Annotated in this window: 50 protein-coding genes and 2 tRNA genes (1 of these 52 running past the window's edge); 31 read left to right on the top strand and 21 right to left on the bottom strand. The window is 44.5% G+C overall.

Features of this window, described 5'->3' with window-relative positions:
• Nucleotides 1–9: 9 nt before the first annotated feature.
• The 3 genes from CAG60_RS04100 to rnt form a co-directional block, all read right to left on the bottom strand.
• A complete protein-coding gene (locus CAG60_RS04100; protein ID WP_161426671.1) occupies nt 10–1,338 on the bottom strand; it encodes an IS4 family transposase in 1,329 nt (442 codons plus the stop codon).
• Nucleotides 1,339–1,476: 138 nt separating this feature from the next.
• Nucleotides 1,477–2,805, bottom strand: a complete 1,329-nt coding sequence (locus CAG60_RS04105; protein WP_161438357.1) for a Na+/H+ antiporter family protein — start codon at nt 2,803–2,805, stop codon at nt 1,477–1,479.
• Nucleotides 2,806–2,816: 11 nt separating this feature from the next.
• Nucleotides 2,817–3,473: a ribonuclease T gene (gene rnt, locus CAG60_RS04110; RefSeq protein WP_158138120.1), complete on the bottom strand. Its 657-nt coding sequence runs from the start codon at nt 3,471–3,473 to the stop codon at nt 2,817–2,819.
• Nucleotides 3,474–3,678: 205 nt separating this feature from the next.
• Here rnt and motY point away from each other — a divergent pair, with 205 nt between their 5' ends.
• On the top strand, nt 3,679–4,563 hold the full coding sequence (gene motY / locus CAG60_RS04115) for a flagellar protein MotY (RefSeq protein ID WP_040904520.1): 885 nt from the start codon (nt 3,679–3,681) through the stop codon (nt 4,561–4,563).
• 105 nt (nt 4,564–4,668) lie between these two features.
• On the opposite strand, the gene gloA is transcribed toward motY, so the two are convergent.
• Genes gloA through rsxA form a run of 8 tightly spaced genes read right to left on the bottom strand, consistent with a single transcriptional unit; the run spans nt 4,669 to nt 11,515 of the window.
• A complete protein-coding gene (gene gloA / locus CAG60_RS04120) occupies nt 4,669–5,085 on the bottom strand; it encodes a lactoylglutathione lyase (RefSeq protein ID WP_072668601.1) in 417 nt (138 codons plus the stop codon).
• Nucleotides 5,086–5,093: 8 nt separating this feature from the next.
• Nucleotides 5,094–5,735: an endonuclease III gene (gene nth, locus CAG60_RS04125; RefSeq protein WP_161438358.1), complete on the bottom strand. Its 642-nt coding sequence runs from the start codon at nt 5,733–5,735 to the stop codon at nt 5,094–5,096.
• Between the two features lie 23 nt (nt 5,736–5,758).
• Nucleotides 5,759–6,451 (bottom strand): electron transport complex subunit E, encoded by a 693-nt coding sequence (locus CAG60_RS04130; RefSeq protein ID WP_161438359.1) that lies wholly within the window; start codon nt 6,449–6,451, stop codon nt 5,759–5,761.
• Complete coding sequence (gene rsxG / locus CAG60_RS04135) at nt 6,452–7,081, bottom strand: electron transport complex subunit RsxG (RefSeq protein ID WP_158138124.1); 630 nt, start codon at nt 7,079–7,081, stop codon at nt 6,452–6,454.
• Between the two features lie 8 nt (nt 7,082–7,089).
• On the bottom strand, nt 7,090–8,136 hold the full coding sequence (rsxD, locus tag CAG60_RS04140) for an electron transport complex subunit RsxD (protein WP_158138126.1): 1,047 nt from the start codon (nt 8,134–8,136) through the stop codon (nt 7,090–7,092).
• A complete protein-coding gene (gene rsxC, locus CAG60_RS04145; protein ID WP_161438360.1) occupies nt 8,136–10,340 on the bottom strand; it encodes an electron transport complex subunit RsxC in 2,205 nt (734 codons plus the stop codon). Before rsxC ends, rsxD begins: the two co-directional genes overlap by 1 nt.
• Nucleotides 10,341–10,348: 8 nt before the next feature.
• Entirely contained in the window at nt 10,349–10,936 is a 588-nt protein-coding gene (gene rsxB / locus CAG60_RS04150) for an electron transport complex subunit RsxB (protein WP_004395668.1), read from the bottom strand.
• Nucleotides 10,937–11,515: an electron transport complex subunit RsxA gene (gene rsxA / locus CAG60_RS04155; protein ID WP_004395667.1), complete on the bottom strand. Its 579-nt coding sequence runs from the start codon at nt 11,513–11,515 to the stop codon at nt 10,937–10,939. It abuts the gene before it with no gap.
• 300 nt (nt 11,516–11,815) lie between these two features.
• On the opposite strand from rsxA, the gene CAG60_RS04160 reads away from it, so the two are divergent.
• The 5 genes from CAG60_RS04160 to CAG60_RS04180 all read left to right on the top strand — a co-directional run bounded on the left by CAG60_RS04160 (nt 11,816) and on the right by CAG60_RS04180 (nt 17,080).
• Nucleotides 11,816–12,175 carry a hypothetical protein gene (locus tag CAG60_RS04160; RefSeq protein WP_161425719.1) on the top strand — a complete coding sequence of 120 codons (360 nt, stop codon included), beginning with the start codon at nt 11,816–11,818 and terminating at the stop codon, nt 12,173–12,175.
• A gap of 61 nt (nt 12,176–12,236) precedes the next feature.
• Nucleotides 12,237–14,348, top strand: coding sequence for a protein-disulfide reductase DsbD family protein (locus CAG60_RS04165; RefSeq protein WP_161438361.1), 2,112 nt, complete (start codon nt 12,237–12,239; stop codon nt 14,346–14,348).
• Entirely contained in the window at nt 14,345–14,848 is a 504-nt protein-coding gene (locus CAG60_RS04170; RefSeq protein WP_158144097.1) for a protein disulfide oxidoreductase, read from the top strand. The genes CAG60_RS04165 and CAG60_RS04170 overlap by 4 nt, the downstream gene beginning before the upstream one ends.
• A 24-nt stretch (nt 14,849–14,872) precedes the next feature.
• Nucleotides 14,873–15,589, top strand: a complete 717-nt coding sequence (locus CAG60_RS04175; RefSeq protein WP_161438362.1) for a DsbA family protein — start codon at nt 14,873–14,875, stop codon at nt 15,587–15,589.
• A gap of 252 nt (nt 15,590–15,841) precedes the next feature.
• The gene (locus CAG60_RS04180) at nt 15,842–17,080 is read left to right on the top strand and encodes a dicarboxylate/amino acid:cation symporter (protein WP_202598508.1); all 1,239 of its coding nucleotides are present in this window, start codon (nt 15,842–15,844) and stop codon (nt 17,078–17,080) included.
• A 102-nt stretch (nt 17,081–17,182) separates the two neighbouring features.
• Here the strand turns inward: CAG60_RS04180 and CAG60_RS04185 are convergent.
• Nucleotides 17,183–17,258, bottom strand: a tRNA-Asn gene (locus CAG60_RS04185).
• 483 nt (nt 17,259–17,741) lie between these two features.
• On the opposite strand from CAG60_RS04185, the gene uvrB reads away from it, so the two are divergent.
• From uvrB to CAG60_RS04210, 5 genes are all read left to right on the top strand, one after another.
• A complete protein-coding gene (gene uvrB, locus CAG60_RS04190; RefSeq protein ID WP_040904511.1) occupies nt 17,742–19,772 on the top strand; it encodes an excinuclease ABC subunit UvrB in 2,031 nt (676 codons plus the stop codon).
• 143 nt (nt 19,773–19,915) lie between these two features.
• Nucleotides 19,916–21,277, top strand: a complete 1,362-nt coding sequence (luxO, locus tag CAG60_RS04195; protein WP_161426340.1) for a quorum-sensing sigma-54 dependent transcriptional regulator LuxO — start codon at nt 19,916–19,918, stop codon at nt 21,275–21,277.
• Between the two features lie 7 nt (nt 21,278–21,284).
• The gene (gene luxU, locus CAG60_RS04200; protein ID WP_158144094.1) at nt 21,285–21,632 is read left to right on the top strand and encodes a quorum-sensing phosphorelay protein LuxU; all 348 of its coding nucleotides are present in this window, start codon (nt 21,285–21,287) and stop codon (nt 21,630–21,632) included.
• 51 nt (nt 21,633–21,683) lie between these two features.
• Nucleotides 21,684–22,637, top strand: coding sequence for a LysR substrate-binding domain-containing protein (locus CAG60_RS04205; RefSeq protein ID WP_161438363.1), 954 nt, complete (start codon nt 21,684–21,686; stop codon nt 22,635–22,637).
• 301 nt (nt 22,638–22,938) lie between these two features.
• Nucleotides 22,939–24,141: a NupC/NupG family nucleoside CNT transporter gene (locus CAG60_RS04210; RefSeq protein ID WP_161438364.1), complete on the top strand. Its 1,203-nt coding sequence runs from the start codon at nt 22,939–22,941 to the stop codon at nt 24,139–24,141.
• A 91-nt stretch (nt 24,142–24,232) separates the two neighbouring features.
• On the opposite strand, the gene folD is transcribed toward CAG60_RS04210, so the two are convergent.
• The gene (gene folD, locus CAG60_RS04215; RefSeq protein ID WP_154168653.1) at nt 24,233–25,105 is read right to left on the bottom strand and encodes a bifunctional methylenetetrahydrofolate dehydrogenase/methenyltetrahydrofolate cyclohydrolase FolD; all 873 of its coding nucleotides are present in this window, start codon (nt 25,103–25,105) and stop codon (nt 24,233–24,235) included.
• A gap of 333 nt (nt 25,106–25,438) precedes the next feature.
• On the opposite strand from folD, the gene CAG60_RS04220 reads away from it, so the two are divergent.
• Nucleotides 25,439–25,515, top strand: a tRNA-Arg gene (locus CAG60_RS04220).
• Between the two features lie 44 nt (nt 25,516–25,559).
• Here CAG60_RS04220 and CAG60_RS04225 read toward each other — a convergent pair.
• Complete coding sequence (locus CAG60_RS04225) at nt 25,560–27,116, bottom strand: methyl-accepting chemotaxis protein (protein ID WP_161438365.1); 1,557 nt, start codon at nt 27,114–27,116, stop codon at nt 25,560–25,562.
• A gap of 221 nt (nt 27,117–27,337) precedes the next feature.
• Between CAG60_RS04225 and CAG60_RS04230 the strand changes: the two genes are divergently transcribed.
• Nucleotides 27,338–28,123: an EAL domain-containing protein gene (locus CAG60_RS04230; RefSeq protein ID WP_161438366.1), complete on the top strand. Its 786-nt coding sequence runs from the start codon at nt 27,338–27,340 to the stop codon at nt 28,121–28,123.
• Between the two features lie 228 nt (nt 28,124–28,351).
• Here CAG60_RS04230 and CAG60_RS04235 read toward each other — a convergent pair whose 3' ends face one another.
• The 3 genes from CAG60_RS04235 to CAG60_RS04245 form a co-directional block, all read right to left on the bottom strand.
• Nucleotides 28,352–29,617, bottom strand: coding sequence for an SLC13 family permease (locus CAG60_RS04235; protein ID WP_161438367.1), 1,266 nt, complete (start codon nt 29,615–29,617; stop codon nt 28,352–28,354).
• A gap of 411 nt (nt 29,618–30,028) precedes the next feature.
• On the bottom strand, nt 30,029–30,460 hold the full coding sequence (locus CAG60_RS04240) for an acyl-CoA thioesterase (protein WP_004395652.1): 432 nt from the start codon (nt 30,458–30,460) through the stop codon (nt 30,029–30,031).
• A 185-nt stretch (nt 30,461–30,645) separates the two neighbouring features.
• Nucleotides 30,646–32,178, bottom strand: coding sequence for a bifunctional GNAT family N-acetyltransferase/carbon-nitrogen hydrolase family protein (locus CAG60_RS04245; RefSeq protein WP_161438368.1), 1,533 nt, complete (start codon nt 32,176–32,178; stop codon nt 30,646–30,648).
• A 267-nt stretch (nt 32,179–32,445) separates the two neighbouring features.
• On the opposite strand from CAG60_RS04245, the gene CAG60_RS04250 reads away from it, so the two are divergent.
• Nucleotides 32,446–33,219, top strand: a complete 774-nt coding sequence (locus CAG60_RS04250) for a sugar transporter (RefSeq protein ID WP_161438369.1) — start codon at nt 32,446–32,448, stop codon at nt 33,217–33,219.
• 86 nt (nt 33,220–33,305) lie between these two features.
• Here the strand turns inward: CAG60_RS04250 and CAG60_RS04255 are convergent, their stop codons facing one another.
• On the bottom strand, nt 33,306–34,673 hold the full coding sequence (locus tag CAG60_RS04255) for an L-serine ammonia-lyase (protein ID WP_154168643.1): 1,368 nt from the start codon (nt 34,671–34,673) through the stop codon (nt 33,306–33,308).
• 338 nt (nt 34,674–35,011) lie between these two features.
• Here CAG60_RS04255 and CAG60_RS04260 point away from each other — a divergent pair, with 338 nt between their 5' ends.
• The 14 genes from CAG60_RS04260 (at nt 35,012) to pyrF (ending at nt 51,383) form a co-directional block, all read left to right on the top strand.
• A complete protein-coding gene (locus CAG60_RS04260) occupies nt 35,012–36,481 on the top strand; it encodes a protein adenylyltransferase SelO (RefSeq protein WP_161438370.1) in 1,470 nt (489 codons plus the stop codon).
• Between the two features lie 569 nt (nt 36,482–37,050).
• Nucleotides 37,051–38,352, top strand: a complete 1,302-nt coding sequence (gene tig, locus CAG60_RS04265) for a trigger factor (protein ID WP_154168638.1) — start codon at nt 37,051–37,053, stop codon at nt 38,350–38,352.
• 109 nt (nt 38,353–38,461) lie between these two features.
• On the top strand, nt 38,462–39,088 hold the full coding sequence (gene clpP / locus CAG60_RS04270; RefSeq protein ID WP_004395646.1) for an ATP-dependent Clp endopeptidase proteolytic subunit ClpP: 627 nt from the start codon (nt 38,462–38,464) through the stop codon (nt 39,086–39,088).
• 83 nt (nt 39,089–39,171) lie between these two features.
• Nucleotides 39,172–40,452 carry an ATP-dependent protease ATP-binding subunit ClpX gene (gene clpX, locus CAG60_RS04275; protein ID WP_004395645.1) on the top strand — a complete coding sequence of 427 codons (1,281 nt, stop codon included), beginning with the start codon at nt 39,172–39,174 and terminating at the stop codon, nt 40,450–40,452.
• Nucleotides 40,453–40,572: 120 nt separating this feature from the next.
• Entirely contained in the window at nt 40,573–42,924 is a 2,352-nt protein-coding gene (gene lon / locus CAG60_RS04280; protein ID WP_004395644.1) for an endopeptidase La, read from the top strand.
• Nucleotides 42,925–43,118: 194 nt separating this feature from the next.
• Nucleotides 43,119–43,391: an HU family DNA-binding protein gene (locus tag CAG60_RS04285; protein WP_004395643.1), complete on the top strand. Its 273-nt coding sequence runs from the start codon at nt 43,119–43,121 to the stop codon at nt 43,389–43,391.
• A gap of 152 nt (nt 43,392–43,543) precedes the next feature.
• Nucleotides 43,544–45,403 (top strand): peptidylprolyl isomerase, encoded by a 1,860-nt coding sequence (ppiD, locus tag CAG60_RS04290; RefSeq protein ID WP_161425528.1) that lies wholly within the window; start codon nt 43,544–43,546, stop codon nt 45,401–45,403.
• Nucleotides 45,404–45,637: 234 nt separating this feature from the next.
• Complete coding sequence (locus tag CAG60_RS04295; protein ID WP_004395641.1) at nt 45,638–45,931, top strand: ComEA family DNA-binding protein; 294 nt, start codon at nt 45,638–45,640, stop codon at nt 45,929–45,931.
• A gap of 157 nt (nt 45,932–46,088) precedes the next feature.
• On the top strand, nt 46,089–46,769 hold the full coding sequence (gene cmk, locus CAG60_RS04300) for a (d)CMP kinase (protein WP_040904501.1): 681 nt from the start codon (nt 46,089–46,091) through the stop codon (nt 46,767–46,769).
• A gap of 104 nt (nt 46,770–46,873) precedes the next feature.
• Nucleotides 46,874–48,544, top strand: coding sequence for a 30S ribosomal protein S1 (rpsA, locus tag CAG60_RS04305; protein WP_004395639.1), 1,671 nt, complete (start codon nt 46,874–46,876; stop codon nt 48,542–48,544).
• 131 nt (nt 48,545–48,675) lie between these two features.
• Entirely contained in the window at nt 48,676–48,960 is a 285-nt protein-coding gene (gene ihfB / locus CAG60_RS04310; RefSeq protein ID WP_004395638.1) for an integration host factor subunit beta, read from the top strand.
• Between the two features lie 158 nt (nt 48,961–49,118).
• On the top strand, nt 49,119–49,403 hold the full coding sequence (locus CAG60_RS04315; RefSeq protein WP_161438371.1) for a LapA family protein: 285 nt from the start codon (nt 49,119–49,121) through the stop codon (nt 49,401–49,403).
• Nucleotides 49,404–49,406: 3 nt separating this feature from the next.
• Entirely contained in the window at nt 49,407–50,576 is a 1,170-nt protein-coding gene (gene lapB, locus CAG60_RS04320; RefSeq protein ID WP_004395636.1) for a lipopolysaccharide assembly protein LapB, read from the top strand.
• Between the two features lie 105 nt (nt 50,577–50,681).
• Complete coding sequence (gene pyrF, locus CAG60_RS04325) at nt 50,682–51,383, top strand: orotidine-5'-phosphate decarboxylase (RefSeq protein WP_154168630.1); 702 nt, start codon at nt 50,682–50,684, stop codon at nt 51,381–51,383.
• 17 nt (nt 51,384–51,400) lie between these two features.
• On the opposite strand, the gene miaE is transcribed toward pyrF, so the two are convergent.
• A complete protein-coding gene (gene miaE, locus CAG60_RS04330; protein WP_202598232.1) occupies nt 51,401–52,174 on the bottom strand; it encodes a tRNA isopentenyl-2-thiomethyl-A-37 hydroxylase MiaE in 774 nt (257 codons plus the stop codon).
• A 206-nt stretch (nt 52,175–52,380) separates the two neighbouring features.
• Entirely contained in the window at nt 52,381–53,145 is a 765-nt protein-coding gene (locus CAG60_RS04335; RefSeq protein WP_040904878.1) for a hypothetical protein, read from the bottom strand.
• Nucleotides 53,146–53,383: 238 nt separating this feature from the next.
• On the opposite strand from CAG60_RS04335, the gene CAG60_RS04340 reads away from it, so the two are divergent.
• Nucleotides 53,384–54,622: a methyltransferase gene (locus tag CAG60_RS04340; RefSeq protein WP_161438372.1), complete on the top strand. Its 1,239-nt coding sequence runs from the start codon at nt 53,384–53,386 to the stop codon at nt 54,620–54,622.
• Nucleotides 54,623–54,681: 59 nt separating this feature from the next.
• Here the strand turns inward: CAG60_RS04340 and ald are convergent, their stop codons facing one another.
• Complete coding sequence (ald, locus tag CAG60_RS04345; RefSeq protein ID WP_161438373.1) at nt 54,682–55,806, bottom strand: alanine dehydrogenase; 1,125 nt, start codon at nt 55,804–55,806, stop codon at nt 54,682–54,684.
• Between the two features lie 155 nt (nt 55,807–55,961).
• Between ald and lrp the strand changes: the two genes are divergently transcribed.
• Nucleotides 55,962–56,456: a leucine-responsive transcriptional regulator Lrp gene (gene lrp, locus CAG60_RS04350; RefSeq protein ID WP_115152709.1), complete on the top strand. Its 495-nt coding sequence runs from the start codon at nt 55,962–55,964 to the stop codon at nt 56,454–56,456.
• A gap of 182 nt (nt 56,457–56,638) precedes the next feature.
• Nucleotides 56,639–57,671, top strand: partial view of a DNA translocase FtsK gene (locus CAG60_RS04355; RefSeq protein ID WP_161438374.1) — the 5' end (the start) only. 1,811 nt of this gene lie beyond the right edge of the window; 1,033 of the gene's 2,844 nt are visible here — the first part of the coding sequence; it begins with the start codon at nt 56,639–56,641; the stop codon falls past the right edge of the window.

Consider the following 57,671-nt stretch of genomic DNA (forward strand, 5'->3'; position numbering starts at 1 on the left):
TAATGCCAGTCAGTTAAGCTGACTGGCTTTCTTTTTATTGGGGTATTTCTTTGCCTTTGGTTTTATTGCTCTCGGATATATCCGCTCTTCTCGTTTAATGGGCAAGACATGGTGTATCGCCTCTTCCTGCAAGTGAGTAATGCGCTTAGGGATTGTTCCCGCCGACTCCAACCAGAACCCCAAAATTACGTGAATAATAGAGTGAGCACACGTTGTGAAGCTCAGTTGGTTGGGGTAGATGCCAGGCACAGCTTTAGCCATGTTAACCATCTGATATCTAATAATGTTATAGCTAAGCAATAAGCCCCATAGTTCTTGTTTTACCATCTCTGGCTTCTTACTTCTCAGTGTGAACTCGTTGTTCAGAAGTGAAGACTTCATTTCCCGATATCCCACTTCGATTTCCCATCTATGACTGTAAAGCTCTGCTATTTCCGCTGGCGGATAACGACGATGATCAGTCATCGAGGTCAAGATACTCACTTCTTTCCCTTTGATAGTTTTCTTTATCAGGCGAACTTCGATGGTTTCAGGTAGTGACGGGGACTTCTTTCTCGCTTGAGGTGTTGTCTTGATTTCGACAATCCGATCATTGCGACCCAGCTTTCTGACTTCGGTAAATTGAGTATTCTTGCGCATTGGCATTAGCCAATGCCTTTCAGTACCTGTATTTGCCCAGCGATGAAGAAGACTAAGAGAGTAAAACCCTCTGTCGAACATTGTGAGACTGTAGTCTGGTGTTGTTTCAATCAACTGTTCCGCCAATATCATCTCATTGGTTTTGTAACTCGCGAAAGCACTGGCGACCAGCATGTGACTGGTCAACTCCATCTGGCAAACCATACGCACCTGAGGAAAGCTACCTTCACCATTCTGATTTGATGCAGATTGAAACGCATCACGGTTTTCCTTGGTGTCTGGCGTTCGCCATACCACACCATCGACAGCGAGGAGTTTTAATCCACACCAAGTCGGATGGTCAGCTGTTTTATTCCATAAGCTCTGGCTTTGATGGAATACTTCTTTCATTGCATCAGCCCCGAGCCGTTGTCTCGCTTGAACGATAGCGCTAGGGGCAACCAGACTTCGTTTCCCGGGCAACATTAATTGTGCTTTGGAGACAATTGACCACAAAGGCTCTTGTCGGTAAAGCGACATAGCAACGACCGCCCAAACGGCCATGTCGAGAGGGATACGACGTTTACGAATAGTGGCCACACCGGAAGCTTCTAAGCATTGGTTGATGAAATCAGGACAAAGAATGTCACTGAGTTTTCCAAGTTGTTCAGTATTGGGGGCGTAACGCTTGGCGAGTGTTAGGGCTGTAGTTAATTGCAAAATAAAAGGCTCAAAGTTTTAGGAACTTAGAGCCTTTATAAGCCATCTGTAGGATCGTTCAACCGATCATTTATCTCTTAACTGATCGGCATTAGCCTAAATTGAGCGCTCTTTTTTATGGTCAAACCTGATATTGCTCTAGAGCACCATCGCCGCTAACCAACCGAAGGCAATGAGGGGCAGGTTATAGTGAATAAAGGTCGGTACGACCGTTTCCCAAATATGCTCGTGTTGGCCATCGGCATTCAAACCAGAGGTTGGACCTAAAGTTGAATCAGAGGCTGGAGAGCCGGCATCACCTAGCGCAGCAGCGGTACCAACTAAAGCGATAGTCGCCATGGGGGAAAAACCAAAAGCCAAGCAGAGTGGTACATAAATCGTCGCAATAATCGGAATAGTAGAGAAAGACGATCCTATCCCCATGGTGACAAGGAGACCGACGACCAACATCAATAGAGCTGCGAGTGGTTTATTATCGCCAATGCTGGTTGAAAGAGCGCTAACCAGTGACTCAACACCACCAGTGGCTTTCATCACGGCAGCAAAGCCTGCAGCAGAGATCATGATAAAACCAATCATCGCCATCATGTGCACTCCTTTGGTAAACACATCATGGGTTTCTTTCCAAGCAATCACCCCGCCAAAGGTAAAAATCATAAAGCCAGCTAAAGCACCGATGATCATTGACCCAGTAGCGAGTTGCACCGCCAATGCCGCCACAATACCCAGTGTTGCGGTAAGTAAGTGCTTACGATTGATATGACTGTTTTCTTGGTGCTGAATGGTGGTCAGTTCGGTTGCTTGGTATTCACGTGGTTTACGGTAAGTAAAAAAGACCGCAATCAACAAACCGACCAGCATACCAAGGCCGGGGAGTAGCATTGCCATGGGTACTTGACTGGCGGTAACGTTTTGTAGGCCATTATCATGCAGGTTTTTGAGTAAGATATTATTGAGGAAAATCCCCCCAAAACCGACCGGCAGGATCATGTATGGGGTAATTAAACCAAAAGTCAGCACACAGGCTATCATTCGGCGGTCGATCTTGAGACGAGCAAATACCGCCAATAAGGGCGGGATCAGGATCGGAATAAAAGCGATATGCACCGGGATCACGTTTTGCGACGACATCGCCATCAGCAGTAAAGCCACGAGCACGGCATACTTTAATCCCGTTGTCGCTGCATGAGTTTGTTTACCATGGAGACGTTTAATCACGCTTTGAGCAAGGACATCAGTAATACCGGAGCGAGAAATTGCCACCGCGAAAGTGCCTAACATGGCATAGCTCAGAGCAATCGTCGCGCCGCCACCTAAACCACTTTCAAACGCAGCGACAGACTCATTTAAACTCATACCAGCAACAAGGCCACCGACCATCGCACTGAACGTGAGGGCGACGACCACATTAATGCGCATCAATGCTAAAATCAGCATGACGCACACAGATATAACAACAGGGTTCATAAATATCTCAATTAGTCAGTTGTGTTTGTTTGGGGAGCTAACGGCCAGCCACCCAGTGCTTTCCATTTATTAATAATTCCGCAAAATAGTGCTGCGGTTTGTTGAGTATCGTAAAGTGCGGAATGCGCTTCACGATTATCAAATTCCATCCCTGCGGCTTTGCAAGCCTTAGCTAACACCGTTTGTCCATAAGCTAACCCACTGAGTGCGGCAGTATCGAAAGTCGCGAAGGGGTGAAAAGGGACTCGTTTTAATTTACAACGTTCATTGGCTGCCATGACAAAACCGTGATCAAATGATGCGTTATGGGCAACGATGATCGCTCGGCTACAGTCTGCCGCCTTTTGTTCTTTACGCACCTGTTTATAAATTTCTTTTAGCGCATATTCTTCGGTGACTGCGCCTCGCAATGCACTGAAGGGATCATGAATTCCATTAAATTCTAAAGCGGCTTTTTCAATATTTGCCCCTTCAAATGGCTCAATATGAAAATGAAGGGTTGAAGCAGGATGCAAATCTCCTTGTTCATCCATGCATAAGGTAATGGCGCAGATCTCAAGTAAGGCATCCGTTTGTGGATTAAATCCAGCGGTTTCAACATCAATAACTACTGGGAAATAGCCTCTAAAGCGTTTATTTAACGCAAATGCTTCATTAATAACAGTCATGTGAGCCTAAATTAAGTGACAAGAACAACATTATTACAGATTATCTGCTTGAGAAAAACCAAATCCCAGCAATAAAATCATCAAAAGCTTGTTGTTGTGGCGAGTTTTTTGCATGTTTTACGGACCCTTCACGCAGATTGCGTTATTTGCCTTCGTTGCGGCAAGTTATCGCCTTAGTGCTTATTATTGTGGTAAGAGACAGATTATGAATAAATGGCTAATGACAGGTCTTTATGTAGCAGGTTGTCTTGGCACTGTGAATGCATTCGCTTCTGGTAAGCAATACGTTGCCTCGCCACAGCAGTCTACTTGGCAAATGGTGGTCAATACACCATTAGAGTGCCAGTTAGTGCATCCCATTCCTAATTATGGCGATGCTGTTTTTACTTCTCATGCCAGCAAACAGATTAATCTTGATTTTGAACTAAAAATGCGCAGACCGATGGGTGAGACTCGTAACGTAAGTTTAGTCTCTATGCCACCGAGGTGGCGTCCGGGCGAGCGTGCTGATCGCATCTCTAATATCCAGTTTTTTAAACAATTTGATGGTTATATTGGTGGTCAAACGGCTTGGGCACTCTTGAGTGAATTAGAACAAGGCCGTTATCCGACCTTTAGTTATCAAGATTGGCAAAGCCGTGACCAGCGTATTGAAGTGATGCTCTCATCGGTACTGTTTCAGCCTCAGTACAACGTGTTTAGTGATTGTGTTGCTAATCTCTTACCATACAGCTTTGAAGATATTGCGTTCACTATTTTGCATTATGATCGAGGAAATAGCGTCGAGCTTAATAAAGCATCGCAGAAGCGATTAGCACAAATTGCTGATTACATTCGATATAATCAAGATATTGATTTGGTGTTGGTCGCGACTTATACCGATACCAGTGAAGGTCGCAATGAAAGTCAAAGTTTATCAGAGCGTCGAGCAGAATCGTTACAGCGTTATTTCCGTACTTTAGGACTGCCAGAGGATCGTATTCAAGTCCAAGGTTATGGGCAACGTCGTCCTATCGCTGATAATGCATCGCCGATTGGACGGGATAAAAACCGTCGAGTGGTGATTTCGTTAGGGCGAACTCAGGTTTGATGGAGCACTGATAAAAACGCACTGGCTGTCGTATCTCATCTCCTCAGAGACAACAAAACCGCTCACTAGAGCGGTTTTGTATATCGGCATTAAACGTTAAGCTGATTAGCCTTCAAGCCCAGCACTGGCTTGTTTGTTTTGAATCAGTTCAACCATATAACCATCGGGATCTTTAATAAACGCGATATGTGTACTGCCACCTTTAACAGGACCGGGTTCACGAGTCACATTACCGCCTGCTGCTTTGATGGTGTCACAGGTGGTGTAGATATCATCGACACCAATCGCAATGTGTCCATAAGCGTTGCCCATCTCGTAGTCAGCGACTCCCCAGTTATAGGTGAGCTCGATGACGGCACCTTCAGATTCATCGCCATAACCTAAAAAGGCAAGGGTATATTTGTACTCGGTGTTTTCATTTTTACGCAGTAGTTTCATACCCATGACTTGGGTATAAAATTCGATTGAACGATCTAAATCTCCAACACGTAGCATAGTGTGAAGAATACGACTATTTGACATAATGACTCCTAGCTTTCTGGGTAGACTTTCTCTTTGTATTCACACAAGTCTTCAATAATGCAACTCCGGCAACGGGGTTTGCGTGCGATACAAGTATAACGACCATGAAGGATTAACCAATGGTGAACATCGACTTTGAATGCTTTGGGGACGACTTTAAGCAGTTTTTGCTCGACTTCATCGACATTCTTACCGATAGCAAACTTAGTCCGATTTGAGACGCGGAAAATATGCGTGTCAACGGCAATCGTTGGCCAACCAAAGGCGGTATTAAGAACCACGTTGGCGGTCTTTCGACCCACGCCGGGCAGTGATTCTAAAGCGGCTCGATCTTCTGGAATTTCGCCGCCGTACTGATCAAGCAGTATTCGGCAGGTCTTAATCACATTCTCGGCTTTAGAATTGAATAGTCCAATGGTTTTTATGTATTGCTTCACGCCATCGACACCTAAATCCCATATGGCTTGTGGGGTGTTGGCGACGGCGTAGAGTTTATCCGTGGCTTTATTGACACTCACATCGGTAGCTTGAGCCGATAGTAAAACGGCAATCAGCAGCTCAAATGGCGTATTCCAGTTGAGTTCAGTTTGTGGGTTAGGGTTGTTGGCTCTCAAGCGCTCAAGGATTGCTAACCGCTTTGCGTTATTCATAATCAAATACCCAGTCAATCGAGTTATACATTGGTGACGCGCGCGCGCTCAATGGCCTGCTTTTCAGGCTTAGGTTGACGCAGAGCAATCTGCTTATCAATCACGTTTTTGGCGGCAATCAGAAAACCGACACCAATGAAAGCGCCTGGTGGTAGTAGTGCGAGTAAGAAACTATTGTCTAAATGCAGAAGATCGATACGCAGTATTGATGCCCAATCACCCAGTAGCAAATCAGCACCGTCGAATAAAGTACCATTACCCAGAATTTCTCGTAGAGCGCCTAAGACGACCAGAACGGCAGTCATGCCTAATCCCATCCAGAAGCCATCTTGAGCGGCAGGAAGCACTTGATTTTTTGAGGCGAATGCTTCGGCGCGACCAATAATGATGCAATTGGTGACAATCAAGGGAATAAAGATGCCTAAAGAGAGGTAAAGTCCGTAAGCATAGGCTTTCATTAGTAACTGCACGCAAGTCACTAAAGCGGCAATGATCATGACAAAAATCGGGATCCGTACTTCTTTGGGAACATAATCGCGCACTAAAGAGACGGTCACATTCGAACCGACCAATACCAATAAGGTCGCTAGACCTAAACCAAGCGCGTTAGTGACGGTGGACGAGACGGCTAATAGCGGACACAGACCTAGTAACTGCACTAAAGCTGGGTTGTTATCCCATAAGCCATTTTTGATCAGTGTTTTATGGTCACTCATCTATTGTCCTCCACAGTTCAAGGGTTGATTAACGATCTGTTCGCGATGTAAATTCACGTACTCGACCGTTTGTTTAACTGCTTTTACGACCGCTCTCGGCGTAATGGTCGCTCCGGTAAATTGATCAAATTGCCCACCATCTTTGCGTACTTGCCACTGTTTTTGATTGTCATCACTGACTTGACGGCCAGTAAAACTGAGTATCCAATCGCTGATCCGTAAATCAATTTTATCGCCAAGACCGGGGGTTTCTTGATGAGATAAAACACGTGTGCCGAGTATATTTCCTTGTTGATCAATACCAACAATGATTTTGATCGCTCCGCTATAGCCATCAGGTGCAATCGCCTCAATAGCCAATGCGGTGTGCTCTCCATTCAGAGTGGCCAGATAAACAGGCATGGCTTTTGAGCTACCGAGTAAGGGATCGCTTACTAGTGTGCATGCGGCTGACAGTTGATTATCATGCCATTCAGGTGGGATCACCTGATTTAACACTGATAATAATTGTGCAGTTTCTTGAGCTTTGATTTGGCTGGCGGTCAAATATTGGGTTAACGCGACGACACCAGTGGAAGCGCAAGCAAAGATAGCCAAAATTAACCCATTTTTACGGATGGCAGTAAACATAATGCTCCTTAATGCCCGTAAGTACGAGGTTTGGTGTAATAGTCGATTAAGGGGACACACATGTTGGCGAGTAATACCGCAAAGGCGACACCGTCAGGAAAGCCTCCCCAACTACGAATCATCACCACTAAACTCCCAATAAACAGGCCATAGATAATCCGGCCTTTATTGGTAGTTGAAGCGGTAACGGGATCGGTAGCAATAAAAAATGCCCCAAGCATCGTCGCCCCAGAAAGTAAATGAATAATCGGCGAAGCGGTCGTGCCCGGAGCCAGCAGCATCAACAGTAAACTAGAGACAATCACCCCAGAGAGAAAAGCGACCGGTATATGCCAATTAATCACCCGTAGCTTAATCAGTAATAAGCCGCCTGCTAGATAAGCGAGATTCACCCAATCCCAACCAATCCCCGCTAAACCACTGAATGGGGGTAAGGAAAGCGCTTGTGATAGTGTATTTCCAGCATGCAACGCCGTTTTTAAAGCATCCAATGGGGTCGCCATGGTCATGCCATCAATCCCTGTGCGGATCTGCTGTAGCGATAACCCATCTTGATTAAAGCCAGTAAAAATCAGTGATAAAGAATCAACAAACGACACGGATTCTGGGGCTAATTGATGTGGTGCCAACCAACTGGTCATTTGTACTGGAAATGAGATTAACAGGACAACATAAGCCACCATCGCTGGGTTAAATGGATTTTGACCGAGTCCGCCATACAAATGTTTACCGACCACAATGGCAAAAACTAAACCGATGATCACTATCCACCAAGGTGAGAGTGGGGGAATAGCAATAGCAAGCAACCAAGCGGTGACAAGGGCACTATAATCTCGTAAAGCTAAACGTGGTGAGCGTTTGCGCAGTAACATCACTATGGCTTCTAAACCTAAGGCAACGGTTATCGCCAGTATCAATTGGATTAATGTTCCCCAACCAAAAAAATAGCTTTGTGCAACCAATCCGGGCAGGGCACAAATCGCGACCCATTTCATCAACTCAGCGGTGCTGCGCTTGCTATGCGCGTGTGGCGAACTAGCAATAAAAAAGGCCACTATTTTTTCTCCTCAGCGTTATTGGCTTGGTGATTGGTTTGCAGGGCGGCTTTGCGTGCTTTAGCACGAGCAATAGCTGCGGCGACAGCGTCTTTTTTGTCATCATTGGGCGCAGAGGCTGTCGGTTTAGGTGCTGGGCTGGTTGCTGGAGACGAGTCATCAGTAGAAGCCTCTTGCTGGGCGGCTTTACGCGCTTTAGCACGAGCAATGGCTGCGGCGACGGCGTCTTTTTTATCATTGTTAGATGCTGCGACGGTAGGCTCCGGCGCTGGACTGGTTGCTGGAGACGAGTCATCAGTAGAAGCCTCTTGCTGGGCGGCTTTACGCGCTTTAGCACGAGCAATGGCTGCGGCAACGGCGTCTTTTTTGTCATCATTGGACGCAGAGGCTATCGATTTAGGCGCTGGGCTGGTTGCTGGAGACGAGTCATCAGTAGAAGCCTCTTGCTGGGCGGATTTACGCGCTTTAGCGCGAGCAATGGCTGCGGCGACAGCGTCTTTTTTATCATTGTTAGGCGCAGCAGCTGTAGGCTCAGGCACTGTACTCGTAGCTGAAGAGATTTCTTCGACTGGCGACTCTACGGATTGTCTCGCTTCAGCTTGTTTGGCTTTCGCGCGGGCAATGGCAGCAGCAACCGCTGGTTTCACTGCTTTCTCATTACTATCCTCTTGCTGCTTTTGCGCTTTGACTCTCGCAATAGCGGCGGCGATCGCATCATCACTGCCACTATTTTGCATCTCTTTGCGGCGATCTTCGGCAGCTTGTTTAAAGCGCTGTTCTCGTTCGGCTTTATCACGCTCCATGCGGGCTTTTTTCTCTTCAAAGCGCTGTTTCGCACGCTCAGCCGCTTCGGCTTCACGTTTGCGGGTGCGAATTTCCGCTTTCGCTTGACGATAATATTGCACCAAAGGAATTTCACTTGGGCAAACATAAGCGCAAGCGCCACACTCAATGCAATCTTTTAGATTCAGCTCTTCGCATTTATCATATTCTTCAGCTTTGGCGTGCCATTGTAACTGCTGCGGGAGTAGCGACGCGGGGCAGGCGTCGGCACATAAACCACAGCGAATACAGGCCATTTCTGCTTGCGGTGCACTAATTTCTTTGCTGGTCGGCGCTAAGATGCAGTTGCTGGTTTTGGTAATTGGTACCTGAGCATGAGGTAGGGTAAAGCCCATCATCGGCCCGCCCATGATCAAACGCGGTAATTTTTTGTCGGCTTGGTAAGCAAACTTCTCTAGCAGATGCGCAACTGGCGTGCCGAGCAGCGTCCATACATTGGTTGGTTGTTTAAAGGTATTACCGGTTAAGGTGACCACACGTTGAATCAGGGGTTCGCCATCGATGACTGCACGTTTAATCGCATGTATTGAGCCGATATTTTGCATCATCAAACCAATATCCGCCGGAATGCCATTATTAGGCACCTCAAGGTTGGTCAAAATTTTGATCAACTGTTTTTCACCGCCAGAAGGATATTTAGTCGGGATCACTCGGATCAGCAAATCTTTTTCTTTTGCCGCTTGCTCTAATGCTTGGATGGCTTCTGGTTTGTTATCTTCAATGCCGATAATCGTCAGCTTAGGGCGCAATATATGCTCGACAATACTGATCCCTTGGATGATCTCGTCGGCATGGAAGCGCATCAGTGCATCATCGGCTGTAATGTAAGGCTCACATTCAGCCGCGTTAATGATCAATATTTCGGTACGTGATAGCCCAGTTTGAATTTTTTTTGCGGTTGGGAATCCCGCACCGCCCATTCCTGAAATGCCGGCGTTGCGGATGATTTCAATCAGTTGTTCGGCTGAATACTGAGTAAAATCGGTGATTGATTGGCGCTCTATCCACGATTCTTGACCATCTGGACGCAGCACAATGCACATTTCTGGCAATCCAGAAGGATGAGCGGTTGTACGTGGTTCTATTGCGATGATTTCTCCAGACGTCGGCGCATGCACTGGCAGCATAAATGTTGTTGTATATTTGGTGAGCGCTTGACCTTTGAGCACCCGCTGCCCGATCTCAACCAGCAGATCGCCCGCTTTACCTATGTGCTGCTTTATTGGCAGAACAAGTTCATGAGCAATGGGAGCATGAGCGATAGCGGTTTGTGTTGATTGCTGTTTATTTTCAGGTGGGTGAATGCCACCGGGGAAATCCCAAAGACGACCAGCTTGGATTTGTTCAATTAATGACAACATACCTATCCTTAATGCGCACTTTTTTGCGAATTAGACGCAGGTTCAACGATATTCACGACTGGGATAGCATTCATTTGCCATTTCCACGTTTCGGGAGTGGTCTCTAATGGGATCATCTCGATACAGTCAGTTGGGCAAGGGGCAACACACAAATCACAACCAGTACACTCGTCTTTTATTACGGTATGTAAGGCTTTGGTGCCTCCGACGATAGCATCGACAGGGCAAGCTTGGATGCACTTGGTACAGCCAATACACATATCTTCGTGAATAAAAGCAACGGTTTTGACCTTATTATCCAAATCATGGGCGGATTCTTGAACTTCAACACCCATTAAATCAGCTAACTTTTCAATCGTCGCTTGGCCACCTGGTGGGCATTTATTAATCGTATCACCATTGGCGATCGCTTCAGCATAAGGTCGACAGCCCGGATAGCCACATTGACCACATTGCGTTTGCGGTAAAATGGCATCGATTTGATCAACAATCGGATCGCCTTCGACTTTGAAGCGAACAGAAGCAAACCCCAAAATAGCCCCAAACACGGCAGCCAGTGCCGCCAGCGCAAGAATGGCGATCAGTAACGTACTCATTTATTTCACCAAACCGGTAAAGCCCATAAAGGCCAAAGACATTAAACCTGCGGTGATCATGGCAATGGAAGCACCTTTAAACGGAGCGGGAACATCGGCGACTTGAATGCGCTCACGCATCGCCGCAAAAAGAATTAGCACCAGAGAAAAGCCAACCGCTGCCCCAAAACCATAAATAATCGATTGGATAAAGTTATGATTTTCATTGATATTGAGCAGCGCTACGCCAAGCACTGCGCAGTTGGTGGTAATTAAGGGTAAGAAAATACCTAATAAACGGTATAAAGTGGGGCTGGTTTTATGAACGACCATCTCCGTAAACTGCACCACCACTGCAATCACCAAAATAAAACTCATGGTGCGCAAATACTCAATACCAAGTGGCGCGAGAATGTAACTTTCAACAAGATAGGCACATACAGAGGCAAGGGTTAGGACGAACGTCGTCGCTAACCCCATACCAATCGCAGTTTCGAGTTTTTTCGACACACCCATAAAAGGGCATAAGCCTAAGAATTTTACCAGTACAAAGTTGTTAACCAGAACAGTGCCGATTAACAGCAAAAAATAGTCGGTCATAGTGATCGTTGTCTTAAATTCCGAGCTGGGCATTATCCTGCTTTGCGCAGTCAATAACAACCGAGTAAAACAAAGGTTTTAGTATGTTGACTACAAAGTATACGTAATAATTGCGGTTAGAGAGTAAATCCTTTGATTGGCAACCTGATGCGAAGAGGAATTTGAAACATTAAGCTAAGATTGTGCTGAACTTTATTGATTGTGCTCGGTCATATTCGCCATAGGTTGTATCCCCTTCCTACCTACAACTCCAAGTGGTTTGGGTAGAGTTTGTCGATTTACGTTACTCAGGATTGTTGATTGGATTATTTACGTCGCCCTCGTTACCGATTATTAGCCTTACTGTTGATCAGTTGGGTGATGGTGCTGTGTCTGGCGAAAAATAGCGGCGTGTTAAGTTTTTGCCCTGAGTCGTCCTCGGTGCTTGCTGAGCTGGTGTTGGCCGACAACGATACCTTGAGTGAGTCATGCCATTTAACAGAAAAACTGCTGAGTCATCATTTACAACAATTAGTGGAGCTATTTAGCCCATTATTGTGGTTAACGGTTGCGATCATCGTCAGTCAACGGCTGATGAGTCGTTTACCTTTTACCATTTTTCGCGAACCGAGAGTTCCCAAGCGGCGACCCCATCTTCAACTGTGTGTTTTCCATGAATAAAACCAGCATGTATTGGCATTAAAGCTACAAACCTGTTGGTGTTTATTAATAAGGAAAAACCATGTTCCCTGTATTTAGAATCTTCTTAACACGTTTAGTGCGTGTCTGTTTGTTATTAAGCTTATTTAGCTCGTTCTTGGCGCAGGCTGAAGTCGTTGCTACCGATTGGTTGACCGATGCTTATCATCCACCTGTTGCGGTACGTTTGGTGTTAACTGGCCAAAGCGATCCGCAAAGCGGAGAGGCTGCTGGTTATCTGGAGGTAAAGTTAGATAAGGGATGGAAAACCTATTGGCGATCTCCCGGAGAAGGCGGTGTTGCCCCAGAAATTGATTGGTCTGCATCTGAAAATGTGAGTGACTTTCAGTGGCATTGGCCGTTTCCTAGCCGTTTTTCGCTGCTCGGTATTGAAACGATCGGTTATCAAGGTGATACGCTCTTTCCGATCACGCTTAAAATACAAGACTGGCAACAGCCAGTCCTGTTTAAGGCGCGCTTACGGCTCTCATCCTGTTCGACCGTTTGTGTGATCACTGACTATCCCGTTGAGCTGAGCTTTATTCCTGATCAGTTGATGCCTAGTAGTAATGAAGTGGCGCAATATGCACAGGCGATGAGTCGGGTACCGCAAAAAACGCAGCAATTATTGACATTAGGCGCTGTCTGGGATGAGGCTCAGCAACGTTTACAAATTACCGCACACAACCCACAAGGTTGGCAGCAGCCGGATCTCTTACTTGATGGTCAAAGTGATAAAGTCGCAGAAAGTAGCTTTACTCAACCACGAATTCAGGTTGATGGGCAAAACTTGACGGCGACATTTACTGTTTCTAGTTGGCTCGGTAAAGCGGATTTGAGTGGTGAATCCGTACAAGTTACTTTTGCTGATCAGTCGCTATTGGTTGAACAAACCGTGGCGATTGAATCTGATCTGATTCAATCCACAACCTCAGGTTGGGGACTGGTGCTGATGTTTGCTAGTGCGTTACTGGGTGGTTTGATTTTAAATGTCATGCCGTGTGTGTTACCGGTATTAGGCATGAAGTTAACGTCAGTGTTGACCTTGGATAAACCACAGCGTCGTAGTGTCCGCTTGCAGTTTCTCACTTCGGCCGCAGGAATACTCAGTGCTTTTTGGTTGATAGCCATAGGATTATTGGCACTGAAATGGAGTGGTCAGGCAATCGGCTGGGGTATTCAATTTCAAAGTGCCAGCTTTATTGTTCTAATGCTGCTGATCACCACCTTGTTTGGCGCCAATATGCTCGGCTTATTCGAGTTACGTTTGCCAGTGAGTGCTTCGACATGGATGGCAACGCGCGGCTCCGATCAGCGTTATTTGGGTCATTATTTACAAGGTATGTTCGCAACTTTATTAGCAACGCCTTGTTCGGCGCCTTTTTTAGGCACGGCGGTCGCTTTCGCACTGGGCGCAGACACGCTCACCCTATGGTTTATTTTTACCGGCTTGGGTATAGGTATGGCGCTACCTTGGTTATTGGTGGCACTGTTTCCTCTGCTTGCACTCCGGCTGCCGAAACCGGGTGCGTGGATGAACCGTATAAAAATCCTTTTTGGGTTGATGTTATTGGCTACCTCATTGTGGTTATTAACCTTACTCGCTGCCCATTGGCCGCTGTGGGCAATACTGCTTTATCTGTTATCTACTCTAGCACTGTGTGTTTGGCAAGGATGGAGACACTACGGCGCTCAGCGTATCGTTCTCTTCGTGCTCATTACCGTATTGTCTTTTGGCGCGGGTCTATGGCTGGCCAAACTCAGTACCACTCATGGACTCACTCAGCTTAGTGACGATTTACCCTGGCAGCCACTCGTAGCAGAGCAAATTGCTCAGCATGTAGAGCAAGGTAAAGTGGTGTTGGTTGATGTTACAGCTGACTGGTGCATTACTTGTAAGGTCAATAAAATGAACGTGTTATTACAAAATCCGGTGCATAAAGCTCTACAGCAAGAAGAGGTGGTTCTGATACGCGGTGATTGGACGCTGCCCAGTGAGTCGGTTACTCGTTTTTTGCAAAGCCATGGCCGATTTGGCGTGCCGTTTAATATAGTGTATGGCCCTCAAGCTCCACAAGGCATTGCTCTGCCCGTGTTATTAACCGATCGTGCGGTGATGGATGCCTTGCGTCAGGCAAAAGGAGAAGCACGATGAAGAAAAAGCGCTTATTACATCTAGGACGTGAGTGGTTGATGGTTGGTTTGCTACTGATCGTCGTTTCTGTGGCTATCGATCAATGGCGTAGCCAACAGATGCCAGAGCGTAATCAATTCAGTTTACAGGCGGTGGATCTCCAAGGTCAGTCAATCGATATTCAAGCCATGAGTGCAGAGAAACCCATGGTGATCTATTTTTGGGCCAGTTGGTGCAATATATGTCGCTTTGTCACCCCAACAGTCAATTGGCTCAGTCAATACTACCCAACGTTAGGTATTGCGCTCTCTTCTGGTAGCGATGAGCAGATACGACGTTATTTGGCTTATCATGACATTGAATTTCCTCAGCTTAACGATCCTCGCAGTCAAATAGGACAGGATTGGCATATACGTTACACGCCAACAATCATGATAGTCCATCAAGGGCAAATTGAATTTATTACCAGCGGTTTAACAACCCCGTGGGGATTGTTGGCTCGTTTGTGGCTAGCAAGCTAGTCATTATTAAATAAAGGATAAAACATGAAAATTTACAGAATTGTGCTGATCGGCTTATTAGCCACCTTTTCACTGAGTAGTGCTGCTGCATTGACGGTAGAGCAAACCAAACAGTTGGCGGATATTGAACAAATTTTACAACGTAATCCGCAAGTGATTGACAATCTGCACAGCACGTTACATATGTACGAGCAACAAGCCAATCGTTTTGAGCAGGTATTAAAGGATAATCAAGCCTATTTATACAACAACCCTGATCACCCGAGTTTTGGTGCTCAAGACCCTGAATTAACGCTGATTTTTTTCACCGATTACAGCTGCCCGTGGTGTAAAAAACTCGATCCGGTATTGCATGAGTTGGTCAAACGTTACCCGACGATCAAAGTGGTGAGTGTGCTGGTGCCGCTGAAAGAACTCGATAGTCCAGTTAATTCGGCCAGCTATGCATTAAACCTATGGCAGACGGATCAACAAAAATTTACTCAAGCGGATGAATTGTTGGTCAAAAAACCGGGCGCGCATAATCCACAGTCGTTACTGCAAGTCGCTCAAAAAACCGATACCAGCCAAGCGCTGAATACACAGGAAAAAACCCAACAACAATTGGCGAAAAACTATCAGCTATTTAGTGAATTAGGGCTAAACGGTACGCCAGCGCTGTTAATTGGTCAGCAAATCATCCCCGGTTATCTACCGCTAGATAAGTTAGCGCCATTAATTCGTGAAAAACTCGCGAAATAATTTTTCACTTAGCAAGTGATTTCTATTTGTTGAGGAAATGCAATAGGTGCTGATCTATTTTTTGTTGTTATTGTGCAAGAAACTGTAAGTAAAAATGACATTTCCTTAACATTGCGCTCACGTTGACAGAACAAAAATTGACTTTAGCTCAATACCTCTCTGCTAATCTGCTGTTCACCTCGCTTTCCGCAGGAATAACATCTGCTACGACACGCAGCTAATTGAAGCTGTATACATGGAGTGATCATTGAGATGAATAGGTTAACGAGAGCTATTATTATTGCTATGTTGCTGGGTATTGCTACCGGACAAGCTATTCGTTGGTATACCCCTGTTCAGCCAGAAGAGTTTGCCAATAACATAACCCTAATCACGGATGTGTTTTTACGGCTGATCAACATGATTATTGCCCCTTTAGTGTTTACCACGTTAACCGTCGGCATTGCTAAAATGGGAGATACGACAACGGTTGGGCGTATAGGAATTAAAACCTTAATGTGGTTTATGATGGCGTCAATGATGTCATTAATTCTTGGCTTGGTGATGGTGACCATTCTGTCCCCAGGTGTTGGTTTACATTTAGATATTCCTTCCAGTTCCCTAGCCAGTGGTGTTGATGCACAAGCACTAAGCTTCCGGGACTTTGTTATTCACGCTGTACCAAGAAGCGTGATTGAAGCCATGGCCAGTAATCAAATTCTACAAATTGTGGTGTTTTCTCTATTTTTTGGTCTAGCTGCTGCCGCTATTGGTGCTCCAGCTTACCCAGTAATTGATATGCTAAAAAGTGTGTCAGAGATCATGCTGAAGGTAACCGCTTATGTGATGAACTTTGCTCCATTTGCTGTCTTTGCGGCAATCAGTGCCATGGTGGCTAAAGAGGGAATGGGGATTTTGAGTACCTATGGTACGTTCATGGGGCAATTTTATCTCTCACTCAGTATATTGTGGGGCGCATTATTGTTGATGGGAGCCTTGGTGCTTGGGGGACGCGTGTTTACTCTGTTTCGCATGATACGTGAGCCAATACTGTTGGCATTTTCAACGGCAAGTTCAGAATCTGCCTATCCAAAAACGCTAGAAAGTTTAAGTGCTTTTGGTACTCCTAAGCGAATTTCTAGTTTTGTATTACCGATGGGCTACTCATTTAATCTTGATGGTTCGATGATGTACTGCACCTTTGCCGTCATGTTTATCGCCCAAGCTTATGGGATTGAGTTAACCATGGCACAACAGGTGACCATGTTACTTATTTTAATGGTCACGTCTAAAGGCATGGCAGGCGTGCCCCGCGCGTCATTGGTGGTGATTGCCGCCACGCTTCATCAATTTCACATCCCTGATGCGGGCATATTGTTACTGCTTGGCATTGATCACTTCCTAGATATGGGACGTTCAGCGACCAATGTATTGGGTAATGCGATTGCTGCTGGTGTCGTGGCGAAAAGTGAAGAGGGTAATGAAACCCCGCTTGAAGAAAATGTGGCTTAACCGCTAGGTTAATCGAGTTATGTTGTTGCCTTCTCAGTTGTGAGAAATATAAATAGACTAAAAGCAAAAAAGACGTCCTAGGACGTCTTTTTTTCTGGAATTTGGCTCCCCCTGCGGGACTCGAACCTGCGACATACGGATTAACAGTCCGCCGTTCTACCAACTGAACTAAGGGGGAATAGTTTTGCGGCGAGAATACTACTTATCCGCTCTTTTTCTGTCAATATCTACCCCTTAAAAAATCATAGATATTTTTGATGATAGAGACTTTACTTTTCTGTACTCCTTATCAGGCATGCGTTGCATTTACTTATCCACCAATTTTGTGGATAAGTGTATAAGGGGATTTGTAAAATTAGCCTTAGTTCCAATTGTTATCATACTCCCGCCAGTGTAATCGATTGCTTTTTATGGCTAGTATTTTGACTTTATAGGATTTTTTAGTTTTACCCACAGATTGTTCAGGTGTAGTTGTCAGATTCATGATTATTGCAGTGATGCGAGGTCGAGAGTCTTTTTGTGGATAAGTAATGGGATGTTTTTTGTACCAAAGGGATAATCGTTACGCGTTTTTAGTGTTAACACCTAAACTACTTGCGAGTTTGCAGCGCTGACCGGACAATAGTCATTCAAAGCAATGAATGCAGCAGGATAATGGGTAATGAGCAAAACGTTTGAGCTGGTCTCTGAATACCAACCCTCTGGCGATCAGCCGGAGGCAATTGAACGATTATTGGCAGGCATTGATGCGGGATTGGCGCACCAAACCTTATTGGGAGTAACGGGGTCGGGAAAAACCTTCACGTTAGCGAATGTGATAGCTCAAGCCCAACGCCCCACCATTTTGTTAGCTCCGAATAAAACATTAGCGGCCCAGCTTTATGGTGAGATGAAAAGTTTTTTTCCTCACAATGCGGTGGAGTATTTTGTCTCATACTATGACTACTATCAGCCGGAAGCGTATGTTCCAACCACCGATACTTTTATTGAAAAAGATGCCTCGGTTAACTCTCATATTGAACAGATGCGCCTATCGGCGACCAAAGCGCTATTAGAGCGTAAAGATGCGATCATCGTCGCTTCGGTATCGGCAATTTATGGCTTGGGTGACCCCGATTCTTATCTAAAAATGATGTTGCATTTAAGACGCGGCGATGTGCTTAACCAACGTGACATGTTACGGCGCTTAGCCGAGTTACAATACAGCCGTAATGATGTTGCTTTTGAGCGCGGTCAGTTTCGGGTTCGCGGTGAGGTGATTGATATTTTCCCAGCCGAATCGGAGCAAGAAGCGGTTCGGGTTGAAATGTTCGACGATGAAATTGAGTGCATCAGCCTGTTTGACCCATTAACGGGTGTGATTCGCCAGCGTGATTTGGCGCGTTTTACCGTTTACCCCAAAACCCACTATGTAACACCTCGCGAGCGGATTCTTGATGCGATTGAACAGATCAAGCAAGAGTTACAACTTCGGCGTCAAACTTTATTAGACAATAACAAGTTACTGGAAGAGCAACGCATCTCACAACGAACACAATTTGATATCGAAATGATGAATGAACTGGGTTTTTGTTCAGGCATTGAAAACTATTCTCGATATTTAAGTGGTCGTAGCGCTGGTGAACCGCCACCGACCTTATTTGATTACTTGCCTCACGATGGCTTATTGGTGATTGATGAATCACACGTGACGGTGCCGCAAATTGGCGCCATGTATAAAGGTGACCGCTCACGCAAAGAAACCTTGGTTGAATTTGGCTTTCGTTTACCTTCAGCGTTGGATAACCGACCTTTAAAATTTGAAGAGTTTGAAGCCTTAGCGCCGCAAACGATTTTTGTATCTGCAACGCCGAGTGCCTATGAATTAGAGAAATCTGCAGGTGATGTGGTTGAGCAGGTCGTCCGGCCAACGGGGTTACTCGACCCTGAGATTGAAGTACGTCCCGTAGCCACTCAAGTCGATGACCTATTATCAGAAATACGCATTCGGGCCGCCAAAGAGGAACGAGTGCTCGTAACGACACTGACTAAGCGTATGGCGGAAGACTTGACCGAGTATTTACACGAGCATGGGGTAAAAGTGCGCTATTTACACTCGGATATTGATACCGTTGAACGGGTGGAGATTATTCGTGATTTACGACTAGGAGTGTTTGATGTCTTAGTTGGGATCAACTTATTACGCGAAGGTCTGGATATGCCTGAAGTATCCTTAGTCGCGATTTTAGATGCTGATAAAGAAGGTTTTTTACGTTCAGAGCGCTCATTGATCCAGACTATAGGTCGCGCTGCGCGTCATTTGCGTGGTAAGGCGATTTTGTACGGGGACAACATTACCAAGTCAATGCGTAAAGCGATTGATGAAACCGAGCGTCGCCGTGAGAAGCAGCAAGCGTATAACCAACAGCGGGGAATAGAACCTCAAGCGCTAAGACGCAGCATTAAAGATATTATGGAATTAGGCGATGCGACGAAGCCGAAACAGCAGAAAGCGAGCAAAGTTGTGCCACTTGCTAAGGTTGCCGAACCCGGTGCGAGTTATGACTTACTCACTCCCCAGCAGTTAGAAAAGCAGATCATGAAGCTCGAAGCTGAAATGTACAAACACGCACAAGATCTCGAATTTGAATTAGCGGCTCAAAAGCGCGATCAAATTACGCAATTACGTCAGCAGTTTATCGCTAATAGCTAGAGCATATAAGAGTTGCATACGAGATAATGGTAATAAGGAGTTTGCAAAATGCGACTCTTGATGCAACAATTAAGCAAAATGCAAAAATAAAATGGCTGGGTAGGCAATTGAGCGAAAATAACGTTAAAACCAAGTATCTGTTGATGGTTGAGGATACGGCTTCTGTGGCAGCATTGTACCGATCCTATCTGACTCCGCTAGAGATTGACATTAATATCGTCAGCACCGGGCGCGATGCGATAGAGAGCCTTAACCGACGAACGCCCGACTTAATCCTGTTAGACTTGCGTTTGCCTGATATGACAGGAATGGATGTGCTTGCCGCTGTAAAAAAACAATCTCCCGATGTGCCGATCATCTTTATGACCGCACATGGCTCGATCGATACAGCGGTCGAGGCGATGCGTCAAGGTGCACAAGACTTTCTGATTAAGCCGTGTGAGGCTGACCGGCTACGTGTTACCGTCAATAATGCAATGCGCAAAGCGAATAAGCTTAAAAACGAAAGTCACGATCCAAATAATCAAAACTACCAAGGTTTTATTGGCAGTAGCCAAACGATGCAGGCGGTATATCGCACGATTGATTCCGCAGCGAGCAGTAAAGCCAGCATTTTTATTACCGGTGAGAGTGGTACTGGTAAAGAAGTGTGCGCCGAAGCGATTCATGCCGCCAGTAAACGAGGCGACAAACCGTTTATCGCCATCAACTGTGCTGCGATTCCAAAAGACTTGATTGAAAGTGAACTGTTTGGTCACGTCAAAGGTGCCTTTACCGGAGCCGCCTCAGATAGACAAGGTGCTGCGGAGTTAGCTGATGGTGGAACGCTCTTTTTGGATGAGCTGTGCGAGATGGATCTTGACCTGCAAACCAAATTATTGCGTTTTATCCAGACTGGTACTTTTCAAAAAGTCGGCTCTTCTAAGCTACACAGTGTCGATGTGCGCTTTGTTTGTGCGACGAACCGTGATCCCTGGAAAGAAGTTCAACAAGGCCGTTTTCGCGAAGACTTATATTACCGTTTATACGTGATTCCATTACATTTACCGCCACTACGAGAACGGGGCGATGATGTGATTGAAATTGCTTATTCATTATTAGGTCACATGGCGAAAGAGGAAGGCAAAGGATTTGTTCGTCTCTCTTCAGAAGTGACAGAGCGTTTTAAGCATTATGAATGGCCAGGTAATGTGCGTCAGTTACAAAACGTACTGCGTAATGTCGTGGTATTGAATGATGGACAAGAAATTACCTTATCGATGCTGCCTCCGCCACTCAATGCGCCAAGAATGGCAGAGCCTACCTTTTTGTCTCAGGATGAGAAGGTGCTTTCTGTGCATGATATTTTTCCGTTATGGCTAACGGAAAAGCAAGCGATAGAAAAAGCCATTGAAGTGTGTGATGGCAATATTCCAAGAGCGGCGAGTTATTTAGATGTCAGTCCCTCAACGATTTATCGCAAACTGCAAACCTGGAATGAAAAAGAGCAGGAAAAGGAGCGTTAGAGACGTTATGCAGTGGATGAATACCGAAAAAATTGATGCATTGGCTCAAGAGATTGGCAAAGAGAATATTCCTATCTTAATGGATATTTTTTTAGGTGAACTTCGCCTTTATCATCAGCAGCTCACTCAAGGGGCTGATGGCGGCAATATGACTTACTTAATTGAAATTAGTCATGCTCTTAAAAGCAGTGCCGCCAGTTTTGGTGCCGATAAGCTGTGTGCTTTTGCGACACAAATCGATAGCAATGCCAAGCAGGGGATTGCAATGAATGAAGAAACAGAAACGGCTAAGATGCTAGAGATACTCAGCGAAACCGCCCAGTGTTATGCTCAGTTACAAAGCGCGGTGCATTAACCGCTTCAAACCTGTCTTATAATAAGGCGCATTTTACTGGAAGGAAAATCAGTGTTAGCGGAACGAGCTGGGCAAATGGTGATTTTTGCTACTTTGGTGCAGCAAAAAGGCTTTACCGCTGCCGCCAAGCAATTGGGGGTATCGGTCTCTCATGTCAGTAAACAGTTGGCTTTACTTGAAGCGTCTTTGGGAATTAAGTTGGTACAACGTACAACGCGGAGTGTCACCATTACCGAAGCGGGGCAAGGTTTTTATCGGCATTGTGCCGAGTTACTTCGTTTGGTCGATGAGGCGCAAGCTGAAGTTGAAAGTCAGCGTGATGAAGTCGCTGGGCTGCTGCGTTTGGGTTTATCGCAATCTTTTGGAACTTTACATGTTTTACCTGCGCTAGAATCGTTGCGTCAACGTTATCCTGAGCTACAAGTCGAGGTCCACCTGTTTGATCATCGTGTTGACATGTTACAAGAGGGGCTCGATTTATGGATAACCAGCAATGAGCATATACCTCAGGGATACATTGCTCAGCGTCTAGCGGATAGCCGTTTTGTTGTGGTCGCCTCACCGGACTATTTACTCCACCATGGTACGCCGCATACTCCGGAAGCGTTATCAGAGCACAATTGTTTGATTTATCGCAGTTGGGATCGTGACTATACCCGTTGGTCTTTTGCAAAATCGGATCACAAGTTGACCATACAAGTTTCGGGTAACTACTCGGTTGATTTAGCGGAAGCGGTACGTGATGCTGCAGTGGCTGGATGGGGGGTAGCGTATCTAGCGACGTATCTGCTTAAAGATGAATTTCGTCACGGTCAATTGATTCAATTATTGCCAGATTGGCACGCCAACCAAAATATGCCGTTTTATGCGGTTTATCCTAGCCGCCAGCATATGCCTAGGAAAACGTCGGCGGTGATCGACTTTATCAAAGACAAATTAGCGAGTCCTTGTTACTGGGACAGCCGCTTAGAGCCTTATGTGCGCTTCGCATCGACAGGATGCTAAGTCTGCCACCCATTTAATGTTTCAATCTCCCCCTGTTTTCCTCGTCTGGCAACATTGGTCGTCTATGCATGAGTTTGTTCTTTTTTCTTAAGTGATTCTTTCCATGACTAGAAACATTATTTCCATATAGAAATAGCATCAAAAAGCAAACGTTTGTTTTGTTGAAATTCAATGACTTAAATAGTCAGTGATCGCGTGGGTTATTTTTGATCTACTCCGTTAACATTTGCTACTTGCGTATCTACTTTTGCGCTATAGAATGCCTCGCCTTGCATTATTAGTAACTTTTCGGATTGGATTTATGATCTCATTGCTTGGTGTGATAGCCATTTTAAGCGTTGCTTGGCTATTTTCTGCAGATAGAAAAAATATTCGACTTAGAACGGTCGGTTTGGCTTTTTTGTTGCAAGTTGGTTTCGCCCTGTTGGTGCTCTACGTGCCAGCAGGTAAAGATATACTCAATGGGGTGACAGGCGCCGTTGCTCATTTGATCGATTATGGCCAAGAAGGGATCAGCTTTATCTTTGGTGGGTTAGCCAGTGAGAAAGTAGGCTTTGTATTTGCCATTCATGTCCTTGGTATCATTATCTTTTTCTCTGCGTTAATTTCGGGGTTATACCATATTGGCTTGATGCCGAAAGTGATTAATTTGATTGGCGGGGCGCTACAAAAATTACTGGGTACTGGCCGAGCAGAATCGCTGTCAGCAACCGCCAATATTTTTGTGGGTATGATTGAAGCTCCCCTTGTGGTTAAGCCTTATTTAAAGCAGATGAGTGATTCACAGTTTTTTGCGGTGATGACTTGTGGTTTGGCATCGGTTGCCGGAGGCACCTTGGTCGGTTATGCGTCATTGGGCGTCAATTTGAACTATTTGATTGCCGCCGCGTTTATGTCTGCGCCTGCCGGTTTATTAATGGCAAAAATGTTGTTTCCAGAAACGGAAACCTACCAACAAAAGGCCGAAATCGATATTGATATGCCAAAGGCAACCAATGTCGTCGAAGCGATGGCTGATGGGGCGATGTCTGGACTACGAATTGCGGTTGCGGTCGGCGCGACACTGCTGGCTTTTGTTAGCGTGATTGCCTTACTCAATGGTCTATTAGGCTGGGTAGGGGACGGGATCGGCATCACATTAAGTTTTGAGCTGATACTGGGGTATTTATTTGCACCAATAGCATGGTTATTGGGCATTCCATGGCATGAGGCGATTACCGCTGGATCGCTGATTGGTAATAAAATCGTCATCAATGAGTTTGTCGCTTTTATTCAATTCATCAACGTACAATCACAATTGAGTGAACATTCGCAAGCGATCATAACGTTTGCTTTATGTGGTTTTGCTAATATTTCGACGATGGCGGTCTTGATCGGTGGCTTGGGAAGTTTAGTACCAGAGCGGCGCAGTTTTATCTCTCAATATGGTTTTAGAGCGATTGGGGCTGGCGTTTTGGCTAATTTAATGAGCGCTGCATTGGCTGGTGTGATCTTATCACTATAAATATAAAAGGGGCGAGAGAGATTATTACTCGCCCCGTTTTTGTCTCACATGTTACTTCTCATTGTTAATCAGAGATAATTAATGCGAGTGATTAAAGTTGCGTTTTATCTTGAGTATGGAACTGTTCGCACGCCATCATGGTGTTTTCAATTAAACTTGCTACCGTCATCGGGCCAACCCCACCAGGAACCGGAGTGATAAAACTGGCTCGTGTGCGTGCAACTTCAAAATCGATATCACCAATCAATTGTCCAGAAGCAAGACGATTGATACCGACATCAATCACTACAGCTCCTTCTTTCACCCAAGACCCGGGAATAAAATTAGGCTTACCGACCGCGACGACTAAAATGTCGGCTTGACGAACATGGTGTTCAAGATCTTTAGTGAAACGATGGCAGGTTGTCGTTGTGCATCCCGCTAGCAGTAATTCCAGACTCATTGGACGCCCTACAATATTCGATGCACCAACGACAACGGCATGTTTACTCCGCAATTCGATATTGTAACGTTCTAATAAGGTAATGATCCCCTTAGGGGTGCAAGAGCGCAGTTTAGGGATACGCTGAGCTAAGCGACCGAGATTGTAAGGATGAAATCCATCGACATCTTTATCTGGTACAATACGTTCTAGTACTTGGGTCGTATCAATGCCAGCAGGTAGAGGAAGTTGAACAAGAATACCGTCAATAGTGTCGTCTTGATTCAACGTATCGATTAACGCTAAGAGCTCCGCTTCGCCCGTTGTTGCCGGCAGATCATAAGATTTCGAGACAAATCCGACTTCTTCACAGGCGCGGCGTTTACTGCCGACATAGACTTGCGAAGCCGGATCTTCGCCGACCAGAACAACCGCAAGTCCAGGAGCCCGTAGTCCCAAATCGGTGCGGGCTTTTACTCGTGCTGCGACTTCAGATCGCACCGTTTGCGAGATTAATTTTCCATCAATATATTGAGCCGTCATAACATTCCTTACTTACACTGCAAAGCACAAAATTTTGCGCGCATTGTGGCAGATGACAAGCAAAATATCCATAAGCAAACGTTTGCTATTTGATTTTTAATGTTTGTGCGGATTTTTCTGTTTCAAATTCGGTAAAGATGATCAGCTAAATAGTGATGAGTCATGCTATTTTAGTAAGACGTTATGTGGTTGGCTGACGATAACATCGTGAGTTATGTACTCGTTAACCCGTTTTAAAATAGTACTTTTGCTTTATATTTAGGCACTTGATAGAAAATAACGGTCAAAAGCGTTGATTTACGCGCTTGAACTCGTATAATCCTTTCCCGTAACGCGCCCTTAGCTCAGCTGGATAGAGCACCTGCCTTCTAAGCAGGTGGTCACAGGTTCGAATCCTGTAGGGCGTGCCATATTTTAAGCCCCAGTACTTGTACTGGGGCTTTTTGATCGGCGCTTATTGTTTGAAGCGCACGACAAGTTCATGCAAATCGTCCGAGACCTTATCGACATCATTAATACAGTCATTCAACTGATTTGCACTCCGTTGGGTGGATGCCGCTAAGTTTGAAATATTGACGATTTGTTGATTAACGTCTTCGGCGACATGGGCTTGCTGCTCAACCGCGGTAGCAATTTGTGCTGACATTTCAGCAATTTGCTCAACGGCTTGTGAAATCCCTTCTAATACTTCACTACTTTTGAGTACATAGCTTAATCCTTCTTCAGCATTTTCAACGCCAACTTTGGACACTTTTACCGCTTGCTGAGCTCGACCAGTCAGTTCAGAAATAATATTGTGGATATCTTGAGTTGATTGCTGGGTTCGAGTGGCTAATACACGGACTTCATCTGCTACGACGGCGAAACCTCGCCCTTGTTCTCCGGCTCTTGCCGCTTCGATAGCCGCATTCAGTGCTAAGAGATTCGTTTGCTCAGCAATATTTTCAATGATTTGTGCAACTTGAGCAATTTTAGTGGTCTGCTCAGAAACACTTTCAACAGAGTGGCCAATTTGTTGCACTGTTTGTTTAAGCTTTTCAATCGAATCTCGAGTAATGTGAGCAGTCGTGACACCATGTTGGGTCAGAGTATTGGCTGTTGATGCTTGCCCTGCCGTATTATTAACATGCTCGGAAACATCATTGATTGAAGTGCTCATTTGGTTCATTGCCGCAGCGACAGTCTCGGTTTCGGCTTGCTGGCGTATGATTTCTTTACGGGCGCTTTGAGTTAAGCTTTGCCCACGCTTCATGCCCGATGAAACGTCACTGGCCGCGTTTTCAATTCGCGCCAAAATGGTACTGAGATGAGCGGCTTGACTGTGGAGGGAGACTTTAATCGTTCCTAGATCGCCACTATCGTCTGTATAAGTGCTGACCGCTAACGGGTGACTAAATGAGTTTTTCAGTAGTGCGCTGAGTGATGCAAACATTTTCTTGCGTGAGTATGAGATCCAAGCCGAGAAGATAACAACACTCAATAGAAAAAAGCGCTCAGAGAGTTGAGAGTAACCGATATTCCATAAAACAATGGCGAACAAGAGAGCGATACTTAACAATAGATATTCAGGGTGCGCGAACAAAGTTAGTGACTTTGTTGATTTTCCAGACTTAATTCGTTGATAAAACTTTTCTGCACGAGCAACTGCTTGTCTCTCTGGACAAGAACGGACAGACTCATAACCCACGACTTTTCCATTTTTAGTAATTGGAGTGGCATAAGCATCTACCCAATAGAAATCGCCGTTTTTACAACGGTTTTTCACCAACCCCATCCAAGGCTTTCCTGCTTTTAGATATTGCCACATTACCTCAAATGCTTCAGCGGGCATGTCGGGATGGCGTACGATATTATGCGGTTGACCAATCAGCTCGTTCTTGCTGAAACCACTGATGTCGACGAAGGCATCGTTACATTCCAAAATAATACCTTGGGTGTCGGTCACCGTAATTAATTTGGTTTTTGGGTCAAAGGTTTTTTCTTTATTGGTCGTTGGTTGGTTATTACGCATAACGATATCCTAAGCAAGGGGATGCATTGAATCAAATCCTTTCCATTAATAAGAGTAATACAAATTTGATAATCGGCTATGGCGTAATAGGGTAAATCCACTTGCTTATTTAAAAATAGGATCAGAATCGGTTCGGTTTACTTTTAAAGAATCGCAGGTTTTGCTTGATTATTATGCTACTATTTTCTGGTGTATAAGTTTGTTTGATAAGGCTCGTTGTTATGACTTCTTGCTCTGATCCTGTTTCTCGTGTGAGTTGTGCTCACTGCCAATCTCATGATGGACTGGAATTTTCATTTACGATGGCTTTTCAGCCGATCATTGATGTTAAAAATCGGACGATTTTTGGCTATGAAGCATTGGTGAGAGGCGAGCAGGAGCAGTCTGCTTACTCAATAATTTCTCAAATTAATGAGCATAACCGTTATTTGTTTGATCAAACTTGCCGAGTAAAGGCGATTCAGCTCGCTAGCCAATTAGGGTTAGATTCGATGTTGAGTATCAATTTTTTACCGAATGCGATTTATCAACCAGAGCGCTGTTTGCGGACAACGATAGAAGCAGCGCAACAATATGATTTTCCTATCTCACGGATTTTATTTGAATTTACTGAAGTTGAAAAATTTGAAGATACGACACACGTTAAACGAGTAGTGGAGTATTATAAATCGTTGGGCTTTTTAACCGCGATTGATGATTTCGGTTCTGGCTATTCTGGATTGAATCTCTTGGCTGATTTTCAAACCAATATCGTTAAATTAGACATGCAGTTAATTCGTGGTATTGATGTGGATCTGACCCGACAAAGTATAGTGCGTAACTGTTTAACGATGTTTAAAGATCTGAATATTACACCGTTGGCCGAAGGGGTTGAAACGCTGGCGGAGTTGGGCTGTTTAATCGCACTGGGCGTTCCATTAAGTCAAGGTTATGTCTTTGCTAAACCTGGTTTTGAGTGTTTACCTAAACCAGATATTAACCATATATTGAATACCCTTCCTACTTGAAGCTGCAGCGATGTTGGCTACGTTCGTTCACCCCAATCACATAGTTTGCCTATGCTCATGGGGATTTACTCACTTGCCGCCTACCTGCAACTTCAACTCGTTTGGGTATAGTCTATAGCGGCGATGTATATCGAGCCTCCTCGGATAAAAACGTTAAGTAACAGGGTTACTTAGCGTTTTTTCTTATTATCTTATGCGATGTTTCAGCATGAGAGGAGTCTATTAGGTTTAGATAATGACAACAATCGCCAATAACACCAATAATCCCCCCAAAATAGAAGGGCGTTGGAAGCGGTTCGCCGCTTTTAGCTCTGAACCAGGGACAACGGGCACGGTGGTTGAAAGAGCAGCAACGGGACCCCCTGTTAAGAAGTACTGCATAACCGCACAACCACCAGCAGCAGCAGCAGCGGCAGCGAGTGGAGAAACATCGTATTTCAGAACAATGGTTAAAAATGGTAATACAATGGCCGCTGATGCTGCGTTTGATTGAGTGATCAAACCAGCAATCGCTGACACTAACAACATTACCACGATCGGTGCGTAGTTCAGCGCAGGATCAAACCAGTTGGCGACCATGTCCACAACACCAACATTACGAATGACAGTCGACATAAATAAAAAGCCGATAGTCGCAATGAGTGGGATAGCGACTCGTTGCACGCCTTCAAGCATCATTGATTCAGCTTGTCCTAGTGGTGTTTTGGCTAAAATGGCGACTAACAAAGCAGAGAACACGCCGACTAGAAACACTGGATAACCAATAGCAAAACCAATCACCAAGGCAATAAAAGGTAACATAGCGATTAAAAAGCTTTTATCTTCATATTTATCTTTAATGTCTTGCAATATGGCATTGATTTGCTCTTGAGTATAAGTAATACCACTACGTTTTTGCTCAACGCGTAGACGCCAAAAGCTGATCGCAATAATTGATAAAGCGGTCACCGCACCAATGACGTTGATCATACCAAAGCCAATACCAGCAGTGGCGATGACAGCAAGTAGGGTTGGGTGAGTGAATCCACCAAAGTTACCTAAGTGACCGGCATGCGCTTGTAATCCTGCGACTTTATCTGGATTAACACCGAGTTTAATCGCGGCAGGACCAGTAATGACCGCAGTAATAGCGGGTTGGGTAAAACCAGTCAGACCACCAATCACGCCAGCAGCGACGGTTCCTGCACTGGCAATGCCAGGGCCTCCTCCAAAGCGGCTACCCAACAAAATGATGCGTTGAATAATCACGTTGAGGAAGCCGGTTTTTTCCATGACACCAATAAAAAGTAATACACCCGCCATATCAGCAATCACGGGGTGTAAACTGCCGTTGACCATTTTCAAAACAGTAATATCCGCACCGCCGGTGACGGGGAAACCAGCCAGTAAAGCGGCCAATGTCGAGCCGATAATCGCGGTCATATACAGTGGCGTTCGACCACTGATCATTAATATCAGGGTAAGCCCGATAACTAATTGTGCAATAAGTAACATAGTGCCTCTCTTAATTTAGTAATTGACGATCCCTTCTCACTTGCCGTTGCCGAGGTATTGAATGTATCAATGACACTTAATCATAATGTTACCAATCTTAAGGCCACGGATTCACTGACCACCGACTCGCTATCTCATGTTGTCTGGGCATCGAAGATGTTGATGATGAACCATTTTGAGCAGAGAATATCACCACTTCAGAGTTAGATAATGAGTATAAAGTGTTATAAAAAGTAATTACCTAGTGTTTCAGTCTGTAAGATGAGGAAACTATACCGAATTAAAGGGGGTTAATGATGACAATGATCATGGTTGTTGCCGAAAAGAGACGGCCTTTCTCGGAGAAAGGCCGTTTTGTCTAATAGCTCTCAAAATCATCTTAAAGCGATGTCAGGGAGAAGGTGGTTGGAATCACGATGTTGCTTCAATCGTATTAATGGCGTGGATCAGTTTGTCGGATAGGTGAGCTTTTTGTCCGTTTTTGAAGTTAAACATGACTACGGTCGCCGAGCCTGTCGTGGTCACTTTGCCCATTTTTTTACTGACCGCTTGATATTCCATAGTAAAACGATCGCTTTGAATATCAACTACACGTGAACCAATCAGTAAGGTATCAGGAAAGGTGACCGGAATTTTGTAACGGCATTGGGTTTCACTTAGCACTGGGCCGATACCTGTACTTTGCGTTTCTTCCATCAGGGCAACTTGTTTGAAATAGTCGATACGCGCGGTTTCAAAATAACGAAAGTAAACCACATTGTTCACATGCTGTAGCGCATCCATTTCTCCCCAAGCCACAGGGATTTCAGTAATAACCGGAAAATCAGCGAGTAAATGTTCCATAAAAGTCAGTTCCTATGTGCGTGTGACAGGGTATTCTAACGTGAACGGAATGAATGATGGTGAGTTTGGTAACATTAATTTAACGTTTTGAGGGGTGAGTAGCAAAGTTAAAGACAACCTACGGTGAATAATTTCATTTTTAACAGTAGGTTGTCTTGAGTGCGTGTCATTTTGTTAGGAGAAGGTTAGTTTTTGGGGGGAGTAAATCCACCGTACAGATCCATACGACGATGGCGTAAATTAGTCACTGAGCCTTCAGTATTGAGCTGCTTCAGTTTATCGAGATCAACATCGGCAAAAATGATCATTTCGGTGTTAGGACTTGCTTCAGTGATCGTTGCATCGTGTGGAAAAAAAACATCGGACGGTGAAAATACAGCCGATTGCGCATATTGAATATCGACATTATCAACCCGTGGCAGGTTACCGACGCTTCCCCCGATAGCTACATAACACTCATTTTCAATCGCTCTGGCTTGCGAGCAAAGCCGCACACGTTGATAGCCATTTTTGGTATCTGTCCAAAATGGCACAAAAATAATTTGCACATCTTGCTCTGCTAACATCCTTCCTAGTTCTGGAAATTCACTATCATAACAAATTAAAATCCCCACTCGTCCGGCATCGGTTTCAAATACGCGGACTTGATTGCCTCCATCAATTACCCAGTCACGTTTTTCATGGGGAGTAATGTGTATTTTGTATTGTTCGTCGATAGAACCATCACGATGCAGCAAATACGCTACGTTATACAATTGACCATTTTCTAACACTGGCATGCTGCCAGCAATAATATTGATGTTGTAAGTGACGGCCAGCTTTGAGAAATGATGTTTGATTTGTTCACTAAAAGAAGCAAGAAAACGAATCGCTTCGACGCTGTTTTGTTCACGTTTTAATCCCATCAGTGGCGCATTAAAAAACTCCGGGAACAGGGCAAAGTCGGCTTGATATTTGGCTAATGAATCAATGAAAAACTCAGCTTGATCGAGCAAATCCTCTACGCCATCAACGGCGCGCATTTGCCACTGGATGATACCAATACGAACCAGCGTTTTTTCAACGTCGTGTACCGACTGAATATCTGCCTCATAGAAAAAATTATCCCATTCTAATAATGTTGCGTAGCCTTTTGAGTGGTCATCTTCTGGGAGATAATGGCGCATAATACGCTTAACATCAAAATCGTTCGCTAATTGAAAAGAGAGGATCGGGTCGTGTAACTCACGGCGTTTTACTTTTTCAATATAGTCAGCAACGGGCATTTGATCGGCGTGTTGAGCATAGCCTGGTATACGTCCACCCGCTAAAATCGCCTTAAGGTTATTACTGCGGCATAACTCTTTTCTCGCCGCGTACAACCGTCGCCCTAAACGTAAACCACGATAATCAGGATGGACAAATACATCCAAGCCATAGAGAGCATCACCGCTGGTTTTATGCTGAATGACATTATGTTCACTGATAATGTCAGTGTAGACATGCGGTAGAGAGAATCGGTTGTAATCGACTTTGATGGTGAGAGCGGCACCGATGATTTTACCATCGTCTTCGATACAAATCTGACCATCGGGAAATTGATGAATGAGATCCATGATCGTCATTCGTGGCCAAGCTCCCCCAACATCGTGGAAAACGAGATCCATCAGTGCGGCTAACTCAGGATAATCGTTCTTTTCAATCACACGCAGAGTTAAGCGTGGCGCGATATTACTCATACTTTATGAACTCCTTTTTTAACCATACTGGCTAATTTATTGGCGCGATTCAAGGTTAAAGATAGTGAGCTATCTATTCGTTACCGCATTAGGTGGTGTCGATAGGGTTAATTTTATAACAGAAATGTCATTAACTTGTCGCACAACCTGGATGCTTGTCACGCGATTGCCGCTGAAAAAATAGTCACCATGGTCCATAGTACTAGCTTATTTTTCGTCAACCGATAGATGACATTTATCGGTTTACCATACATTGAGGTAACACTCATGAAGTCCTGTCCATTACCGCTTTTATATACTTTAGTCAGCGCGGCTCAGCTGATTAAACGTCAATGGCGGAAATTTTTATGGCTCTCTTGGCCACATTTAGTGATCACTCAGTTAGGGGGATGGCTTCTTTCCAATCCGTTTTTCTCTGAGCAAATGCCTTTGGTGTTCCTAACGGGGGTAGTGATGATTGGTGTGACGGCTTGGGTTACCGTCAGAATGCACAGAGCTATTTTACTCGATCATTCATTCGAGATGAAGAATCCACAACCCGTCTCTGGGCTAAGGGAATTGAGAGTCATCGGTTATTGGTTATTGCTATTTTCGGGATTATTGGTACTTATTTTTCTATTCACTTTCTCAGTCATGATTCTATTTGAACTCTCTTTCTTTGGTTTAGCGTTGCTGTTTTTGCTATTGGCTGTACCGGTTATTTGGTTATTTTCTCGCTGCCTATTAGTGATCCCTGCGGTATCGATCGACGATGAACCACGCGGGCTCATTACCGCATGGCGTTTGTCTCAGCCTTATCAGATATCGCTGTTTTTGCTCGTTGGTGTGTTACCACTAGGGGTTGGGTTCGTGGTGTATCAGTCAGGCCAATGGCATCAAAGTGTCAGTTTTTCATTGTTGGTGAATATATTGGGTTATGCATTTTGGATCTACGAGCTGTGTCTATTGTCGCTCAGTTATCGATGGATTAAACAGCGTAAACAGATCGATAACATGCTTGATACCTCGTCAAATAAACCGTCTTTACTGATTAAAGAATAATGTTGGTATGGGTAGAAGCGTCATTCATATAGATAAGAGCCATCCTTGGTTCGCATCTGCATCTATCTATCGTGTCAGGGTAAGCATTATTCGCAAGGGGGGGCTAAGTGAATTAACGCTAAACCTCCCAACGCCGTTTCACGATATTTTTTATTCATGTCTTTCCCTGTTTGGAACATGGTTTCAATCACTTTATCTAAAGAGATTAAGCACTTACTTGTGCGTTTCAGTGCCATGCGAGAGGCATTAATCGCTTTAACGGCGCCCATCGCATTACGTTCAATACAAGGAACTTGCACTAAGCCGCCAATTGGATCACATGTCATTCCTAGTGAATGTTCCATGGCAATTTCTGCTGCCATACAAATTTGCTCATTACTGCCGCCACGTAATGACGTTAATCCTGCCGCCGCCATCGAAGAGGATACGCCGATTTCTCCTTGGCAACCGACTTCGGCTCCTGAAATGGAGGCATTCATTTTATACAGCATACCAATTGCCCCCGCGACGGCGAGAAAATCTTTAATCTGTTTAAGATCCAAAGGGCGAATAAAGCGATGATAGTACATCAGTACTGCGGGAATAACTCCGGCTGCGCCATTGGTTGGGGAAGTGACGACCTGACCTCCAGCCGCATTTTCTTCACTGACCGCAAAAGCAAATAAGTTAATCCAATCCATGACTTCTAATGGGTCTTGTTCTGTGGACGCATTGGCTTCGAGTTTTTTCAAGAGCGCAGGTGCTCGGCGAGTCACATTAAGTCCGCCTTCTAAAATGCCTTCGGTTTCAAACCCTCGTTCCATGCAAGAGGACATCACTTGCCAAATCTGTTCTGATTTTCGATCGATCTCTTGCCCATCACGCAAAGCAAGTTCATTGCGAAGAACGAGACCGGCGAGACTAAGCCCATTACGTTGCGCTTTGTTGAGCAAGTCATCGGCACAGGTAAAAGGAAATTCAACGTTAATGGGTGAAGCGGCGTGACCATGTTCAAGTTGCGCAGCGGTAGCAATAAACCCACCACCAATTGAGTAGTAAGTTTCAAAAGCGACAAGGCGATGTTGCTGATCAAACGCGCTAAACGTTAGGCCATTTTCATGTAAAGGTAAGCTCTGTGGATGAAAAAGGAGATCATCTTGATGAGAAAAAGGGATGTTTTTTTTACCTGCTAAATTTAATGTAGCGGTTTGTTGGATGGTGTGTAAATCCATCTTCGCTTGTGTGATATCAATAGTATCTGGCTGATTACCGAGTAGTCCGAGTAATACCGCGCGATCGGTATGATGACCTTTTCCGGTCAATGCTAATGAGCCATACAAATCAATCTGGATTCTGGTCACCAGCGATATATCCTCAATCAAGGATAAAAATTGAAAGCCAGCGATCATCGGTCCGTTGGTATGAGAGCTCGATGGCCCAACACCAACTTTAAAAATATCAAATATCGACAACATAATGTTTCCCTTATTGGTGTAATGCACTCGGCTACGTTTAGTGAGTATATACCCTTCCAACTTGAAGCTGCAGCGGTGTGAGCGGCGTTTGTTTATCTCTATCACATCGTGTCTATGTTCATCGGGCTTCACTCACTTGCCACTTCGCTGCGACTCCTCGTTATTCGGGGATAGCGCTCTTTTTCTTGTCATACTGAAAGCGACGCTGCGTTCAGCGCAAGGTTGTTTTGATGAGTGTTATCCATCGAAAACCGAGTGTGCAGAGGATAATATAAAACCTAGTATTTTACTCGGGTATTTGCTATTTTTCACAAAATACCACCAAAAGAGCAGCATTGATGTCTATCTGGCAAACCACGACACTGACCAATCGTTACCATGCGTTACCCAAGGTTTTTTATCGAGAAGTAATGCCTCAACCGCTCGATAATCCACAATGGATAGCATGGAATGCGGAATTCGCTACTCAGTTCGGTTTACCCGATCAACCCGATCAAGAACTGCTTGTTTGTTTCTCTGGACTACAGATGCCGGAGAGTTTTAAACCATTGGCAATGAAATACGCGGGTCATCAATTCGGGGTTTATAATCCAGATTTAGGCGATGGGCGAGGTGTGCTATTAGCCGAAATAACCAGTCTCTCAGGGGAAGTCTTTGATCTGCATTTAAAAGGTGCTGGACTTACCCCTTATTCACGGATGGGGGATGGGCGTGCGGTCTTACGTTCGACAATCCGTGAGTATTTATGTAGCGAGGCGATGGCGGGATTAGGCATTGCCACCACTCGAGCGCTGGGGATGATGGTTAGTGATACGCTAGTCTATCGTGAGCAAGCAGAAAAAGGCGCTTTATTAGTCAGGATGAGCCAAAGCCACGTGCGTTTTGGTCACCTTGAGCATTTCTTTTATACTAATCAAATCAATGAGCTACGTTTATTGGCCGATAAGGTTATCGAGTGGCATTATCCGCAATGTCTGCAAGCGGATAACCCTTATGCTGATTGGTTTGCACAGGTTGTTGAGCGAACCGCAAAGATGATTGCTCAATGGCAAGCGGTCGGTTTCGCTCATGGGGTGATGAATACGGATAATATGTCTATTCTTGGACAAACGTTTGATTATGGTCCTTTTGGGTTTTTAGATGATTATGACCCAAGTTTTATTTGTAACCACTCGGATTATCAAGGCCGTTATGCGTTTAATCAGCAACCAAGAATAGGTTTATGGAATCTGTCTGCTTTAGCACACGCTTTATCACCACTTATTGACCGCGAAGATTTAGAACAAGCCTTGAGCCGTTATGAACCGCTACTTAATCAATATTTTAGTGAGCTAATGCGTCAGAAACTAGGCTTATTGACCCAGCAGCCTGGGGACAGTGAGTTATTCGACCAGCTATTTACGTTACTCGCGAAACATCGAGTCGACTACACGCGTTTTATGCGTCAGTTATCGTGTTTAGATCATGCTGATGAACAAAGCGTTATCGATCTCGTTGCTGATAGAGACGCTGGTCAGCGGTGGCTAGAGCATTATCTGCAGCGTTGTCAGCAAGAGAAAGATGCTCAAGGCTATTCGATCTTAGCTTCTGAGCGTTGTGTAACCATGCGCAACCATAATCCGAAATACATTTTACGAAATTACTTGGCACAGATCGCAATTGAACGCGCTGAGCAGGGGGACTATCGTGAACTGGAGCGGTTAACCAACGTATTACGTCACCCTTTTTCTGAACAAGTCGAGAATGAGCATTATGCTCAATTGCCGCCAGATTGGGGAAAGACGCTGTCGATAAGCTGCTCTTCTTAGCTTATGTTCTCTTGCGCCTCGAGGTTACTATCGGTCTTTTTTAAGTAGGACCTTCATCCTATTCTCATCTCGACGATGCCTTGTTGACTATAGACTCGTCATTACGGTGGGACCGTCGAGTATCGATTTTTTTAAAGTATAAAAGTAAGAGCAAGATCTCTTTTTATCGATTTGGATAAAAAAAGACCTCGATTCTCTTGAAAAAGCCTTTATTGTCCCCATTTCGATTACAGCGTGTTGAAACGAGGTGATGGATTTTTTAGCACTTAGGCGAGTTTTTATCAGATTGACGGGTTCCGGCTTGGGGTTTAACTCGACAGCAAAAGCTTGGGTCGGTAGAATGTCGCGTCTAAATTTTTGTCCTGAGACTAATCAGAGATACCTTTATTCGGCGCAAATCGGCAAAGATATCACTCATTAGTCCGGCGTGAAGGTGAGTTAACTGGATACGCCGATGCTCAATGTTTTATCGCTAAGTGTTCAATCGAGCACCACACAAGGATGCAGCCAGTCAACGTATTGGCTCATGATGCTCAGTAATACTGAGCCAGTTTTGAGGTTTATAAATAATGCAAGTTACTGTTGAAACGCTAGAAGGCCTAGAGCGCCGTCTCAATATTACTGTTCCAGCTGCAAACATCGAAGATGCGGTGACAGCGGAACTACGCAACATCGCGAAAAACCGTCGTTTTGATGGTTTCCGTAAAGGCAAAGTGCCAATGAAGATGGTTGCTAAGATGTACGGCAAAGCAGTACGTCAAGATATGCTTGGAGAAGTGATGCAGCGTCACTTTATCGAAGCTATCGTAAAAGAAAAAATCAACCCAGCGGGCGCACCAACGTTTGCTCCTGTTTCAATGGAAGAAGGCCAAGATTTGGTATTCACCGCTACTTTTGAAGTTTATCCAGAAGTTGAGTTGAAAGGTTTAGAAAACATTACGGTAGAAAAACCAGCAGCAGAAGTGACCGACGCCGACGTCGCTGAAATGCTAGAAACGCTTCGTAAGCAGCAAGCGACTTGGGTAGAAGTGGATGAAGCGGCTGAAGAAGGTAAGCGTGTTTCTATCGACTTCATCGGTTCGATTGACGGTGAAGAGTTTGAAGGCGGCAAAGCGGAAAACTTCCCACTAGAAATGGGCGCAGGCCGTATGATCCCTGGTTTTGAAGACGGTATTGCTGGAAAAACCAAAGGCATGGAATTTGAAATCGACGTGACTTTCCCAGAAGATTACCATGCGGAAAATCTAAAAGGTAAAGCGGCTAAGTTTGCTATCAAAGTAAACAAAGTTGAAGCTCGTGAGCTACCAGAATTGAACGATGAATTTGTTGCTAAATTTGGCGTTGCAGACGGTGGTCTTGAAGGTCTTAAAGCTGAAGTTCGCAAAAACATGGAACGTGAGCTAAAGCAAGCGATCAAAACACGCGTTAAAGAGCAAGCGATTGAAGGCTTAGTAAAAGAGAACGAACTACTGGTTCCTTCTGCTTTGGTTGACCAAGAAATCAACGTACTACGTCAGCAAGCAGCCCAACGTTTTGGTGGTAACACTGAAGCGGCTAACCAACTTCCACGTGAGCTATTTGAAGAACAAGCGAAACGCCGTGTTGTTGTTGGCCTACTACTTGGTGAAGTGATCCGTACTCAAGAGCTGAAAGCGGATGAAGAGAAAGTAAAAGCGATCATCGAAGAGATGGCCACCGCTTATGAAGATCCAAGTGAAGTGATTGCTTACTACCAGCAAAATGAGCAAATGATGAACAACATGCGCAATGTAGCTCTAGAAGAGCAAGCGATTGATGCCATCATTGCCAAAGCACAAGTAACGGAAAAAACCGTTAGCTTTAATGAGCTAATGAACCCAGAAGCGGCTTAATTTTAGTCGGTGATCAGCAAGAAGGGTTGACGAAACCTCGACTCTTCTGCTAACAATGGTCCGTGTGATGCCCATCATTCGGGCCATTTATTTTAGGGATATTAAGACTATGAGCTACCAAGAAAAAAATGCAATGTCGCCAATTATTGACGCGCTAGTACCCATGGTGGTGGAACAAACTTCTCGTGGTGAGCGCTCATACGACATCTATTCTCGCTTATTGAAAGACCGTGTTATTTTCCTAACGGGTCAAGTAGAAGATCACATGGCAAATCTTGTCGTGGCTCAACTGCTTTTCTTAGAATCTGAAAATCCAGATAAAGATATTTTTCTATACATCAACTCACCCGGTGGCAGCGTAACCGCAGGTATGTCGATTTATGACACGATGCAGTTTATTAAACCGAATGTAAGTACCCTGTGTGTTGGACAAGCTTGCTCTATGGGCGCTTTTTTATTGGCAGGTGGTGCTCCTGGCAAACGTTACGTTCTGCCTAACTCACGTGTCATGATTCACCAACCACTCGGTGGATTCCAAGGGCAGGCATCGGATATTCAGATCCATGCACAAGAAATTTTGAGCATCAAGAATAAATTAAATACGCTACTTGCAGAGCATACCGGACAGCCACTAGATGTCATTGAACGTGATACTGACCGAGATAACTTTATGTCAGCGCAGCAAGCAGTCGATTACGGTATTGTTGATGCGATACTTACCCATCGCGGTGAATAACAATCGTAATAATTGATTAACGCAATTTGGGGTAAATTGTTATACACTCAAATTATCAAGAGTAAAGGCTAAGAGGTTAGCGAATGACAGATAAAAGCAAAGAGGGTAGTAGCAGTAAGCTACTGTACTGCTCTTTCTGTGGCAAAAGCCAGCACGAAGTTCGCAAGCTAATCGCAGGTCCTTCAGTCTACATTTGTGATGAATGTGTCGATCTTTGTAACGATATTATTCGTGAAGAGATCAAAGATGTTTTACCGAAGAAAGAGTCGTCGGCGTTACCAACACCGCGTGAAATTCGTGAACATCTTGATGACTATGTGATTGGCCAAGAACACGCGAAAAAAGTGCTCGCTGTTGCGGTATATAACCACTATAAGCGTTTACGTAACGGTGATACGACCAGTGATGGTGTGGAACTCGGTAAAAGTAATATTTTGCTGATCGGTCCAACCGGTAGCGGTAAAACACTGTTGGCAGAAACGTTAGCTCGCTTTTTGGATGTGCCATTTACTATGGCCGATGCTACGACCCTGACGGAAGCGGGTTATGTGGGCGAAGATGTTGAAAACATCATCCAAAAATTGCTACAGAAATGCGATTACGACGTTGCAAAAGCGGAGCGCGGAATCGTGTATATTGATGAAATCGATAAGATTTCACGCAAAGCAGAAAATCCGTCGATCACTCGAGATGTCTCTGGTGAAGGCGTTCAACAAGCACTGCTTAAATTGGTTGAAGGTACCGTTGCTTCTGTTCCGCCACAAGGTGGACGTAAGCATCCTCAGCAAGAGTTTTTGCAGGTTGATACCTCCAAAATCCTCTTCATTTGTGGTGGTGCTTTCTCTGGTTTGGATAAGGTGATTGAGCAACGCGTTGCTAAAGGCACTGGGATTGGTTTTGGTGCTGAAGTTCGTTCAAAAGACAACAGTAAGTCATTGAGTGAATTATTCACCCAAGTTGAGCCAGAAGATTTGGTTAAATACGGTCTGATTCCTGAGTTTATTGGTCGTTTACCAGTGACCGCAACGTTGACGGAGTTGGATGAAAAAGCGTTAATTCAAATCTTGTGTGAGCCTAAAAACGCGCTGACTAAACAGTACGCTGCTCTTTTCGAGTTAGAGAAAGCAGAACTTGAATTTCGTGAAGATGCCTTGCGTGCTATCGCTGCTAAAGCGATGAAACGCAAAACAGGAGCACGTGGTTTACGTTCAATTCTCGAAAATGTCCTGTTAGAAACCATGTACGAGCTCCCTTCAATGGCAGACGTTGAAAAAGTCGTGATTGACGAATCCGTCATTAATGGTGAGTCAGAGCCGCTACTTATTTATTCTGGAAATGAGAGTCAGGCAGCAGGCGCTGAGTAAAAAGTGTTCAACCATTTTTAAAAGGAGGTAGTGATACCTCCTTTTTTTAATTCCGTCATTGAATCCAGTCAGTTAGGCCCCATATACTCCGATATACATAAAAGCGGAAGAGAGAATAATATGAACTTGGAACGTTCCGAGCGTATCGAGATCCCAGTACTACCTCTGCGCGATGTGGTGGTATACCCACATATGGTCATTCCTCTGTTTGTTGGCCGTGAAAAATCCATCCAATGCTTAGAAGCGGCGATGGATAACAACAAACAAGTGCTCTTGGTTGCTCAAAAACAAGCTGAAACCGATGAGCCGAAAGTTTCCGATCTATTTGCAGTAGGAACGGTAGCGACCATTCTTCAACTATTAAAACTGCCAGACGGTACGGTCAAGGTTTTGGTTGAAGGCCAGCAGCGCGCGAAAATTAATCAATTTCATGAGGGTGATTTCTTTTCAGCAGAGGCGGAATATCTGCTGACACCAGAGTTGGATGAAAAAGAACAAGAAGTGATTGTTCGCAGTGCGATCAATCAATTTGAAGGCTTTATCAAACTGAATAAGAAAATCCCACCTGAAGTACTTACTTCACTGAATGGGATTGATGAAGCCGCTCGCTTAGCTGATACCATCGCCGCTCACATGCCTTTAAAATTGGTGGATAAGCAAAAAGTATTAGAGATTTTAGACATTTCTGAGCGTTTAGAATTTTTAATGGGGCAAATGGAGTCGGAAATCGATCTGTTACAAGTTGAGAAGCGTATTCGCACTCGAGTGAAAAAACAGATGGAGAAATCTCAGCGTGAGTATTATTTGAATGAGCAAATGAAAGCTATTCAAAAAGAGCTCGGTGAGATGGACGACACGCCTGATGAATTCGAGACTCTGCAAAAGAAAATCGATGATTCAAAAATGCCCAAAGAAGCTCGCGATAAAACTCAGCAAGAGCTACACAAACTCAAAATGATGTCACCGATGTCAGCAGAAGCAACCGTGGTGCGTAGCTACATCGATTGGATGGTCAGCGTGCCTTGGACGAAGCGTTCGAAGGTTAAAAAAGATCTCGCGAAAGCGGAAGAAATCCTTAACGCTGATCATTACGGTTTGAAACGAGTTAAAGAGCGCATCTTAGAGTATCTTGCGGTGCAAACTCGGATCAATAAACTCAAAGGCCCTATCCTATGTTTGGTTGGACCTCCAGGGGTTGGTAAAACGTCATTAGGTCGTTCTATTGCATCAGCAACGGGTCGCCAGTATGTGCGTATGGCATTAGGTGGGGTACGTGATGAGGCGGAGATTCGTGGTCACCGTCGGACTTACATTGGCTCACTGCCTGGAAAATTAATTCAGAAAATGGCTAAGGTTGGGGTAAAAAACCCACTTTTCCTGTTGGACGAAATTGATAAAATGTCTTCAGACATGCGTGGCGATCCTGCTTCAGCGCTGTTAGAAGTTTTGGACCCAGAACAGAACAATTCGTTTAACGACCATTACTTGGAAGTGGATTACGATTTATCTGATGTGATGTTCGTTGCGACATCAAACTCGATGAATATTCCAGGGCCACTGCTGGATCGTATGGAAGTGATTCGCTTGTCTGGTTATACCGAAGATGAGAAGCTCAATATTGCTAAGCGCCATTTGGTGAATAAGCAGATTGAGCGTAATGGACTAAAGCCCAGCGAAATCATCATCGAAGATTCAGCGATCACTGGCATTATTCGCTATTACACGCGTGAAGCTGGTGTGCGTGGACTGGAACGCGAAATTTCGAAAATTTGTCGTAAAGCGGTGAAGAAGATCCTGCTCAATGCCTCAGTGAAAACGGTAACGGTCAACCAAGAAAACTTAAAAGAGTTTTTAGGGGTACAGCGTTTTGATTACGGTAAAGCCGATGATAGTAATCGAATTGGTCAAGTAACGGGGTTAGCGTGGACAGAAGTTGGTGGTGACTTACTGACGATTGAGACTCAATCGATGCCAGGTAAAGGTAAGTTAACCCAAACGGGTTCACTTGGCGATGTGATGCAAGAGTCTATTCAGGCCGCCATGACCGTCGTTCGTTCTCGTGCTGATAAATTAGGCATCAATAGCGATTTTTACGAGAAAAAAGACATCCATGTCCACGTTCCTGAAGGCGCAACTCCGAAGGATGGGCCAAGCGCCGGTATTGCAATGTGTACGGCACTGGTATCAAGCTTAACGGGTAACCCTGTTAAAGCTGAAGTCGCAATGACGGGAGAAATCACGTTACGTGGTGAAGTGCTCCCTATCGGTGGCTTAAAAGAGAAGTTGTTAGCAGCGCATCGTGGCGGTATAAAAATGGTCTTAATTCCAAAAGACAATGAACGTGATTTGGAAGAGATCCCAGATAATGTCATCGCAGATTTACAAGTGATCCCTGTCCAGTGGATCGATGAAGTCTTGCAGCTTGCCTTAGAAAATGACCCAGCTGGGGTTAGTTTTGCTGTTGTAAAATAGTGATGTGTAGCAAAAATAACTAAAAGATTACGCTGATAGGTCGAAAAAGGCTTGTCAGCGTTTTTTTTGGGAGCTAACGTTACCAACTATGGCTTAAGCCCTGTTGTAATAAGGCATTAAGCCTGTTTTTAATCTTAATGGAACGAAATCGGCACCGAACAAAACAATAACTTGGTGACCAAAGGGGAATTACAGTGAATAAGACACAACTAGTAGAAAAAATCGCAGAAAATGCGGATATTTCCAAAGCATCCGCAGGTCGCGCACTGGATGCATTTATCGAAGCAGTGACCGATACACTTCAATCTGGTGATCAAGTAGCGTTAGTAGGTTTTGGTACTTTCTCTGTCCGCTCACGCGCAGCTCGTACTGGCCGTAACCCTAAAACGGGTGAAGAGATCCAAATTGCTGAAGCTAAAGTACCCGCGTTTAAGGCTGGCAAAGCTTTAAAAGACGCTTGTAACTAATACAGGGTGTTTTTTGCCGTTTTAACGCAAAAATAATTCGAACCTTTTGAAATTATGCGCATCCTACTGATGCGCATTTCTTTTTCTGATATTATCGCGCTATTCAATTTTGGCTGAAGCATTTAGCTTCAAACCCGGAGAGCAGTACAACTATGATGGAACGATTACGCGAAGGCGTGAACAGCATCGCGGTGAAAATTATCCTAGGACTCATCATCCTATCGTTTATCTTTGCAGGCGTGGGTAACTATATCGTTGGCGGCGGCAATAATGCAGCGGCCAAAGTCGGCAAGACAGAGATCAGTCGTGGGGAATTTGAACAGGCGTATCAAAATGAACGTAATCGCATGCAGTCACAACTTGGCGATTACTTTTCTACATTACTAGCAGACCCAACTTATGTCGCTTCACTACGACGCTCAGTGCTTGATAGCATGATCAATGATATTTTAATTGAGCAGCATGCACAGTCGCTCGGTTTACGTGTAAGTGATAATCAAGTTCGTCAAGCCATTATTGCCATGCCAGAGTTCCAGTCGGCAGGTCAATTTGATCAAAATATCTATCAATCTGCTCTGCGTCGTGCAGGGTTTACCCCCGATGCTTTTGCCGAGTATATGCGTCGTAGTCTGGTCCGTGATCAACTGGTTGCGGCTTTACAGACCAGCGAGTTTACTTTACCCGGTGAAGTCGAAGGGTTGAGTGCGTTAGTGGCTCAAGCTAGAGATGTGCGAACCATCACGCTACCGACCACTGATTTCGCAAAAGAGGTTCAGCTAACAGATCAAGAGATTGAGCAGTATTATCAACAAAATGATGATCGATATACTCGTCCGGAACAGATGAGAATTTCTTATATCGAGTTGTCAGCGCAGCAGTTGAAACAAGCCATCACCATTACGGATGAGCAGACCAAAGCATTCTATGATGCGCATCAAGATAAATATGCTTCTAAAGAACAGCGTAAAGTCAGCCACATCATGATCCAAGGTGATGATCAACAAGCAGCTCAGGCGATTTTAGATCAATTACACAATGGGGCGGACTTTGCTCAATTGGCGAAAGAGAAATCACAAGACATTGGGAGTTCCCAAGAGGGTGGTGAGCTAGGTTGGATTGAACGTGATACGATGGATGCGGCTTTTGAAAGTGCGGCTTTTGCTCTTCAACAAGTCGGTGAAATTAGCGGGCTGGTAAAATCGGATTTCGGCTACCACATCATTAAACTTGATGAACTTAAGGCTCCAGTGATTAAGCCTTATGAGCAAGTTGCTGCTGAGATAAAAGCAGAGTTACAAGATCAGCAAGCGGTTGATCGGTTTTATCAACTACAAACTGAGCTAGAGCGTATTGCTTTTGAGTCACCAGACTCGTTAGATGAAGCCGCTAAGGCAATTGGCGCAGACATTCAACGTACGGATTTTATTTCAGTCGCAGAATTGCCTGCTACATTGAGTGCTCCAGCGGTTATACAAGCGCTGCGACAGCCAGAAGTCAAAGAAGATCAACTGAACTCGGATGCAATTGAAATTGCCCCTGAGCATGTTGTGGTTGTCCGTGTTGAGCAAACTCGTCCAGAAATTATTTTACCGTTGGCCGAGGTTCGTGAGCAAATCGTTGCGACGTTATCGCGTTTAAAAGCGGAACAGCAAGCATTGCAATTGGCAAACGATTTAGTCACGGCTTTAAACGCTGGCGATAATAGTTTATTAGACGACCATCAATTAGCCTTTAGTGAGGTTCAGCGTATGGATAGAAGTTCTCCATTGGCTGAAATCGTCTTCTCTATGCCGAAGCCAGAAGGCGAGCATCATGTTTATGCACATGGCAAAGATGCACAAGGCAACGTTGTTGTTATCGCTTTAGCTGCTGTGACGACTGAGGCTGACCCACAATTGAATCAGCAAATTGGCGCTCAGTTATCTCGCATTGGACTACAACAGAATGTTGAGGGTATTTTGGGTGTATTGCGTCAAAATACGAAAATCCAATATTATGGTTTAGAGCAATAACGGCCTGTTGTGTAAATAACATGTTTGTCATTTTGGGCTGCATTTGCAGCCCATTTTATTTTCTTGTTTTGTTCAAATAGTCGATGTGACTAATCCTTTATTATCGTCTTGTCTACCCCTGTGCTATGAGAAAATACAACGTTGTTGCTCACCAAGATCCAGCGTGTTCGACCGGTGATTCTTGTTCATCTGGTGGTGTAGGGATGCGATAAACACTTAAACAAGGAAGGAACAATGGTTAAGAATTATTTACTTGCCCTGCTGTTGGGCTTAAGCCTGCCTGTTAGCCAAGCGATGAGCGAAGAAACGGTCAGCGTTAATCAGGGCTTTGAGATCACAGTGAATGTTAATACCGCCTCGGCAGAAGAGATCGCGACTTTGTTACAAGGCATTGGCTTGCAAAAAGCTCAGGCGATTGTTGAATATCGTGAGATAAATGGTCAGTTTTTAACAAAAGAAGATCTAACTAAAGTGAAGGGAATCGGGCCAGCAATCGTGGCAAGAAACGATAAACGTATTTTACTGTAATGTGAACCACCCGCGAACAAGAAACTCAGGCTTAGCCCTGAGTTTTTTTATGAGGGGGACTCCTCGTCTGAAACTCGCATCTTATTGCCAGTTCAGTATATAATTCATCGTTGACCAATCACGCGATGAGTCGTGAACTAAACGAATGGAGTAAAGCATGTCCTTGCAAACAACGGTAATTACCGTGGATGGACCTAGTGGCGCTGGTAAAGGCACACTGTGTATGTTGTTGGCGAAAAAGCTCGGTTTTCAACTGTTAGATTCGGGCGCAATCTATCGCGTACTTGCCTTAGCCGCGATTCATCATGGCGTTGACCCTGACTCTGAAGAGGCATTAGTTCCTCTAGCCACACACCTTGATGTTGAGTTCATTGCTGAAGGCGACTTGGTTAAAGTAATTTTAGAAGGTGAAGACGTTTCTAAGGCCTTGCGTAAAGAAGAAACGGGTATGGCCGCTTCAAAAATTGCTGCCTTGCCTCGTGTCCGTGAGGCGTTATTGCGTAGACAGCGTGCGTTCGAGCAAGGTAAAGGCTTAGTGGCCGATGGGCGAGATATGGGAACCGTGGTCTTTCCTGAAGCTGCGGTAAAAATTTTCCTTGATGCAAGTGCAGAAGAGCGTGCGCGTAGACGCTATAAGCAGTTGCAACTGAAGGGCCTTGATGTTAAATTTGACGCCCTTTTAAGCGAAATTCAAGAACGTGACGATAGAGATCGTAATCGTTCAGTGGCGCCACTGCGTCCAGCGGAAGGTTCGCTATTATTAGATTCAACGACTTTGTCTATCGACGAGGTTGTGGCTCAAGCATTACAATACATCGAATCGAAGTTAGCGGAATAAACCACGTTAGCTAAGAACGTTGGTCGCAAGGATGATGACTGGCGATTTTAACAACCCCATGCGGTAGGATACCCGTGGACGTTTAATTATTGAAGATTAAATACATGACTGAATCTTTTGCTCAACTCTTTGAAGAGTTTCTAAACGAAACCCAATTTCAACAAGGTACTATCGTTAAAGGTACTGTAGTTGCGATTGAAAATGGCTATGTACTTGTTGATGCAGGCCTTAAGTCTGAGTCTGCTATTCCAGCAGAACAGTTCAAAAACGCTGCGGGCGAACTAGAAGTAGAAGTTGGTTCAGAAGTTGACGTAGCACTTGACGCTGTTGAAGACGGTTTCGGTGAAACTCAACTTTCTCGTGAGAAAGCTAAGCGTCACGAAGCTTGGATCGTTCTTGAGAAAGCTTACGAAGAAGCTGAAACGGTTATCGGTATCATCAATGGTAAAGTTAAAGGTGGCTTCACTGTTGAATTGAACGGTATTCGTGCATTCCTTCCAGGCTCTCTAGTTGACGTACGTCCTATTCGTGACACTGCTCACCTAGAAAACAAAGAGCTAGAGTTCAAAGTTATCAAGCTAGACCAGAAGCGTAACAACGTTGTTGTTTCTCGTCGTGCTGTTATCGAATCAGAAAGCAGTGTTGAGCGTGACGAACTTCTTGAAACTCTACAAGAAGGTACTGAAGTTAAAGGTATCGTTAAGAACCTTACTGATTACGGTGCATTCGTTGATCTTGGCGGTGTTGATGGTCTACTACATATCACTGATATGGCGTGGAAACGTGTTAAGCACCCATCAGAGATCGTTAACGTTGGTGACGAAATCCTAGTTAAAGTTCTTAAGTTTGACCGTGACCGCACTCGTGTATCACTAGGTCTAAAACAGCTAGGCGAAGATCCATGGGTAGCTATCGCTAAGCGTTACCCAGAAGGTCACCGACTAACTGGTCGTGTTACTAACCTAACAGATTACGGCTGCTTCGTAGAAATCGAAGAAGGCGTTGAAGGTCTAGTACACGTTTCAGAAATGGATTGGACTAACAAGAACATCCACCCATCTAAAGTTGTTAATGTTGGCGACGAAGTAGATGTGATGGTTCTTGATATCGATGAAGAGCGTCGTCGTATTTCTCTAGGTCTAAAACAGTGTAAAGCTAACCCTTGGCAGTCATTCGCTGAAGCGCAAGCTAAAGGCGACAAAGTAACTGGTAAGATCAAGTCTATCACTGATTTCGGTATCTTTATCGGTCTTGACGGTGGTATCGATGGTCTTGTTCACCTATCTGACATCTCTTGGAATGTTCCTGGAGAAGAAGCGGTACGTGATTACAAGAAAGGCGATGAGATCTCAGCAGTTGTTCTAGCAGTAGATGCAGAGCGTGAGCGCATCTCTCTAGGCGTTAAGCAAATGGAAAATGACCCATTCAATGCTTACGTTGCAGACAACAAGAAAGGCACTCTAGTTAACGGTACAGTAACAGCCGTTGATGCTAAAGGCGCAACGATCACTCTTGAAGATGGCGTAGAAGGTTATATCCGCGCTTCTGAAATTGCTCGTGACCGCATTGAAGATGCCTCTCTTCTTCTAAGCGTTGGTGATAAAGTTGAAGCGAAATTTACTGGTGTTGACCGTAAAAACCGCGTAATCAACCTATCTATCAAAGCGAAAGATGAAGCTGATGAGCAAGAAGCAATGGCAACTATCAACAAGCAAGATGAAGCTGCTTTTGGTAATGCAATGGCTGATGCTTTCAAAGCTGCTAAAGGCGAATAAGTTAAATTCGTAAATAGAAAGGAACCTGCATAGGTTCCTTTTTTTTGCCTTTTCTCTACAAAATTAAGCAAGTGTTTGTTGGAACTGCTATTACTGACTATAATCAAGGTAAAAACTCAATGAGGGAAACTATGACTAAGTCTGAATTGATAGAAAGGCTGTGTGCAGTACAAACGCATCTGTCAGCCAAAGAAATTGAAGATGCCGTAAAAGATGTTCTTGAACACATGTCCAAAACGTTAGAAGACGGAGAGAGAATCGAAATTCGTGGTTTCGGCAGTTTCTCTTTACACTATCGTGAGCCTCGCATTGGACGTAATCCGAAGACTGGCGAAAAAGTAGAGTTAGAGGGAAAATATGTACCTCACTTTAAGCCGGGTAAAGAACTACGTGAGCGGGTTAACCAGAACATTTAGTAATACGACAAGTACACCAGCGGCATGCTTTTTCAGTATGCCGCTTTTTTGTGTCTCAAAAGTCACTGGATTATTAGATTGAGCATGGTTTGTCAGACGAATTTACTGCATAATCAGCAAGCGAATTGGTGAATATGAACCTAAATAGGATAGGTATTATGAAAATAATAAAAATTATCGTGTTATTGGCCTTATTTCTTATCGCGTTAGCGTTAGGTGCTCAAAATCAAGCGATCGTGACGTTTAATTATCTGCTTGCCCAAGGTGAGTTTTACTTATCAACATTATTGGGCGGCGTGTTTGTGACCGGTTTTTTAGTGGCTTGGATTTTATTTGGTGGTTTGTATCTTAAAGCGAAGCTTGAGATACGTAAGCTTAATCGTAAAATAGCCAAGCAAGTTGTGCCGCAAACGCCAATCAAGCCAAAAGCTAATCTGGAATAATTAATGTTAGAACTTCTCTTCTTGCTCTTGCCCATTGCTGCCGCTTACGGATGGTATATGGGCAATCGTAGCGCCCAGCAAGACAAGCAGAAGCACTCTCACCAAATCTCCCGTCAATACGTTACGGGGTTAAACTTATTACTTTCTGATCAATCTGATAAAGCCGTTGACCATTTTATTGAACTGCTTCAAGTTGATAATGAAACGATTGATACTCATCTTGCGTTAGGTAATCTGTTTCGTTCCCGTGGTGAAGTCGATCGCGCCATTCGCATCCACCAGAATCTTATTTCTCGATCAGGTTTAACGATTGATCAAAAAAATCTCGCACTGCAACAGCTTGCTAAAGACTATATGGTGGCAGGTTTTCTCGATCGCGCAGAAAAAATATTTGAACAATTGATCGATGAACCTGAGCATCGCGAGTCCGCTTTGCAACAATTAACGGCGATTTACCAACAAACACGCGAATGGCATAAAGCGATTGAGTGTGCACAGGCGTTAGTGAAGTTGGGGCGTAAGCGGATGAAAAATAGTATCGCTCATTTTTGGTGTGAGTTGGCAATGCTAGAGCAATCTGACGGGCAAGATAATAAAGCGATGCAGTTTTTTAAACGTGCATTGCATGAAGATCCTAAATGTGTCCGCGCCAGTATTTCGCTGGGTAAGCTGTGTCTCGCGAATCAGCAATATCAGCAGACGATCAGTCATTTAGAGCGTGTCTTAAGCCAAGATATTGACTTCATTGGTGAAGTGTTACCAACCTTGGCTGAATGTTATCATCACCTTGGTCAAGAAGATGCTCTGGTTGAGTTTTTGCGCCAATGTATTGATAACAATGCCGGAGTTTCTGCGGAGTTAATGCTTGCGCAGTTGGTCGCTCAACATGATGGTGTGGCAAGTGCTCAAGAGCTGTTAACTCGTCAATTAGTTAAAAACCCGACCATGAAAGGTTTTTATCGCTTAATTGGTTATCACATCGCAGAAGCGGAAGAAGGCAGAGCGAAAGCTAGCCTTTCTACCTTACAAAAATTGGTTGGAGAACAGCTAAAAGCCAAACCTCACTATCGCTGTCGTCATTGCGGATTCTCGACTCACTCGCTGTATTGGCATTGCCCCTCTTGTAAGGGGTGGGGGACAATTAAGCCGATCCGCGGTTTAGATGGTGAGTAATTCCCTCATGCATGTTTAACCAGAAATAGACCGAGCATCCATCGGTACGTATTGAATGGAACAAAGGTTAAGTATCAAAACGATAGGTCATTATTAGGAGTAAAAATGAACGACCAAAAAGTCATTGTTGCCTTGGATTATGAAAAACGAGCAGAGGCGCTTGCCTTCGTCGATAAGATTGACCCATCGAGCTGTCGATTAAAAGTGGGTAAGGAAATGTTTACCCTATTTGGCCCGGAGTTGATACGTGAATTGCATCGCCGTGACTTCTCTGTCTTTCTTGACTTAAAGTTTCATGATATTCCGAATACTTGTGCGAAAGCGGTTCGCGCTGCAGCAGAGCTTGGCGTATGGATGGTAAATGTCCATGCTAGTGGCGGTGAGCGAATGATGGTGGCCGCTCGTGAAATACTCGAACCTTATGGTAACGAGCGTCCGTTACTGATAGCGGTGACCGTATTAACCAGTATGGAGCAGGTCGATTTGGCAGGGATAGGGATTAACCTTGCGCCAGAGCAGCATGTACTACGTTTAGCGACCTTAACTAAAAATGCTGGCTTAGATGGCGTGGTCTGCTCTGCTCAAGAAGCCTCTGCATTAAAACAGCATTTAGGCTCATCGTTTAAGTTGGTTACACCGGGGATTCGTCCGGTTGGAGCTGATGTTGGTGACCAAAAACGGATTATGACGCCGATTCAAGCCCTAGAAGCGGGCTCGGACTATTTAGTGATTGGACGGCCTATCACTCAAGCTAATCATCCCGCTCAAGTCTTAGCTGAGATTAATGCCTCACTGATGGCTGTTTAGCATTGAGAGTGCGCCAATTAAATTGGCGCACCGCTATGAAATTTAAAATCATCATCTTGGCTCTGGATGAGCTCAGCTTCAATAGCAGCAAAATAGTCGATACGTTGACGGATATCGTTTTCTGCAATGTGTTCAGCTAATGCTAGATAATCTTGATAGTGCCGAGCCTCAGAACGCAATAATGAGAGATAGAATCGTCCAATCTCTTCCGGTAAGTGAGGGGCTAACTTAGCAAATCGTTCGCAAGATCGAGCTTCGATAAACGCACCGATGATCAATTTATCAATCAATGCATCCGGTTCGAAGGTTTTAACATGCTTAAGCATGCCTTTGGCATAACGACTCGCATTGATTGGCTGATACTCTAACTCTTGGCGTTCAATAATTTCTGCTACTTGATAAAAATGATGCAACTCTTCTTTGATCAATAAAACCATTTTCTCAATCATCGCTTCGCCATAGGCACAGTCACTTCTCGCGTGAATCGATTTCGACAACTGACTGGTTCCTTTGAGAGAAAGCAAATCGCCTTGGCATTGATAAGCAAAACGTTCATAGGGTTGAATTAAGGCTGTCAATTGCTGAGCGGCTTCATCGGTTAGCACATAGCGTTTGAGTAAAAAAATGGCGCTTTGCGCCGCCTTCAGCTCACACAATAAATGATCTCGTAAAATAACGTTTAAATTCTCAGGTCGTTTGGCTTGAACTATCCAAGAGTCGGGCGTTGGGCAGAGTAGGAATTGCTCAATTGGAGCGAGTAATGGTTGAATGGCGGTCTGTATCATGGTCATTAAAAAGTATCGGCTTAAGCTATCATTTGGATCAGTAGTGATAGGATGAACTTGACGTGGAGCCCCAATCATACCATTAGTCGATATTCATGGGGAACAATGGTAACGTCCTATACGGTCACTTGTCTCGGGATAAAAGACGGTAAATGGTGAACTGTCGTCTGTCTGGCATTTGATGATGGAGGATGGCTATGGGAGCTGTCCCTTTACCACTTTTTCTTCTCACCAAATAATGCTTCCATATCACTGTTGCGCTCTTTGTCTTCCATTTGTTGGACATCAGCAGCACTTTTAGTTTGACGGCGTTGTTCAATGTCATCATGCATGGTTTGTAGTTTTTCTCTTGCTTGAGTCGAATAGCTGTCGTTTTTGGTATTAAGAACATCAATCCCTTTGCGGAGAAGTTGCAGTGCGGTACCTGGTTGCCCACGAACAATCGAATCGTTGGCACGCTTAATCACGTTTTCAATATTAATTCGAATTTGAATGGTTTCAAGCCGAGCGTTTTCTGCGACGAAGGCTTGGGTATCAAAACGACCTTTGTTGTGTTCACTGCGTACCGTATCTCGGAGTCGTTTAACCAGTTTGAGCATGACAATGGCTTGCTTATCGCTACTTGGAACTTTAAACGGCGTACTTTCTCCACCGGGATGGTTTTCTTTTAGGTGTTTAATTTGTGCCTGCATATTTTCGACGCGCTGTGCCAATTGCTTATTTTTGGGATCTAAATCAAGCATGTTTTGCAGAGCATCAAGAATTCGGTTATTTAAACAAACCAGCAAATCTTTACTAAATGGCATATGATGCGCATTACCGATTAAATCTTCAGTAGCATCAATAATGGTTAGATAACGTGCAGATTCTTGTTTCTTGGCCGTTTCTATTTTCAATCGATACTGCAACATAATGTTGTAGCCTAAGATCAAAACCAGAAGCACGACTCCGAGAGCGATAAGTAAACCTATATTCATAAAATCCGTATCTTTTTTAGAGCCCGATAATAAAGGATACACTATCCTACCTGTATCGACATCACCAACAAATAGACAATCTTAATTATTTATGTGTTAAGCATAAAAAAGTGTAACCGAGCCGTCATTTTAGATGAGGATAGGCGATCTATTGGCAGTATAGTACGTTTTTTTGCCAATGGTCTTCTTTCTTCCTCGTTAACTTGACCCTAAAATAGCGCTTTAGTTAGGGGGCATAATGCAGACACTTTTTACTCAGCTCGATACATTTCTTTCTCAAACCGCATTGTTTTGGCGTTTTGAGCCCTTTCATCATAATGTGGATGATGCTGATCATTGGTATGGGGTTAACTCTGAACTGGATCGTTGGCTTAACTCGCTCTCTCCACAGCAAATAGCTCAACTGAAACAGCAACCGGATGTTTTGCTTTGCCATCTATCGATATATATTGAAGGACTTGCTGAGATCATTGCCAGCACTCACGATTTTCTTGTAAAGCAGCCATTACTCACGGTATTGCCTACTGACGAGAATACGCAAAGGCTGCATTCGCTCTATACGGGTATTCCTGGACGAAAAATTGAACAAATCAAGCGATTGGGACAACAGTTGATTGCTCGGCATCAAGGTCAATCATGGTTAGAGTGGTGTGCAGGTAAAGGGTATCTGGGGCGTTTTTTAGCCACTTATTCTGATAGTCCAGTGCTCAGTTTTGAATATCAAGAGGCCTTATGTCTACAAGGACAAGCTGAAGCGGATAAGCGCCAATTAGCGATGATGTTTGTGCAAGGCGATGCTTTTAAACCGAGTAGCCAAAAGTTGTTTAAACCCTGTCAACATGCTGTGGCTTTGCACGCTTGTGGTGATTTACATGTGCGCTTAATGCAATACGCTGCGCAAGCTTCGGTGTCTGCAGTGAGTGTTGCGCCTTGTTGTTATCATCTTATCGAAGCGGATCACTATCAACCATTATCGAGTTTAGGTCAGCAGTCTGGGTTGAATCTCACTCGCCAAGAGTTACGTATTCCTGTTCAAGAGACGGTTACTGGAGGTGAGCGAGTGAAACGTCACCGTCAACAAGAGATGAGTTATCGCTTAGGCTGGGATGAGTTACTTAAAGCGGAATTAGGCTTAATAGACTATCAACCGACACCAAGCATTAAAAAATCACAGCTTTCTGAAGGCTTTAAAGCATTTTGTCTTTGGGCAGCAGAACAAAAAGGCTTTTTGTTGGCGTTAGATAAGATTAATTTTGCGAACTATGAACAGCAAGGGTTAGCCCGTTATTGGCGTATGGAAAAATTGAGCCTTGTTCAACAAGGCTTTAGACGCTTATTAGAAATGTGGCTCGTTTGTGATAAGGCGCTGTTCTTAGAAGAGCAAGGTTATCAAGTGTCAGTCAGTGAATTTTGTCCGCGAGAGGTAACACCAAGAAACTTGCTCATTCATGCCAAGCAGGCTTCTTTACTGGGGTAAAGCGGTCGTATCAGTCGACACTATTGTTACGTGCAGCCAGTTTTAGCGTCGACTTAAACTCAATGCGTAGATTTTAGCGCCTCTATCGCGTTGATATAAGGTAAATTAAAGCTGTCTGCGACTTCTTTACAAGTTACTTGTCCTTTGAGGATGTTCAGTCCCGCCAATAATCCTTTATCCTCGAGCAACGCTCGTTGATAACCCAGATTGGCAAGTTTTACAATGTAGGGAAGGGTAGCGTTATTGAGAGCAAAAGTGGAGGTTCGCGCCACGGCTCCCGGCATATTTGCGACACAGTAGTGAACCACATCATGCACGACATAACTAGGTTGATCGTGGGTTGTGGGATGAGAAGTCGCGAAGCATCCCCCCTGATCGATAGCGACATCAACAACCACCGATCCGGGTTTCATGCATTTAATATGTTGTTCATTGACCAATTTTGGTGCGCTGGCTCCAGGGATCAACACCGCACCAATCACTAGATCGGCGTGAATAATTTGTTGTTCAATGACGTCAGCGGTGGAGTAGAGCAGTGTTGCTCGACCTTGGAACTCTTCATCTAATTTGCGTAAGGTTTCTAGATTACGGTCGAGTAGAGTGACATTCGCACGTAAGCCAATGGCGATTCTTGCGGCACTCGCGCCGACTACTCCACCCCCCAATATCAATACATTGGCTGGCGCAACACCGGGCACGCCACCGAGGAGAATTCCCATTCCTTTGTGAGATTTTTCCAACATACGAGCTCCGGCTTGAATGGACATTCTGCCAGCCACCTCAGACATTGGTGCTAGTAGTGGTAATCGACCCATACTATCTGTTACAGTTTCATAGGCAATACAGACAGCATTACTCTTGATAAGTGCTTCAGTTTGTGGAAAATCTGGAGCAAGATGCAAATAGGCAAATAAAATTTGCCCTTCTTTGAGCATAGCGCGTTCTGTGGCTTGAGGTTCTTTGACCTTAACGAGCATTTCGGCTTGCGAGTATACGTTTGCTGCATTAGGAACAATGGATGCCCCTGCAGCGATATAATCATCGTCTGAAAAGCCGATACCGGATCCTGCTTCGGTTTCGACAATCACTTGGTGGCCATGTAAAGTAAGCTCTCTTACACTGGCGGGTATCATTCCCACGCGATATTCGTGGTTTTTGATCTCTTTAGGTACACCAATAATCATTCTAACTCCTTACATGAATCATTCATGTTGGGTTTTTGTTGGAATTTTGTGTCGAGTTTATGACTAGTATAGTTGTGCGTATATAAAGTTTGATGCTGAATATGAAGAAGTTGTAATATATTTTTTTGCAAGGAAGTAATAAGGTGGAATAAAAAATGGCAGACAACTATAAAAGGCCCTCCAAGGATCTTGACCGTATTGATCGCAATATCTTAAATGAGTTGCAAAAAGATGGTCGTATTTCGAATGTAGAATTATCCAAACGGGTTGGTCTCTCGCCAACCCCTTGTTTGGAGCGGGTAAGACGACTTGAGCGTCAAGGATACATTACTGGGTATACTGCCCTGTTAAATCCCCAGTATCTTGATGCCTCACTGCTCGTGTTTGTTGAGATTACCCTTAATCGGGGGGCACCAGATGTTTTTGAGCAATTTAATGTTGCTGTGCAAAAACTCGATGACATCCAAGAGTGTCATCTCGTTTCTGGGGATTTCGATTATTTATTGAAAACACGAGTATCCGATATGGGAGCCTACCGTAAACTATTGGGTGATACCTTGTTGCGGTTACCTGGCGTTAACGATACGCGCACCTACGTGGTCATGGAAGAAGTGAAACAAACCAATCAACTGGTGATAAAAACTCGTTAAGCTTGATGATGTGAATAAGAGACTTCTTACCGCATTCTGACGTTGATACATTGGGTTTTTAACCGTGATATGGTTAAATCTACCAACAGTCTGAGCGGCCATCGCCGCTCAGACTGTTTTCTCCTCTCCAATATGGGTTATAGTATTTTTTATACTGGCCATTATCATAGTCAAGTTGGTATATGTTCAAACACAGTAACAATAAAGTTGAAACGATCATCAAAACCTCTGAGCAGTTGCCTCCCTCACGTTTAAATGGCAAGCAGCGTTTAAAAGAGTGTGGGCTTATCTTGGCGGTTCTCTGCTCCGTGTTACTGGCGGTAGCTTTACTGACCTTTCACCCAGCGGATCCTTCTTGGTCACAAACCGCGTGGGGTTCTGACATTCAAAATGCTGGTGGTATCGTTGGCGCTTGGGTTGCTGACACACTCTTTTTTGTTTTTGGCTCGCTGGCTTATCTATTGCCGATTATTTTTACTGTCACGGCATGGATAACGTTACGCCGTCGTGAGGAGCAAGAAAGTATTGATTTGATGCTGTGGGGGACCCGTTTACTTGGCTTAGTTATTTTGATCCTCACCAGTTGTGGGTTAGCTGATATCAATTTTGATGATATTTGGTATTTTTCGTCCGGTGGGGTGATTGGTGATGTTCTCACTAGCTTAGCATTACCGACCCTGAACTTACTTGGTACGACCTTAGTGCTGCTCTTTTTATGGGGAGCGGGGCTAACGTTATTAACCGGAATCTCTTGGTTAACGATTGTCGAGTGGCTCGGCAGTAACGGTATCCGAGGCGGTCAGTGGTTGATTAACCGTGTCCGTGGTGACAAAGACGAGCTTATCCAGCCACAGAGTGTTGATCTTGAGCCGATGTCTCCCGATGTCTCGCCTGACAATACCTCATCCGTCAATTCGATCTCTGAGCGTATTTTGGAGACGAATAATAAGATTGTTGAACGCCAGTCAACAACGACAGAGCAAGCACCGCGACGCTTCAATATTCATATTCCGGATAACCAAAATACAGAGAAACCGGAGCGGAAAGTCTCGCTTAATGCGACGATAGAAGAGTTAGAACAGCAAGCTCGTCAATACGACGACTTTGCTGAAGAACCGGATTTCACTCCCCCTGTTCAAGAAAATCCTGTTCAGCCAGTCGAATCGATAGGATCGGTGACGCTGAGCGAAGCGAACGTGGATGATGAACCTGTAT

It is taken from the genome of Vibrio sp. V33_P6A3T137 (assembly GCF_009904835.1).
GTDB lineage: Bacteria > Pseudomonadota > Gammaproteobacteria > Enterobacterales > Vibrionaceae > Vibrio > Vibrio metschnikovii.

What these genes read in the sequence shown, in the direction of transcription:
- CAG60_RS04105 (WP_161438357.1), bottom strand. Translation starts at nt 2,805, where the DNA reads ATGAACCCTGTTGTTATATCTGTGTGCGTCATGCTGATTTTAGCATTG.
- rnt (WP_158138120.1), bottom strand. Translation starts at nt 3,473, where the DNA reads ATGACTGTTATTAATGAAGCATTTGCGTTAAATAAACGCTTTAGAGGC.
- motY (WP_040904520.1), top strand. Translation starts at nt 3,679, where the DNA reads ATGAATAAATGGCTAATGACAGGTCTTTATGTAGCAGGTTGTCTTGGC.
- gloA (WP_072668601.1), bottom strand. Translation starts at nt 5,085, where the DNA reads ATGTCAAATAGTCGTATTCTTCACACTATGCTACGTGTTGGAGATTTA.
- nth (WP_161438358.1), bottom strand. Translation starts at nt 5,735, where the DNA reads ATGAATAACGCAAAGCGGTTAGCAATCCTTGAGCGCTTGAGAGCCAAC.
- CAG60_RS04130 (WP_161438359.1), bottom strand. Translation starts at nt 6,451, where the DNA reads ATGAGTGACCATAAAACACTGATCAAAAATGGCTTATGGGATAACAAC.
- rsxG (WP_158138124.1), bottom strand. Translation starts at nt 7,081, where the DNA reads ATGTTTACTGCCATCCGTAAAAATGGGTTAATTTTGGCTATCTTTGCT.
- rsxC (WP_161438360.1), bottom strand. Translation starts at nt 10,340, where the DNA reads ATGTTGTCATTAATTGAACAAATCCAAGCTGGTCGTCTTTGGGATTTC.
- rsxB (WP_004395668.1), bottom strand. Translation starts at nt 10,936, where the DNA reads ATGAGTACGTTACTGATCGCCATTCTTGCGCTGGCGGCACTGGCTGCC.
- rsxA (WP_004395667.1), bottom strand. Translation starts at nt 11,515, where the DNA reads ATGACCGACTATTTTTTGCTGTTAATCGGCACTGTTCTGGTTAACAAC.
- CAG60_RS04165 (WP_161438361.1), top strand. Translation starts at nt 12,237, where the DNA reads ATGTTCCCTGTATTTAGAATCTTCTTAACACGTTTAGTGCGTGTCTGT.
- CAG60_RS04170 (WP_158144097.1), top strand. Translation starts at nt 14,345, where the DNA reads ATGAAGAAAAAGCGCTTATTACATCTAGGACGTGAGTGGTTGATGGTT.
- CAG60_RS04175 (WP_161438362.1), top strand. Translation starts at nt 14,873, where the DNA reads ATGAAAATTTACAGAATTGTGCTGATCGGCTTATTAGCCACCTTTTCA.
- CAG60_RS04180 (WP_202598508.1), top strand. Translation starts at nt 15,842, where the DNA reads ATGAATAGGTTAACGAGAGCTATTATTATTGCTATGTTGCTGGGTATT.
- uvrB (WP_040904511.1), top strand. Translation starts at nt 17,742, where the DNA reads ATGAGCAAAACGTTTGAGCTGGTCTCTGAATACCAACCCTCTGGCGAT.
- luxO (WP_161426340.1), top strand. Translation starts at nt 19,916, where the DNA reads ATGGTTGAGGATACGGCTTCTGTGGCAGCATTGTACCGATCCTATCTG.
- luxU (WP_158144094.1), top strand. Translation starts at nt 21,285, where the DNA reads ATGCAGTGGATGAATACCGAAAAAATTGATGCATTGGCTCAAGAGATT.
- CAG60_RS04210 (WP_161438364.1), top strand. Translation starts at nt 22,939, where the DNA reads ATGATCTCATTGCTTGGTGTGATAGCCATTTTAAGCGTTGCTTGGCTA.
- folD (WP_154168653.1), bottom strand. Translation starts at nt 25,105, where the DNA reads ATGACGGCTCAATATATTGATGGAAAATTAATCTCGCAAACGGTGCGA.
- CAG60_RS04225 (WP_161438365.1), bottom strand. Translation starts at nt 27,116, where the DNA reads ATGCGTAATAACCAACCAACGACCAATAAAGAAAAAACCTTTGACCCA.
- CAG60_RS04230 (WP_161438366.1), top strand. Translation starts at nt 27,338, where the DNA reads ATGACTTCTTGCTCTGATCCTGTTTCTCGTGTGAGTTGTGCTCACTGC.
- CAG60_RS04235 (WP_161438367.1), bottom strand. Translation starts at nt 29,617, where the DNA reads ATGTTACTTATTGCACAATTAGTTATCGGGCTTACCCTGATATTAATG.
- CAG60_RS04240 (WP_004395652.1), bottom strand. Translation starts at nt 30,460, where the DNA reads ATGGAACATTTACTCGCTGATTTTCCGGTTATTACTGAAATCCCTGTG.
- CAG60_RS04245 (WP_161438368.1), bottom strand. Translation starts at nt 32,178, where the DNA reads ATGAGTAATATCGCGCCACGCTTAACTCTGCGTGTGATTGAAAAGAAC.
- CAG60_RS04250 (WP_161438369.1), top strand. Translation starts at nt 32,446, where the DNA reads ATGAAGTCCTGTCCATTACCGCTTTTATATACTTTAGTCAGCGCGGCT.
- CAG60_RS04255 (WP_154168643.1), bottom strand. Translation starts at nt 34,673, where the DNA reads ATGTTGTCGATATTTGATATTTTTAAAGTTGGTGTTGGGCCATCGAGC.
- CAG60_RS04260 (WP_161438370.1), top strand. Translation starts at nt 35,012, where the DNA reads ATGTCTATCTGGCAAACCACGACACTGACCAATCGTTACCATGCGTTA.
- tig (WP_154168638.1), top strand. Translation starts at nt 37,051, where the DNA reads ATGCAAGTTACTGTTGAAACGCTAGAAGGCCTAGAGCGCCGTCTCAAT.
- clpP (WP_004395646.1), top strand. Translation starts at nt 38,462, where the DNA reads ATGAGCTACCAAGAAAAAAATGCAATGTCGCCAATTATTGACGCGCTA.
- clpX (WP_004395645.1), top strand. Translation starts at nt 39,172, where the DNA reads ATGACAGATAAAAGCAAAGAGGGTAGTAGCAGTAAGCTACTGTACTGC.
- lon (WP_004395644.1), top strand. Translation starts at nt 40,573, where the DNA reads ATGAACTTGGAACGTTCCGAGCGTATCGAGATCCCAGTACTACCTCTG.
- ppiD (WP_161425528.1), top strand. Translation starts at nt 43,544, where the DNA reads ATGATGGAACGATTACGCGAAGGCGTGAACAGCATCGCGGTGAAAATT.
- CAG60_RS04295 (WP_004395641.1), top strand. Translation starts at nt 45,638, where the DNA reads ATGGTTAAGAATTATTTACTTGCCCTGCTGTTGGGCTTAAGCCTGCCT.
- cmk (WP_040904501.1), top strand. Translation starts at nt 46,089, where the DNA reads ATGTCCTTGCAAACAACGGTAATTACCGTGGATGGACCTAGTGGCGCT.
- rpsA (WP_004395639.1), top strand. Translation starts at nt 46,874, where the DNA reads ATGACTGAATCTTTTGCTCAACTCTTTGAAGAGTTTCTAAACGAAACC.
- ihfB (WP_004395638.1), top strand. Translation starts at nt 48,676, where the DNA reads ATGACTAAGTCTGAATTGATAGAAAGGCTGTGTGCAGTACAAACGCAT.
- CAG60_RS04315 (WP_161438371.1), top strand. Translation starts at nt 49,119, where the DNA reads ATGAAAATAATAAAAATTATCGTGTTATTGGCCTTATTTCTTATCGCG.
- lapB (WP_004395636.1), top strand. Translation starts at nt 49,407, where the DNA reads ATGTTAGAACTTCTCTTCTTGCTCTTGCCCATTGCTGCCGCTTACGGA.
- pyrF (WP_154168630.1), top strand. Translation starts at nt 50,682, where the DNA reads ATGAACGACCAAAAAGTCATTGTTGCCTTGGATTATGAAAAACGAGCA.
- miaE (WP_202598232.1), bottom strand. Translation starts at nt 52,174, where the DNA reads ATGACCATGATACAGACCGCCATTCAACCATTACTCGCTCCAATTGAG.
- CAG60_RS04335 (WP_040904878.1), bottom strand. Translation starts at nt 53,145, where the DNA reads ATGAATATAGGTTTACTTATCGCTCTCGGAGTCGTGCTTCTGGTTTTG.
- CAG60_RS04340 (WP_161438372.1), top strand. Translation starts at nt 53,384, where the DNA reads ATGCAGACACTTTTTACTCAGCTCGATACATTTCTTTCTCAAACCGCA.
- ald (WP_161438373.1), bottom strand. Translation starts at nt 55,806, where the DNA reads ATGATTATTGGTGTACCTAAAGAGATCAAAAACCACGAATATCGCGTG.
- lrp (WP_115152709.1), top strand. Translation starts at nt 55,962, where the DNA reads ATGGCAGACAACTATAAAAGGCCCTCCAAGGATCTTGACCGTATTGAT.